At 62.0% G+C, this 56,708-nt stretch carries 51 protein-coding genes and 2 pseudogenes (1 of these 53 only partly in view); 28 read left to right on the top strand and 25 right to left on the bottom strand.

Annotation, left to right across the window (positions count from 1 at the left end; translation table 11 throughout):
- Positions 1-762, top strand: partial view of a DUF3658 domain-containing protein gene (locus K3F48_RS04490; protein ID WP_222574219.1) — the 3' portion only. 51 nt of this gene lie to the left of the window's left edge; the window shows 762 of its 813 coding nt (coding positions 52-813); its start codon lies beyond the left edge, outside the window; it ends in the stop codon at positions 760-762.
- Here the strand turns inward: K3F48_RS04490 and K3F48_RS04485 are convergent.
- From K3F48_RS04485 to K3F48_RS04475, 3 genes and pseudogenes are all read right to left on the bottom strand, one after another.
- Positions 759-1,473, bottom strand: a pseudogene (locus tag K3F48_RS04485) (transposase). The gene K3F48_RS04490 and the pseudogene K3F48_RS04485 sit on opposite strands and share 4 nt — an antisense overlap.
- Before the next feature lie 219 nt (positions 1,474-1,692).
- Positions 1,693-3,078: a nicotinate phosphoribosyltransferase gene (locus tag K3F48_RS04480; protein WP_222574218.1), complete on the bottom strand. Its 1,386-nt coding sequence runs from the start codon at positions 3,076-3,078 to the stop codon at positions 1,693-1,695.
- A gap of 60 nt (positions 3,079-3,138) precedes the next feature.
- Complete coding sequence (locus K3F48_RS04475) at positions 3,139-4,218, bottom strand: bifunctional nicotinamide-nucleotide adenylyltransferase/Nudix hydroxylase (protein WP_222574217.1); 1,080 nt, start codon at positions 4,216-4,218, stop codon at positions 3,139-3,141.
- Positions 4,219-4,473: 255 nt separating this feature from the next.
- Here K3F48_RS04475 and K3F48_RS04470 point away from each other — a divergent pair, with 255 nt between their 5' ends.
- Together K3F48_RS04470 and K3F48_RS04465 are read left to right on the top strand one after the other, a co-directional pair.
- The gene (locus K3F48_RS04470) at positions 4,474-5,100 is read left to right on the top strand and encodes a helix-turn-helix domain-containing protein (RefSeq protein ID WP_222574216.1); all 627 of its coding nucleotides are present in this window, start codon (positions 4,474-4,476) and stop codon (positions 5,098-5,100) included.
- Positions 5,101-5,189: 89 nt separating this feature from the next.
- Positions 5,190-5,726 carry an RES family NAD+ phosphorylase gene (locus K3F48_RS04465; protein ID WP_255608266.1) on the top strand — a complete coding sequence of 179 codons (537 nt, stop codon included), beginning with the start codon at positions 5,190-5,192 and terminating at the stop codon, positions 5,724-5,726.
- Between the two features lie 636 nt (positions 5,727-6,362).
- Here K3F48_RS04465 and K3F48_RS04460 read toward each other — a convergent pair.
- The 3 genes from K3F48_RS04460 to K3F48_RS04450 are packed head-to-tail and all read right to left on the bottom strand — an operon-like array spanning position 6,363 to position 9,055.
- Positions 6,363-7,313, bottom strand: coding sequence for a DUF4166 domain-containing protein (locus tag K3F48_RS04460; RefSeq protein WP_255608264.1), 951 nt, complete (start codon positions 7,311-7,313; stop codon positions 6,363-6,365).
- Between the two features lie 17 nt (positions 7,314-7,330).
- Positions 7,331-7,801: a DUF2269 domain-containing protein gene (locus tag K3F48_RS04455; RefSeq protein WP_222574214.1), complete on the bottom strand. Its 471-nt coding sequence runs from the start codon at positions 7,799-7,801 to the stop codon at positions 7,331-7,333.
- A gap of 3 nt (positions 7,802-7,804) precedes the next feature.
- Positions 7,805-9,055, bottom strand: coding sequence for an SDR family oxidoreductase (locus tag K3F48_RS04450; RefSeq protein ID WP_222574213.1), 1,251 nt, complete (start codon positions 9,053-9,055; stop codon positions 7,805-7,807).
- Positions 9,056-9,224: 169 nt separating this feature from the next.
- Between K3F48_RS04450 and K3F48_RS04445 the strand changes: the two genes are divergently transcribed.
- Together K3F48_RS04445 and K3F48_RS04440 are read left to right on the top strand one after the other, a co-directional pair.
- On the top strand, positions 9,225-10,949 hold the full coding sequence (locus tag K3F48_RS04445) for a HAMP domain-containing sensor histidine kinase (RefSeq protein ID WP_222574212.1): 1,725 nt from the start codon (positions 9,225-9,227) through the stop codon (positions 10,947-10,949).
- Positions 10,946-12,289 (top strand): sigma-54 dependent transcriptional regulator, encoded by a 1,344-nt coding sequence (locus tag K3F48_RS04440; RefSeq protein ID WP_222574211.1) that lies wholly within the window; start codon positions 10,946-10,948, stop codon positions 12,287-12,289. Before K3F48_RS04445 ends, K3F48_RS04440 begins: the two co-directional genes overlap by 4 nt.
- A gap of 78 nt (positions 12,290-12,367) precedes the next feature.
- On the opposite strand, the pseudogene K3F48_RS24170 reads toward K3F48_RS04440, so the two are convergent.
- The 3 genes and pseudogenes from K3F48_RS24170 to K3F48_RS04430 all read right to left on the bottom strand — a co-directional run.
- Positions 12,368-12,531, bottom strand: a pseudogene (locus K3F48_RS24170) (IS5/IS1182 family transposase); the annotation flags it as partial.
- 179 nt (positions 12,532-12,710) lie between these two features.
- A complete protein-coding gene (locus K3F48_RS04435; protein WP_222574210.1) occupies positions 12,711-13,073 on the bottom strand; it encodes an MmcQ/YjbR family DNA-binding protein in 363 nt (120 codons plus the stop codon).
- Positions 13,074-13,504: 431 nt separating this feature from the next.
- Positions 13,505-13,774: a hypothetical protein gene (locus K3F48_RS04430; protein ID WP_222574209.1), complete on the bottom strand. Its 270-nt coding sequence runs from the start codon at positions 13,772-13,774 to the stop codon at positions 13,505-13,507.
- 668 nt (positions 13,775-14,442) lie between these two features.
- Here K3F48_RS04430 and K3F48_RS04425 point away from each other — a divergent pair.
- Positions 14,443-15,354 (top strand): HAD-IIB family hydrolase, encoded by a 912-nt coding sequence (locus K3F48_RS04425; protein ID WP_370631352.1) that lies wholly within the window; start codon positions 14,443-14,445, stop codon positions 15,352-15,354.
- Between the two features lie 586 nt (positions 15,355-15,940).
- Here K3F48_RS04425 and K3F48_RS04420 read toward each other — a convergent pair.
- The 3 genes from K3F48_RS04420 to K3F48_RS04410 are packed head-to-tail and all read right to left on the bottom strand — an operon-like array spanning position 15,941 to position 17,815.
- Complete coding sequence (locus tag K3F48_RS04420) at positions 15,941-16,849, bottom strand: carotenoid biosynthesis protein (protein ID WP_222574208.1); 909 nt, start codon at positions 16,847-16,849, stop codon at positions 15,941-15,943.
- A 32-nt stretch (positions 16,850-16,881) separates the two neighbouring features.
- The gene (locus tag K3F48_RS04415; protein WP_222574207.1) at positions 16,882-17,439 is read right to left on the bottom strand and encodes a hypothetical protein; all 558 of its coding nucleotides are present in this window, start codon (positions 17,437-17,439) and stop codon (positions 16,882-16,884) included.
- A 19-nt stretch (positions 17,440-17,458) separates the two neighbouring features.
- Positions 17,459-17,815, bottom strand: coding sequence for an HIT family protein (locus tag K3F48_RS04410; RefSeq protein ID WP_222574206.1), 357 nt, complete (start codon positions 17,813-17,815; stop codon positions 17,459-17,461).
- A 63-nt stretch (positions 17,816-17,878) separates the two neighbouring features.
- On the opposite strand from K3F48_RS04410, the gene K3F48_RS04405 reads away from it, so the two are divergent.
- The 5 genes from K3F48_RS04405 (at position 17,879) to K3F48_RS04385 (ending at position 22,788) form a co-directional block, all read left to right on the top strand.
- On the top strand, positions 17,879-18,499 hold the full coding sequence (locus K3F48_RS04405; RefSeq protein WP_255608259.1) for a DUF2975 domain-containing protein: 621 nt from the start codon (positions 17,879-17,881) through the stop codon (positions 18,497-18,499).
- Complete coding sequence (locus tag K3F48_RS04400) at positions 18,499-18,735, top strand: helix-turn-helix transcriptional regulator (protein WP_222574205.1); 237 nt, start codon at positions 18,499-18,501, stop codon at positions 18,733-18,735. Before K3F48_RS04405 ends, K3F48_RS04400 begins: the two co-directional genes overlap by 1 nt.
- 156 nt (positions 18,736-18,891) lie before the next feature.
- Entirely contained in the window at positions 18,892-20,028 is a 1,137-nt protein-coding gene (locus tag K3F48_RS04395) for a peptide-binding protein (protein ID WP_255608256.1), read from the top strand.
- A 523-nt stretch (positions 20,029-20,551) separates the two neighbouring features.
- A complete protein-coding gene (locus tag K3F48_RS04390) occupies positions 20,552-21,580 on the top strand; it encodes a hypothetical protein (RefSeq protein ID WP_370631351.1) in 1,029 nt (342 codons plus the stop codon).
- 419 nt (positions 21,581-21,999) lie between these two features.
- Positions 22,000-22,788, top strand: coding sequence for an SDR family oxidoreductase (locus K3F48_RS04385; RefSeq protein WP_222574203.1), 789 nt, complete (start codon positions 22,000-22,002; stop codon positions 22,786-22,788).
- A gap of 142 nt (positions 22,789-22,930) precedes the next feature.
- Here K3F48_RS04385 and hisC read toward each other — a convergent pair whose 3' ends face one another.
- On the bottom strand, positions 22,931-23,998 hold the full coding sequence (gene hisC / locus K3F48_RS04380) for a histidinol-phosphate transaminase (RefSeq protein ID WP_222574202.1): 1,068 nt from the start codon (positions 23,996-23,998) through the stop codon (positions 22,931-22,933).
- 98 nt (positions 23,999-24,096) lie between these two features.
- Here hisC and K3F48_RS04375 point away from each other — a divergent pair, with 98 nt between their 5' ends.
- From K3F48_RS04375 to K3F48_RS04350, 6 genes are all read left to right on the top strand, one after another.
- A complete protein-coding gene (locus K3F48_RS04375) occupies positions 24,097-24,864 on the top strand; it encodes a TetR/AcrR family transcriptional regulator (RefSeq protein WP_222574201.1) in 768 nt (255 codons plus the stop codon).
- A complete protein-coding gene (locus K3F48_RS04370) occupies positions 24,861-27,428 on the top strand; it encodes a PEP/pyruvate-binding domain-containing protein (RefSeq protein WP_222574200.1) in 2,568 nt (855 codons plus the stop codon). The genes K3F48_RS04375 and K3F48_RS04370 overlap by 4 nt, the downstream gene beginning before the upstream one ends.
- Before the next feature lie 11 nt (positions 27,429-27,439).
- Complete coding sequence (locus K3F48_RS04365) at positions 27,440-28,798, top strand: cytochrome P450 (protein WP_222574199.1); 1,359 nt, start codon at positions 27,440-27,442, stop codon at positions 28,796-28,798.
- Between the two features lie 69 nt (positions 28,799-28,867).
- Positions 28,868-29,578 (top strand): DUF4336 domain-containing protein, encoded by a 711-nt coding sequence (locus K3F48_RS04360; RefSeq protein WP_222574198.1) that lies wholly within the window; start codon positions 28,868-28,870, stop codon positions 29,576-29,578.
- 120 nt (positions 29,579-29,698) lie between these two features.
- A complete protein-coding gene (locus tag K3F48_RS04355) occupies positions 29,699-30,127 on the top strand; it encodes a GNAT family acetyltransferase (RefSeq protein WP_222574197.1) in 429 nt (142 codons plus the stop codon).
- A 129-nt stretch (positions 30,128-30,256) separates the two neighbouring features.
- Positions 30,257-31,582, top strand: a complete 1,326-nt coding sequence (locus tag K3F48_RS04350; protein WP_222574196.1) for a glycosyltransferase — start codon at positions 30,257-30,259, stop codon at positions 31,580-31,582.
- 23 nt (positions 31,583-31,605) lie between these two features.
- Here K3F48_RS04350 and K3F48_RS04345 read toward each other — a convergent pair whose 3' ends face one another.
- The 4 genes from K3F48_RS04345 to K3F48_RS04330 all read right to left on the bottom strand — a co-directional run bounded on the left by K3F48_RS04345 (position 31,606) and on the right by K3F48_RS04330 (position 37,476).
- Entirely contained in the window at positions 31,606-32,064 is a 459-nt protein-coding gene (locus tag K3F48_RS04345) for an isoprenylcysteine carboxylmethyltransferase family protein (RefSeq protein WP_222574195.1), read from the bottom strand.
- A gap of 322 nt (positions 32,065-32,386) precedes the next feature.
- Positions 32,387-34,954 carry a polynucleotide kinase-phosphatase gene (locus K3F48_RS04340; RefSeq protein WP_222574194.1) on the bottom strand — a complete coding sequence of 856 codons (2,568 nt, stop codon included), beginning with the start codon at positions 34,952-34,954 and terminating at the stop codon, positions 32,387-32,389.
- Positions 34,951-36,327 (bottom strand): 3' terminal RNA ribose 2'-O-methyltransferase Hen1, encoded by a 1,377-nt coding sequence (locus tag K3F48_RS04335; protein ID WP_222574193.1) that lies wholly within the window; start codon positions 36,325-36,327, stop codon positions 34,951-34,953. Before K3F48_RS04335 ends, K3F48_RS04340 begins: the two co-directional genes overlap by 4 nt.
- 402 nt (positions 36,328-36,729) lie before the next feature.
- The gene (locus tag K3F48_RS04330; protein ID WP_222574192.1) at positions 36,730-37,476 is read right to left on the bottom strand and encodes a DUF1186 domain-containing protein; all 747 of its coding nucleotides are present in this window, start codon (positions 37,474-37,476) and stop codon (positions 36,730-36,732) included.
- 587 nt (positions 37,477-38,063) lie between these two features.
- Here K3F48_RS04330 and K3F48_RS04325 point away from each other — a divergent pair.
- The 3 genes from K3F48_RS04325 (at position 38,064) to K3F48_RS04315 (ending at position 40,092) form a co-directional block, all read left to right on the top strand.
- Positions 38,064-38,381, top strand: coding sequence for a hypothetical protein (locus tag K3F48_RS04325; RefSeq protein ID WP_222574191.1), 318 nt, complete (start codon positions 38,064-38,066; stop codon positions 38,379-38,381).
- Positions 38,382-38,438: 57 nt separating this feature from the next.
- Positions 38,439-39,557: a hypothetical protein gene (locus tag K3F48_RS04320; RefSeq protein WP_222574190.1), complete on the top strand. Its 1,119-nt coding sequence runs from the start codon at positions 38,439-38,441 to the stop codon at positions 39,555-39,557.
- Positions 39,558-39,687: 130 nt separating this feature from the next.
- Entirely contained in the window at positions 39,688-40,092 is a 405-nt protein-coding gene (locus K3F48_RS04315) for a hypothetical protein (RefSeq protein WP_222574189.1), read from the top strand.
- 619 nt (positions 40,093-40,711) lie between these two features.
- On the opposite strand, the gene K3F48_RS04310 is transcribed toward K3F48_RS04315, so the two are convergent.
- The 3 genes from K3F48_RS04310 to K3F48_RS04300 are packed head-to-tail and all read right to left on the bottom strand — an operon-like array spanning position 40,712 to position 45,343.
- Complete coding sequence (locus tag K3F48_RS04310; RefSeq protein ID WP_222574188.1) at positions 40,712-41,263, bottom strand: hypothetical protein; 552 nt, start codon at positions 41,261-41,263, stop codon at positions 40,712-40,714.
- Between the two features lies 1 nt (position 41,264).
- Positions 41,265-43,652, bottom strand: a complete 2,388-nt coding sequence (locus tag K3F48_RS04305; RefSeq protein ID WP_222574187.1) for a DotA/TraY family protein — start codon at positions 43,650-43,652, stop codon at positions 41,265-41,267.
- A 53-nt stretch (positions 43,653-43,705) separates the two neighbouring features.
- Complete coding sequence (locus tag K3F48_RS04300; RefSeq protein ID WP_222574186.1) at positions 43,706-45,343, bottom strand: hypothetical protein; 1,638 nt, start codon at positions 45,341-45,343, stop codon at positions 43,706-43,708.
- Here K3F48_RS04300 and K3F48_RS04295 point away from each other — a divergent pair, their 5' ends adjacent.
- Positions 45,344-45,775 carry a hypothetical protein gene (locus K3F48_RS04295; RefSeq protein WP_222574185.1) on the top strand — a complete coding sequence of 144 codons (432 nt, stop codon included), beginning with the start codon at positions 45,344-45,346 and terminating at the stop codon, positions 45,773-45,775. It abuts the gene before it with no gap.
- A 47-nt stretch (positions 45,776-45,822) separates the two neighbouring features.
- Here the strand turns inward: K3F48_RS04295 and K3F48_RS04290 are convergent, their stop codons facing one another.
- From K3F48_RS04290 to K3F48_RS04280, 3 genes are read right to left on the bottom strand one after another with little or no spacing between them, the layout of a single operon-like run.
- A complete protein-coding gene (locus K3F48_RS04290) occupies positions 45,823-47,031 on the bottom strand; it encodes a hypothetical protein (protein ID WP_222574184.1) in 1,209 nt (402 codons plus the stop codon).
- Positions 47,032-47,043: 12 nt separating this feature from the next.
- Positions 47,044-47,595: a hypothetical protein gene (locus tag K3F48_RS04285; protein ID WP_222574183.1), complete on the bottom strand. Its 552-nt coding sequence runs from the start codon at positions 47,593-47,595 to the stop codon at positions 47,044-47,046.
- Positions 47,592-48,080 (bottom strand): hypothetical protein, encoded by a 489-nt coding sequence (locus tag K3F48_RS04280; RefSeq protein WP_222574182.1) that lies wholly within the window; start codon positions 48,078-48,080, stop codon positions 47,592-47,594. The genes K3F48_RS04285 and K3F48_RS04280 overlap by 4 nt, the downstream gene beginning before the upstream one ends.
- 704 nt (positions 48,081-48,784) lie before the next feature.
- Between K3F48_RS04280 and K3F48_RS04275 the strand changes: the two genes are divergently transcribed.
- The 7 genes from K3F48_RS04275 to K3F48_RS04245 all read left to right on the top strand — a co-directional run bounded on the left by K3F48_RS04275 (position 48,785) and on the right by K3F48_RS04245 (position 55,895).
- Positions 48,785-49,231, top strand: coding sequence for a helix-turn-helix domain-containing protein (locus tag K3F48_RS04275; RefSeq protein ID WP_222574181.1), 447 nt, complete (start codon positions 48,785-48,787; stop codon positions 49,229-49,231).
- 90 nt (positions 49,232-49,321) lie between these two features.
- A complete protein-coding gene (locus K3F48_RS04270; protein ID WP_222574180.1) occupies positions 49,322-50,641 on the top strand; it encodes a hypothetical protein in 1,320 nt (439 codons plus the stop codon).
- 294 nt (positions 50,642-50,935) lie between these two features.
- Positions 50,936-51,562, top strand: coding sequence for a DotI/IcmL/TraM family protein (locus K3F48_RS04265; protein WP_222574179.1), 627 nt, complete (start codon positions 50,936-50,938; stop codon positions 51,560-51,562).
- A 16-nt stretch (positions 51,563-51,578) separates the two neighbouring features.
- Positions 51,579-52,535, top strand: a complete 957-nt coding sequence (locus K3F48_RS04260; RefSeq protein WP_222574178.1) for a DotH/IcmK family type IV secretion protein — start codon at positions 51,579-51,581, stop codon at positions 52,533-52,535.
- Positions 52,536-53,855 (top strand): DotG/IcmE/VirB10 family protein, encoded by a 1,320-nt coding sequence (locus K3F48_RS04255; RefSeq protein WP_222574177.1) that lies wholly within the window; start codon positions 52,536-52,538, stop codon positions 53,853-53,855.
- A 54-nt stretch (positions 53,856-53,909) separates the two neighbouring features.
- On the top strand, positions 53,910-55,316 hold the full coding sequence (locus tag K3F48_RS04250) for a hypothetical protein (RefSeq protein WP_222574176.1): 1,407 nt from the start codon (positions 53,910-53,912) through the stop codon (positions 55,314-55,316).
- Between the two features lie 135 nt (positions 55,317-55,451).
- A complete protein-coding gene (locus K3F48_RS04245; RefSeq protein WP_255608242.1) occupies positions 55,452-55,895 on the top strand; it encodes a hypothetical protein in 444 nt (147 codons plus the stop codon).
- Positions 55,896-55,934: 39 nt separating this feature from the next.
- Here the strand turns inward: K3F48_RS04245 and K3F48_RS04240 are convergent, their stop codons facing one another.
- Together K3F48_RS04240 and K3F48_RS04235 are read right to left on the bottom strand one after the other, a co-directional pair.
- Positions 55,935-56,258, bottom strand: a complete 324-nt coding sequence (locus K3F48_RS04240) for a DNA-binding transcriptional regulator (RefSeq protein ID WP_222574174.1) — start codon at positions 56,256-56,258, stop codon at positions 55,935-55,937.
- Positions 56,242-56,622 carry a type II toxin-antitoxin system RelE/ParE family toxin gene (locus K3F48_RS04235; protein ID WP_222574173.1) on the bottom strand — a complete coding sequence of 127 codons (381 nt, stop codon included), beginning with the start codon at positions 56,620-56,622 and terminating at the stop codon, positions 56,242-56,244. Before K3F48_RS04235 ends, K3F48_RS04240 begins: the two co-directional genes overlap by 17 nt.
- Positions 56,623-56,708: the final 86 nt, after the last annotated feature.

Genomic DNA, 56,708 nt, shown 5'->3' with positions numbered 1-56,708 from the left:
GCTGGGAGCGTCAGGCAGGCATTCAGCCGGATCGGTCGCCACGAACACGTCCTCGGTTTTCCTGACAATCTCAGTTTCGGCCCGATCGATCCGCCGAGCGCGCGTTTGCGGCATGCCTGGATCGAGAATGAACTCGGTTTGGACTTTGGGGAGGTCATCCAAATGGCCGATCAGTTTTGGGCCGAGGCCGCTTCTTCAGCCGCTCTTCCGGTTGTCTGGGTGTCCCGACTCGACGCCGCAGAATATTCTGGCTTTCTCGAATTCGTCTGGCGAAGGGGCGCCGCGCCATTCCGGGTCATTGTTTTCACCGGTCTCGAATACGCCAATAACGGCGGGACCATCATCGCCGCAGCATCTCTTGGTCTCGTTCCGCCGGATCATATCGTCGAGGCTCGATTATTCGATCGGCAGAAGGTATTGCGGCCGGACAAAATCGAGGTCTTCCGGGAGATGTGGCGCCGGCTCAGGCAGGAGAATGCTCCGCTCCGGGTCGTTGACGAGACCGGGCTCGTGTCCGCGCCAATCACCCACTTCGACGACGCTATCGTTTCTTGCACAAGCTGCGATTGGCAGAAAGGAGCGCTCGTCGTTGCAACCACGATGTCAAAGCTGAACGCTCGCCCGCTTGACCGATGGCCCAGCGATCTTTTGCTGTGGGCGCGCGTTCGGGCGCTCGGAGAGGCAGGCATCCTGGAGATCACGGGAGACGGAACGGAGATGCGGAGCACCCTTGTCCGCCGCAGTGAGGCCCCGCCTCGCTAAATGCCTCGCTGGTGGATCGAATCTAACGCTCGATGCCCGCGCCGTACTGCGGCAATGATTTTGTTGGGATCGGCTCTCCATATGAATGGCTGGGACTGCTGATTTCGCTCGTCGAGGAAGAGCTCGATTGCGGCTTGAAGGTCGGTGACCGACCGAAAGACGCCGCGCTTCTGTCTGCGCTTTGTGAGGGTCGCGAAGAAGCCCTCGACGGCGTTGAGGCACGAGGCGGATGTTGGCGTGAAATGGAATGTCCACCGCAGATGGGGGCCGAGCCAATGGCGGACTTTCGGATGCTTATGAGCTGCGTAATTGTCGAGAATGGCGTGGATCGTCTTTCCCGCCGGAACCTACTCCGCGATGGCGCTCAGAAAGCGGATGAACTCCTGATGGCGATGGCGCTGCATATTGCCACCGATCACCGTGGCGTCGAGCACCGCCTCAGCCCCGAGCGGCTTGATGCGTGAGGGGCGCGTCTTGTCGAGAAGCAAACTCTCGAACCCTTCCTCCATGTACCGCTCTTGCCAGCGCCAGACGCAAATTTTGGATTTGCCCGTTCGCCGCATGATCTCGTTCGTGCCGACGCCATCGGTGGTGAAAAGCACGATCTCAGCCCGCCAGACGTGCTTCTGCGGCGCGTTGCGGTCCCGGATGAGGGGCTTTGAGCCGACGAACATCGGCGGACCAAATGGAGAGAGTTCTCCCTGCGCGCATCGCGCAGACTCTCACATCCCGCGAGAGCCGGGTATCCCTTGTGGGACTCAAATGTCAGGTTCGATCCACTAGGTTGCCAAGGTGCCGGCTTAGGAACGTTGCGAGCTCGCAACATTTGGAGACAATCTGCTCGTGACCGACCAACGGGGCCCATCAAAAGCGAGCCCGAGAGCGCTCATGGATGTTGCTAGCTCGCAACATCCATGAGCTGTTCGCAGTTCACCGCCAGGATCGACGACGAATGTCCTCGAGGCGTTCGTCACGAGTCAAGTGGCCGTCAACGAAAACCTCGTCGAGCAGATTTTCCTCTCCCTCACGGCGCTCCTCCGCGCGAATGGTGCGAGGCGCGCCGTCCCTGAGGACCAGCGCGAGGCGGCCTTTCTTCGATGCCTTGCCGGGATCGCCGATCGGCCGCTTGAACACATCGATCCATTCACCGCCGATGCGGACGGCGCTCGTCTTCATCGCGAATTTGAGCGTGTCCCGATCGAGCTTCTGCAGCAGCCCGCCGCCCATGCCGAATGCGATATTGTCCGCTGCGAAACCTTTCGCGCGCAGATTGGCGAGGATCGCGGCGATCGAGAGTTCGTCGACGCCGTCGCCCTGAATGACGCGGACGTAATCCGGTAGCACGCGAAACCCTTTGGAGTTGGTCCCGGCGCCGAATTTCTCGGCGAGGATTTCGACGATCTCCACCGGAGTCGTGGTCGGATCGCCGGAGTCGGGACGCACCACCAGCGTTCCGCCCGTTTCGCGAACCTGCGAGGCGAGGCTGCCGCCCCAAATCTCCGCCGTCGCGTGATAGACGTCATAGCTGTCGGAGACGACCGCGACGACCTTTCCCGCGCCGCCGAAATTGCGCAGCATATTGGCGTAGGCGTCGGTCTCGCGCTCGCGGCCCCATGAGGTAATCGTCGAATGTTCCGCCGCCGGGATCGAGAAGCCGGCCATGGGCTCGCGATAGACGCGCCGCGCCAGGGCGAGCGCCGCGAGCGTGTCAGTGCCACGAAAATTGACGAGATGGGCGAGGCCGCCGATCGAAGCGCTCTCGCTGCTCGAGGCGCCGCGCGCGCCGAAATCATGCAAAGCGAAAACCAAACGCCCCTGTGGCGCGTCCGAAGTCTCACGCCAGGCGGCGTCGATGATCTTCTTCAAATGCCAGGAGCGCGTCGCCACCGTCGTAGGATACCAGACGGCGCGCAAAAGCGCGGTCTCGAGATAGGAGACGATCCATGGAACGCGCGGGTCCGTGTTGACGATCTGCACGAGCGCGTTTCCGGTCGGGAGCATGCTGCCCTCGCGAACCGCCTCGATACGCACGGGCATATGGCCGCCATGGGCGTTCAGCACATGGTCCCAACCGGCGCGATTGAAAGGCTCGCCATGCTCGAGCAGCATCTCTTCCGCCTCGTCTATGTCGGCGCGCGTGATCGGCTGCGTCAGCACATCCTTCAGATAGATCTGCAAGCCGAAGAACAGGCTCTGCGCAAAGGCGCCGCCGCGCGACTCGATATAGCTCGAGACCAATTCCGTCCCGGGCGGATATTGAAGAAAATGGCTGGCCTTGTAGCTGTCGGCGTCGAGAATTCTGCTGATGCGAGTCATGTCTGGAATCTCCTCCAGCTCGAAACCGGCGCCCGGACTCCCCGAACGCCAAAGTAAAAATCAGTCGATCAACGCGCCCGTCATCTCGCGGATGATGGCGGCGTGGTCCTCGAAAAACTGGTCGGCGCTCAGACGGCCGAGCTCGTGCCAGCATGCGCTCGCCGCATCGTCGTCGCCGCGAACCGAGAACATGGGCTTGCGCGCCGGAAGGTCGAAGAGAAAGGCCTGGGTCACGACACGGCCGCGCTCGGAGCGGTCGGGGTGGTCGAATAGCCGCGTCTTGGTCTCGTCGATGAAGGAGGCGAGCATGGCCGGAGGGATTTCGCCCTTCTGGTCGGAGATTTTGGTCTCCTCCTTCAATTCGCGCACAGCCGCGTCGCGAAAGCTCTCATTGGGATCGACATGGCCGCCGGGCAGGGCGAGCAGCCCAGCGCCGGGACGGCGAGCGCGCTCCACCAGGAGAATATGGCCCGACTGAACGACGACCGCATCGACGCAATTGATGAAGACAGGGTAGGGCGTCTTGCCCCAGGCGGCCTTGTAGTCGCGATAGAACTCGGTCTCCCCGACCAGCCATTTGAAGGCGTCTGTCAGCATGAAGCGGGTGAGAAACTCGCTGGTCTCCGCAGGACAGAGCGGCGCGTCGGGAATGCGCGGCGCGCGGCGCAAATAATCCTCGCGCAGATCGGTCGAATTGAGCGTGCCATGCTGCGTCCGCACATCGACCGCATCCCAATTGGGGAACATGCGCAGATAATAGGAAGACTTGTCCTTGCTGTGGCCGATGAGGCCGACCGAAGCTCGTTCCGAGCTGCCGTCCTCGGCGATGGCCTCGTCGACGCTGCGCTGGACATGGGCGATCCAGGCACGATCGTTGTAGAGAAAATCTGGCAGCGGCCGCACGAGAATGCGATCGCGCGCAGCTTCGATCGCGCCGCGGGCGGCCAGGATCGTGTCGCGCCGCTCCTCATAGGTGAAAGGGTTGCGCGGCGACCGCGCCGCATTCGACGAGCCGACCAGCACGATGAGCTTGCGCCCAGCGGCGAGCGCCTGGCGCATGACATGGAGATGGCCATTGTGAAGGGGCTGAAAACGCCCGATGAACACGAGATAATCGTGTTTTTGCGCCGATGCGCTCATGTTCAGGTCTCCCCTGAAAGATTTCGATGTCTCGGACTCCCCGTGACATGCGGAACTTAGGCGTAGGCTAGGGCGGCCGTCAATGACCTTGTCGCGACCAGCCTCTCGGCTCGATCATCGCGCGGCAAAGCGACGACCCAGCTCCGGAGAACGAATTCCATCGTGGGCGCATCGTCGGTTCGGTCGCTGTTGGTCGAGCCGCGGTTGACCACGTATGCGCTACGCTATATTCTCCTAAAGACAACCGAGGCGCCGATGAAAGCCCCATCTTCGCACGAGACCGCCTTCCGCGACGCCACGAGCGCCGACCATTTGCGCGAGGCGTTTCTCCGTCGCTCCATGGACACCATCACGCGGATTGCCGCGCATGCCGATCTGAAAATACTCTCTGAAGCGCTCGCCGCCTCGACCGGTTTCGGCACTCTCGCGCGCGTGCTGGCGGACACCGCGACCACCGAAGCCTCGCTTGTCGATCTGGACCCGCTCGCCCCGCTCGTGGCGCGGAACGCGGAACATCGCGTCCAGATCCTCGACGCCGCTGGAGGCACGCTTTCCTCGACCGAGGTCGCGCAACAGCTCGGAGTCAGCCGGCAGGCGATCGAAAAGCGCCGTCGCGCCAATGCGCTGCTCGCCGTGCGCATGGGCGGCGATTGGCGCTATCCGCGTTGCCAGTTCGACGAGGCCAAGGGGACGGTTGTCGCCGGGCTGCCGAAGCTTCTCGACGTCTTCGCCAAAGCCGGTCCTTGGGTCGCGATGGATTTTCTGTTGGCGCCCGACGAAGCTCTCGGAAACGAGACGCCGATGCAAAGGCTGCGGCGTGAGGGACTGACCCCAGAGCTGGAACGTCTGGCCCGGGTCGAGCAAGGCGACGGCTTCGCGTGAGCCCGGTCCGAGGCCCTTCGGGTGTCGCGGCTTTCCCGGCAGCTACTCTCGCCACTGCAGCGCTACCGATCGAGGTTCTGCCAGCTCGGATGGAGCTCCACCGCGTCCATCGAACGGAGCATCAACCGATATTCTTCGGTCCAGGTCCGGGAGAGCCGCCGACCTATCGTTTCGACAGCGCTTCCGGCTCATTTGGCGTGCTTTATGTAGCCTTTCACTTCGCCGGCGCGCTGGTCGAGACCTTGTTACGCAATCCACGCAGGAAAATGGTCGCTCAAGCCGACATCGAAGCGCGTGCTTCGAGCGTCGTGCGCTGTCGGCGAGCACTCCGTATTGTACAGTTGCACAGCGCCGGGCTACAGATTCTCGGCCTCGACAATTCCATCTCGACGGGACCTTATGAGCCTTGCGGCGCCTGGGCCGACGCGCTGTGGGCGCATCCTGGCGCACCGGATGGCCTCGCCTTCCGCTCACGGCACGATCCCGACCAGATATGCCTAGCGATTTTCGAGCGGGCAGGGGCCCGCTTTGACGCCGAACCAGCCGTGCGGCTCGTCGACCAGCTTCCCGAAGTCGCCAATATCCTCGGTGCCTACGGAAAATCGCTCGCGCCGACGCCGCGCTGACAAAGAAAGGGAGAGGCCGGTAGTCTTTGCCACGCTCGAGGCGCGTCTTGCCAAATCGGCCGAAGTTCACTCCGGTGCTGAGAGACCCGCGCGGAACGCAATCTGGCGAGGTCACCGCAGCCGCTCGGACGCTCTCGACGGCTATGATTAACTGAACGGTTGAAGACAGGTTCTACAGGGACCATCGGCGGCGCTCGATCCGCCGAGGCGCCGCACAAATAGCCGCCTTTCTAGCTTTTGCAGGCGAGTTCGAGGCCTTCGTCTCGTCCCCGGCCAAGCGGAATGGTCAGGCGCGGCCAAAAGGAGCGGGCTCTTCGATCTCGAAAATGGCTGTTTCGCCCGCAAATTCTCGGACATCGAAATCCGCACGATCGGCGCTTTCAACGGGGAGCTACCAATCAAATCGCCGCGAGGAATCGGCTCGCGTCAAGCGCCGAGCGCCCTTCTGACGGTTTCTGGCTCCCTTGCAGTCGCGCGCAGCAACCTGGCGGTCGGGGTCATTGAACCTGTTCCCATTTACGATAACCGGACAGCTGATGCCCATGAAGAGAGCCATATCCACCTGCGTCAGCCCGGCATGTTCGCGCAGCTCGCGCGGATCAAAGGGAGCATAAACGACTGCCGGCCCTTTGCCCCTCATGTCCGCCAGAGCTTCGTAAACGCGCAACCACCGGGCGTTCGCGAGGTGGGGAGAGCGCAGGCGGCTTTCCGACCGAACCAGCGATAGCGGTTGTGCGCGACGAGGCGATAGAGCGCATCGGCGACGAAGCGTAGCAGCAGGCGGGCGAGAGGGGCGGCGCGCGCCGGTCCGCGCAATTGCCGGGCGAGCGCGAGCAGCGCCTCGGAGTCCTTCATGAGGCGGCCGTTCTCGATGAAGAGGAAACTCTCGGGCGCGTCCGGATCGATATCCGCCTTTCGCGCCAAAGCGCGCCCTTCCTCGGATTGTATCGCGACGAAGCGGATGGACCGCGTGATCTCATTTGCGAGAACATAGCGAACTGTCCAGTCGCAGAGGGCGCAGACGCCGTCATAGACGAAGATCGGCGCATCCTCTGGCGTCTCCGTCAGCGAGCCCTTGTAATGCACGACATGGCCGACGATCGGAAAGACGACGTCTATGTCGAAGGCGAAGCGCTCGCCCTCTGCGCTCTCGAAACATTCGATCATCGGCGTCGTCGCTCGCGGCAGCGGGATTTTCAGCAGGCGCCATTCGGCCAGCGACCAGCGCAGGCCGGCGGGCGAGGCGGTGAGATCGAAATAGAGATCGAAGGGGCCGAAATGCTCGATCAGGCGCCCGTCCGGCGCCGCCTGCATGACGCTCTCATAGCACCGCCCGGCGAAATCGCGCCGCCAGAATTCCCGTTTTCCAGGGAGCGGCGTGAAGCGGACATGTGTCTCGACGTTCTCGCCCGTCGCCGGAAGACCGGCGACGAAGGAGAGCAAAGCGGTGCCGAGGCTTCGGCTCTTTGTGGACACTTTCGCGCGGCCGCCGGTGAAGAGCTCGCGCTTGAGCGTGTGGAAATGGCGGACGGGCGCGGGCAGGAGATCGAAACGCTCGGCGAGCAGTTCTCGGAAGAGAGTGGTCATGTCCATCTCCATCTTTTTCAAAATTGCGGCTTGGCGACCATCAGCCAGAAGATAGCGATCATCGCGGTGAAGGCCGGCCAGCCGAGCGCGAACCACCAGCGAAAATATGTTCTATAGATCGGCGGCAGCGGCGCGTCTTTTTCGAAACAATGCTCGGCGATGCGCGCCATGCGGATTTGCAGCCACACGACCGGCAGCCAGCAGGCGCCGACGAAGAGATAGAGCGCGACAGCCGCGAGCAGCCAGGGCGTATCGAGCGGCCAGCCCTGATCCAATGCGAGCAGCACGCCGGTGACAGGCTGCACGATGACGGCGGGCGTCGTGAACAGCCAATCGGCGAGCACGACATTTCTGTTGCCGACGACGATGGCGCGCAGATCGCCGCGCATATTGCTCGCGAGGCCGTGAAAGGCCGTGCCCAGTCCCGTGCCGAACAGAATCGTCGAGCTGACGATATGAGCCGTCTTCAGAGTGAGCGGATCGAGCATGGGTCAGGCCTCCAATGCGATCATGACGAGGATCGCGGCGGCGATCGGCAGATTCTTGAGGAGCGGCGCGAAAGGATGCAGCCAATAATCGGATGGCAGGCGCGTCGCGATGATGGTGAAGGCGAGCATTGTCGAAAGCTGCGCGGCGCCGACGAGGGCAGGGCGCCAGCGCAGCAGCAACAGCACGCCGAGCAGGAGATCGACCGCCGCGCCGCCATAGAGCGCAAAGTCGGCGAGCGCGTCGTGAACGCCGATCTCGGCGAGCAGCGCATAGCTCTTCTCCTGCGGATAGAGTCCGAAGGAGAGAAGGCCCGTCGCGGTCCACAACAGGCCGAGGCTCCAGCGCAGCACGGGCGGCAGGAAGAACAGTCGCGCCGCCCGCCTGTCCGCCTCGCACGCCGGCTCCAGCGCCAGAGCGTCGTGAATGCGCCGCGGCGGCCGGCCGAGCGCCGCGGTCATCGGCGCGCAATCGGCGACATTGCCGCGCGAGAGAAGCTTTATCACCTCGCGATTGAGCGGGCCGGTCGACACGCGCCCGCCGATCGACGCTGCAAGCAGAAACAGGCGGTAGGGCACGCGAAAGAAAGCTGTCGGTTTCAGGCCGAGCCATTCGCGCAATAGCGCGAGCAGCGCATCCGTCGTCATCGGCTCCGGGCCGACGACATCGAGGCGACGCGGCGAGGGTGCGCCTTCCGCGATGCGCGCCGCGACTTCGGCGAGATCGCCGACATGCACGGGCTGAAAGCGCCATGCGCCGTCGCCGAAGCTCGGCAGACAGGGCAGGACGGCGGTGGCGAGCAGCCAGCGCGTGCTGGCGCCGCCGCGGCCGACGACGAGCGACGGTCGCAATATGCCCCAATCGAGGCGCGCGCCTTCTGGATCGAGCGCCGCGAGCGTTTCCTCCGCGATTGCCTTGCTACGCTGATAGAGCGTCTCGCCGTCGCTCTCGACGCCGAGCGCCGAGATGTGAATGAGTCGCGCGACGCCAGCGGCGAGGCAGGCGCGAAAGAGATTGCAGGCGCCCTCCGCATGGACGGCCGCCATTCTGTTGGCGCCGTCGTCGCGGACGAGCCCGGCGCAATTGACGACGATCTCGAAGCTCGCGACCTTGTCGCGAAGCCGCGCTTCGCTGTCGCGCGCGAGATCGACCTCGCGGCCCGAGGCCGCGACGACTTTATGGCCGCGGTCGCGAAGCCGGCCGGCGATATGCCGTCCGATGAATCCGCTGCCGCCGATGATGAGAATGCGGGCCAAGATCGCTCTCCTCGGCAATGGGGCGAAAAAGCATCGCCTTCGGGAGACCTATGGGCAAAGGCGGCGCCACTGAATAGCTGTCTGTTTTTATGTCATATTAATGGGGTTGCTATAAACGTTAGAGACAGATTTCATTGAACTGCCTATAAACTGAGGATACAGTCGGGCGATGACGCCGAGCCTGCTGTTCACCCTCTCCATCTCGACGACCTTCCTGTCGAGCGTCGCACTTTCGGCGTTTCTCCTGGCTCGAGCCGGCGCGGCGCCGGGCGCTAAGCAGCTCGCGGCCTTCGTCGTGATCGTCGGGCTCTTCGCCCTCGGCTTGATCCTGCCCGAGCGCATCGGCGCGGCTTCGATGGCGCTGGCGCCGCTCGGCTCGGCTATGGCGGTCGATTTCGCGATCCGGCTGACGGGGCAGGGCGCGCGCAAGCTTCCGATCGTCCATGCGCTCGGCGCCGGCGCGACCCTATTGCTTTTCGTCTTCGGCGCCGGCGCCTTTTTCGAAACACATGCAGGCCTGCGTGGTTTTCGCTATGAGGGCGTCGGCCTCTTCGGCGTCGCCGTGGCGATCGGCCTCGCCACCTATGGCAATGGGCTGATGGCCTTCGCCCTGCGCCGCGCCGAGGGCAAGCGCCGCCGCGAGATCGCGATCGTTCTCGTCTCCTCGCTCGTCGGCCTGTCGACCGTCGTCTCCTTCGCGCCGCCGCTGTTCGGCGTGGCGGTCGCGCCCTGGTCCATTCTCGCTCTGCCGATTTATCCGGCGCTGCTCGTCTTCGGGATACTGCGCTACGAGCTGATGGCCGCCAATGTCTGGGCGCGGCGCGCCGCTGCCTATGCGCTCATTCTGCTGTTCGCCGCCGCCGTCGCCGGATTGCTCGCCGCCGCGCCCTTGAGCTTCATCGCGCGGTCCATGGATTTCGTATCCCTGTGGCTCGTCGTCGCCACGGCCATGGCGCTGACCTTTGCTTTCGGCGAGCCCATTCGCCGGGCGGCGGATCGGCTCGTCTACGCCGGCCCGGAGATTTCCGCCGAGATGATCGCGTTATGGCGTGGCGAACTCGCCGGCGCGGATAGGCCGTCCGAGGCGATGGAAATTGCGCGCACGCATTTGCGCGCCGCCATGCGCCCCTTCGTCGATGTGACTCTTTCCAGCGAAGGGCCGGAGCCGGCGCTTCGCTGCGCCAATGACGGCGGCAAATGGGAGGCGACGCTCACGGGTTTCGAGGATTCCCCGCCCGGCGCGCGCCGCCTCGCCATTGTCTACGCCGATGTTCTGACGCAGAGCCTGGACGACATCGACCGCCGAAGAAGCCGCGCCGAGAGCGAGTGGCTCGCCGAGCTCGGAATGCTCGCATCGACGATCGCGCATGATCTGCGCAATCCGCTCAATATCGTAAATATGGCGGCCGCCGCCGCGCCGGCGGAGACGCGCGCCGAGATCATCGAGCAGACGCGGCGCATGAATCGTCTCGTCGCCGAATTGCTCGACTACGCCAAGCCGTGGAAGATCGAACCGGCCGATATCGATCTCGCCGCGGCCTTCGGCAATGTCGAGACCCACATCGCGAGCGATGCGCATTTGCGCGCCGATCCGTTTCGCTTCGCCCAAGCGATGGACAATCTCATCGCCAATGCGCGCGCCGCCGGCGGCCGCGTCGCCATCTTCGTGGAGGCGACGCGCGAGGCGACGCTCGTCCATGTCTGCGACGACGGCCCCGGCGTGCCGGAGGACATCAAGGACAGGCTATTTCATCCCTTCGTCTCGCGTTCGAGCGAAGGCACGGGCCTCGGCCTCGCCATCGTCGCCAAGATCATGGCGGCGCATGGCGGCGCGGTCGCGCTCGGCGCGCGCGAGGGCTTTTCAACCTGCGTCACTTTGAGGTTTCCGAAATGAGCGGCGAGACGATCCTCGTCGTCGACGACGAACCCGCCTTCGCCCGCGTCGCCGGCGCCTTTCTGACCCGCGAAGGCTATGATGTCGTCACGGCGAAGGACGCGGCTTCAGCGCGCGAAATCTTCGCGCAGGCGCGGCCCGATCTCGTGCTTCTCGATCTCGTCATGCCGCCGGAGCGCACGCCCGAGGCTGGCCTGTCGCTGCTGCCGGATTTTTCGAGCGCGGTCGTCGTCGTGCTGACGGCGCATAGCGAGCATGAGCTGGCGCTGCGCGCCGTCGCGCTCGGCGCCTGGGATTTTCTCGCCAAGCCCGTGGAGCCGGAGCTGTTGCTTTTCTGCGCCCGGCGCGCGCTCGCCAAAGCGGCGCTGGAGCGAGAAATTGCGCGGTTGCGCGCGGAGAAAGTGAGGTCCTACGACGGTCTGATCGGCAATGGCATCGCAATGGCGCACGTCAAGGATATGATCCGCCGCATCGGCCCGGCCGAGCTTCCCGTGATGATCCTCGGACCCACCGGCTCCGGCAAGGAGCTCGTCGCGGGCGCGCTGCACCGGGCGAGCGCGCGTCGCGGGCCTTTCGTCTCGATCCATTGCGGCGCGATTCCCGCCGAGCTGATCGAGAGCGAATTATTCGGCCATCTCAAAGGCGCATTCACCGGCGCCCATGCCGATCGACCCGGCCTCGTCGCGACGGCGCGCGGCGGAACTCTGCTTCTCGACGAGGTCGGCGAGGCGCCGCTTCCCTGCCAAGTGAAGCTGCTGCGCTTCCTGCAAGAAGGAAGTTTCACGCCCGTCGGGGGGCGCGAGGCGCGGCGCGCCGATGTGCGCATCGTCAGCGCGACGCATCGCGATTTGGAGACGATGATCGCGTCCGGCGCCTTTCGCGAAGATCTCTATTACAGGCTGCGCGGCGTCGTCATTCGCACGCCCGCGCTGGACGAGCGGCGCGAAGATCTGGGCCTTCTCGCCGCGCATTTCCTCGCGCAGGCGGCAAAGAAGCGCAAATTGCGTTTTTCCCAGGACGCTCTCGCCTGGCTCGTCGCGCAGTCCTGGCCCGGCAATATCCGCGAGCTGAAAGCGACGATCGAATGCGCCGTCGCGCTGGCCGATCCGCAATCATCGACGATTTCCGCCGAGGATTTGAGCTTCGCGCGCGGCGGCGGAGTCTCTCTCGCGGCAGTCACCGTTTCGGAAACGCTTCCCGAGGCGCAGGAGAAATTGGAGCGCCGCATGATCGGCGCCGCGCTCACCGCCACGGATCACAATCACAGTGCCGCGGCCCGCCGCCTCGGCGTCTCCCGCGTAGGGCTTTTGAAGATGATGGCGAGGCTCGGGTTGCGATAGCTCGGCGTCATTTCACGGCGACGATATAGACGACATTCGTGGTGATCGCGTCGCAATGCTGCAGCCGCGCAAGATTTCTGGCGGCGCGTCAATCCAGCGCCCACCGGATTCGAGCACATGGACTATGCCGCTGATGATCCGGCTGTCATCGACTCGCGCCTTACCGCGTGTGTCTCCGCGGGACGGTGAGGTGCAATCATCGAAAACTGCGTGTCCGTCAGCCCGAACTGGTCGAGAATCATCGGCGCTTCCTTTCGGTTGCCGTGAATAATACCCGCCTCATGCAGCCGAGCGAGCGTGTGAGCAGAGCAGCAACCCCACGTCTTGCCCGACGTCGAAGGTCCCGAAATGCGCGCCGCGCTCCTCGATATCTCGATGACGTGCGGCGACTTGCTGACCAAGCACACAAACCGATGGAGGCCTACGCAATATTCAGTCCAAGCTCGATGCGCTTTTTCCGCGAAAGCCCTCGCGAGATCATCGAATGCGACTGGCGGATGTAGTCGCGCAGCGCTTCGTCCGAGAGGCCCGGCTCCGAGAAATGCTGAATCCATTTCATACCGCGCGAGCCGAGATAGGGCGCAGGACGCAAACCTGGCTGTTCCTTCAGAATTTCGTAGGCGATGTCACTGACCTTGAAAGTGAAGCGCGGCTCGCCCTCGTCCCACCCGCCGATCGCAAAAACCTTTCCTCCGACCTTCCAGACTTGCGATCCGCCCCACTGGACAACATGACTCGTCGCTACCAGCGCGCGGCAAAAGGCATTGTACTCGTCATATGTCATGCTCGTCGCCTTTCCCATGAGCGCGAACGGATTACATGCATCAAGAATATTCGCTTTGGAATTGCAGCGAACAGTATTTCCGCGACGCGCGCAGCCAGGCCGATCACGACACGCCGCGACACATCGGCTATCAACGCTGCGCTCATTCTAACAGAAGCTTTTTCGCCATCCACCTCATCCCTGCACATGGTCGATCAGCCGAGTGATAAGCGTCGATAGCCCAAATCCGTCCGACGCCTGCTCGCCGACCCATGATCCCAGCTTCAGCTCCTTAGCGTACGATTTGGCACAGATTCCACGATGACCCCAGCAACATTGCTGATAGTGAGCGCGAAGGGACAGCAACCAGCAAATTTTCATAGGCTCTGGCAAACAGTCGTGCTCCACATTGGATCCCAGTCGGCGTGAGCACTGGCTCCGAGCATCCTTGGCTAGAGCTGATAGACATAGGACTTGCTGACCTTGTGTCGCTTGGCAATATCGGCGACGGGAGCGCCGCTTTTGCGTTCCGCGCGTAACGCCTTGCGGAAAGCTACGAGTTCCTTACCGGACCGTCGGCTGCTGGTCCCGCCGGCAGAAGCGCGGGGAGCCTTTTTCTGCTTGCTCGGCCGAGACCCCTGCTTCTCTTCCGCCGCGAGGATCGCCTGCACGGTCTCGACGATCTTTTCTAACTGGCTAATTTGACGTTTGGTGAGCGGCATAGTTCACTCCCGAATCAGGTCGACGACAGCTACACGAACTTTGCAGCAACGCAAGTTTCTCCTCCGCGTCGCTTATAGCTTCCGGAATCGCATGGCCGGACGACCCCGGGAGTTCGATAGGAAGGCGGCGCACGAGGCTGCGCGCGCTCTATCTTGGGCGCGCGGCTATTAGGGCGCGTTTCGATGGCCGATCTGATGGCCGCTCGCGGCACCGCCTCGGCTCGCTGTTTCGCGAGGCGATCGGCGCTCTACGAGGCGCAAGAAGACGGTTTCGCCGACCGCGCCTCGCGCGGGGAGAAGGATATTCGGTCCATCTTGAGGAATATGTTTCGGGCTGCTTTCACGCGCTACACTATCGATCGGAGAGGCTACAATCATCGTCTCCGTCGCGACGAACTGCGCGCCGGAAAGCGCCGCCCTCGGCGCCTGGCTGCCCGAGCATCGCAAGGCCAAAGCCCAGTCGATCATCGAACGGCTGCGGCAAGCGAAGCATGCCGGCGAGGTCGCGGCCATGTCGATGAGGTCGCGCTCTAAAGACTGCTGCGTCGCCCTGCTTCACGGGCTGTCGGTGCAGGCCCGCGACGGCGTAGATGCGGATCGGCTCGACGTTATGGTAGAAGCGTTTCTCGAGGCGTTCGATCTGATGACGACATGGAGCCCCCAAATCGGTGACCGCGCGTCCAATCGAAAATCGTCCCACCAATGAAAGCGATCTTCGCGCCAATATGAAGCGCCCTCGTTACGCCAGACGGGAGAAAGCCTTGAGGCCTTTAGCCGAAGCCGACACCTCGGAGTTTCGCAACGTCCGCTTCGTGCTGACCGATATGGATGAGACCCTGACCTTTCGGGGCCGTCTCGGCGCCCGCACCTATGATGCGCTCGAACGCTTGCAGAGCGCGGGCGTGAAAGTGATCCCCGTTACCGCGGCGCCCGCTGGCTGGTGCGATCAGATGGCCCGGATGTGGCCGGTGGACGGCGTGATCGGGGAGAACGGCGGCTTCTTCTTCGAGAGGGCTGAAGGCCATGGCCTCGTGCGCACCTTTTGGCACGGCGCGGATGATCGGGCCGCCGTGTCGGGCCACCTCGCCGAGATCGCGCGAGATGTTCTTGCCTCCATTCCGGGCGCAACTTTCGCCGAGGATCAGCCCTTCCGGCTGACGAGTATCGCCTTCGCCCGACCGGAAGACCCTGATGCGCGCGCCGCAATCTCGTCGGCGATGCGTGCCGCTGGAGCCGACGTGACAGACAATAATCTGTGGGTGCTGGGATGGCTCGGAGGCTACGACAAGCTCGCCATGGCTCGTCGCGTTCTAGCGACAAGCTACGGCGTCGACATCGAAGTGGAGCGCGATGCAGTGCTCTATGTTGGGGATTCGATCAACGACGCGCCGATGTTCGACTTCTTCCGGCACACAGTCGGGGTCAGCACGGTCACGCGCGACCTTCCACAGATACCGACTCCTCCGACATGGATTAGCGGGGGGCCGGGGGGCGACGGCTTCGTCGAAGCCGCTGACGCGGTTTTGATGGCAAGGTCTCTGCCGTCACCGCCCTCTCGGAAGACTGCGGCCAACGGGTAGCGGGCACGCGACTTCGTTTCGGTAGGCATCGAATGAAGGACAGTCTCAGAGGGCGAAAGTCCTCTGGACGAGGCTCGCCCCGTGAGGCCATGGGTCCGATTTACATGATACAGCACGATGCTTCCGCACACCTTCACACGTAGGCTTCAAACCGGAGGATCTGTCGCCTTCCATCTCCACAAGTGCAAAGACATGGAGACACGGAACACGAGCAGTGGCGATCACAAGGCCGAAAAGAATTGGTTTGCGAGGCATCATCGAGTTCCGGATCTTTCTCCGCTCAAGCCCAAACCATCAATCAACACATCCACGATCGCGGATGCGTGAGACGCTGGTGGTATCCGCAGATCGAAAAGCGGTCGGGTTCGCGCGGGCGTAAAGCGCGGGTCGGCAAGCACGGCGCGTCATCGAGGTCTGGTCGAATCGACCGACTCCACCCATCGGCGCGAGTTGCCGCCGGCAGCGACAAGGGGAGGGGTCACGAGCGGCCGTCGCACCAAATCGGACGCCGAGCCCCCTCGTGAGGCTCTCGCTTTTTGTTTAATCGCCTTCACGACGAGATCGCAAGTTGGGTGTCGACGCCTGCCTACAACCCGCCCGCATCGACATTGCTGGAAAGCAATCGGTCGCAAAAGGCTCCCGACGCGTTTGCGGAGTCCAGGCGCTCGCGCCAGAGGCGTAGCAACGCGAGTGTAGAGGAAAATAGCATCGTGAATAGCATGACGGCGACGGTGCTTTCACGTATGTCTTCGATGCGCCAAACACGACCGGCGCCGTCGACCGAATCTCCGCCCGGTCCGATTAGCCACGGTGTCACATGAGTGAGACCGGCGCTCAGATAAAGCAAGACGGCCGCCGATCGAAACTCGCGATTTTGCGCACGGGCTGAATTCAGCGCCCGCTCTTGCCCACGCAGATAGAGAGCATAGGCCTGAAAGAACAGCCACGAAGTCGAGAACCACCCGAAAAAGTTGGAGATCGGCACACCGAAGAAGGCGCCACCCTTATGCCATATCCACGCTCCAGAGATGGTCGCGCTCGGCGCATCCATGACGACGTCCCATTGCGTCATCACGAAAGCCGCGACCAGGGGTAGGGCGATCACATTGCCTTTCTCGTTCAGCCGTGCGTCGGCGTGGTCGAGCAGGGCGCCGGCGACGACCCATGAGCAATATCCCATGCCGAACCATAGGCCGCCGACGACGAGCGGGATGACGCCGATCTGCGGTAGATCGGCGCCGACCGTGAAGTGATAGAGCCCGAACGGCAGACCCGTAACTACGCCGATGTTCTCGACGGTGAACGTTATAGCCGAGCAAATCAGGAGAAGTGCGACGGCGTGTCTGACGCCATAGGCATCGCACGCGATTCCGAATGCGCAGGAAATGGAGATCGCCGCGAGAATTTGAGCGAAAAGTGTGGCGCTCCACGCGAAAACGACAACGACGATGAGAAAAACAATTGTCGCGCTCCGAGCCCAAAAACGAAATTTCATGAGCATAGCCTTTCTCGTGGCTGTCACCGAAGTCATTCGCGCGAGGAAAAGACGCGGAAGGACCACGGCTCTGAACCTCCGTGTCTCAGGGAGCATCTCCACCCGCTTTCGATCAACGAACGTGCAATGACACGATTGAACCAGCCGTGACCGATCAGAGCCGTGGGTCCATGATGCGCCTCGACGATCAGCAGCTTCGCCGCGATCGATCCGCGCGCGGCGACTGCCCGTTGCAGGGATGGACTCATTGCTTCGCCGACGCGCGACCAAGCGAACCAGGCGACGAGCGGCATTCGAAATGGGAGTCGTGGAACGAGGTGATGCGGCTCTTCATTGAACGTCGCGTCGTATCGAATGTCTTGATCGAGAAAGAGAATGCGCGACGATTCTCTCGCGCGTGGCAGTTCGCTCGCTAACAACGTGCGAGCCAGTCGGAGCTGTTCGATCAATTCTTCTGGCGGACGGGAATCCGAGCAGAGGGGCGCAGCATCGTAATCTTCGACGTAGCGAAGGAAGTCCTCGCGTGAGAAGAGCCCGTCGGATGTAATCGCGACGCGGCCGTGCCGAATAATGACAATCGTGGAAGTCATAGGAACGCCGAAACTCATTTCACGCGACGGGGCGCGCCGGTGGCGGCGGAGTATCGCCGACCCGTCGCGGGATAAGATGAAGATGCGCGTGAAATATTTTTTGTCCCGCCGCTTCGCCGATGTTCGAGCCGAAATTGAATCCGCCTATGGTCGGGTCCTCGTCCATCAGCATCGCGCGGCATAGTGATGCGAGTTCGTGAACGGCTTCTCGCTCGGCCGCCGAAGCCTCGAAGATGTCGGCGACATGACGCTTTGGAATGACCAAAGTGTGCAAGGGGCGTATCGGAAACTTGTCACGGATTGCGATGACGAGTTCGTTTTCTGCGACGAGAGCGTGCGGCGACACGGCGCAAAATGGGCATTTTGAGCTGGACATGGGAGCTCCAATCGGCATAATATTATTGCTATACGATAATTAATTCGCTATGGCAATAACAGAATGACCGAGATCCCCATGGACAATGTCACGCTCTTTCCCTCTCGGCCGATAGCTGCGACGCAGGATCAGCCAAAACGGGTCGCCATCCGACGCAGAAGCGATCTGCTCGCGACCGCGCTGACCGTCGCGTTCGCATTGGCTGCGGCGTTTACCCTGACGCTCGCCATGGCGGCGCTGCTCTATGACGGGCCGCTGCTCTCATTTGGTCCGGGAGGACTATGGATCGGACGAGCGCCAGATCCGGCCGGCGGCCGCGTGGCTCTCTCGGCCTTTACCTTGAGCCAGCGGCTGGCGGGCGCTGTCGCCATCTGCCTTCTCACTGCGCCGATCATGTTCATTCTTCACGAGGCGCGCGGGTTGTTTCGTCTCTATGCTGATGGGATCGTGTTCGCCTTCGCAAATGCGCGCCGAATAAAATTCATGGGCGTCGGCCTCATTCTCTACTCGGTCGCGCCGTTCGTCGCAAATCGCGTCATCATGCTCGCGGGCGTGACGAATGACCCGATCTGGTTTCACCTCGATGAGGTCATGTCGTTGATCTTCGGCGCGCTGGCCTTCGTCATCGCCGACGTCATGGAGTTCGGTCGTGAGATCGAACAGGAACGGGACGGATTCGTCTGATGCCGATCATCATGCGCCTCGACGTCATGCTGGCCAAACGCAGGATTCGCTCAAAGACGCTCGCCCAGGCGATCGGCATCACCGAGGCCAATCTCTCGCTTCTCAAATCGGGCAAGGTGAATGGCGTTCGCTTTTCGACGCTCGCCGCGATTTGCCGCTATCTCGACTGCCAGCCCGGTGACTTGATGGAATATACGCCGGATGATGAGGCTGAATCCTTGAAAGACGCCGTTTGATTCATTCTGTGGCTAGGCTTCGCCATGACCGATTTTCCACGTTGTCCGCTTTTGGTTGTTCCCTTTCTTCTGAGTTGCGTTTTCGCGCCGGCCGAGGCGGCGCGAAAAGGCCCTCCGCCGCAAACGGCCGCGGCTTTCGCGACTGGCGAAATTCCCATGATCCTCGACGCCGGGCGTGTGCTGATGGACGTCGCCTTCGAGACGCCGGAAGGCGGAGCGCGTAAGGCGCTCGTTTGGTTCAACATGGGTATGGCGGCGCCGGTTCTGACGCGGACGCTCTATCAGGAGTTGGCCATCGACCGAGGACGACCGCTACGACTCTGGATCGGCGACCGCGCGATCATGGCGGAGGCGGCCGACGTCGTGAATGGCGACGGCGGCCTCGGCGTTCCGGACTTTCGACACCTCTTCGCGCCCAAACCGGTCGAAGCCATGCTGCCGGCGAGTCTCTTACAGCAATTCATCGTCACTCTCGACTATGGGCGTCACTCATTGGTTGTCGCGGAGCCCGGGGCGCGAAAACCAGAGGGTGTGGCCGTTCCGTGCGAGGTCAATTCGAAGACCGGCGTCATCGCGATCGAAGCCAAAATCGGCGATAATGTTTATCCGCTCGCGCTCGACGCTGGCTCCGGTTACAGCTGGGTGCGAGGGGACGTCGCGAGGGGCTGGATGGCGCAACATCCCGACTGGCGGCGCGCTTTTGGCGCGGTCGGTCCGGCCAACGCCAATATGGTCGATTTCGCCTTCGAGAAGGACGGGGTCGTGTTCCGCGTTCCGAGAATGACGGTCGGCGCGCTCTCCCTCGACAATGTCGGCGCACTGGCGACCGCCCCGATACTCGGCGTCTTCGCCGATGGATTGCTCGGTGACTTCTTTTGGGACAATTGGAGCAAGGCGGCTCTGACACCCGTCGTCGGCTGGCTCGGCGGCAATGTACTCAAAGATTACGAACTGACGATCGACTACCCGAACCGAATGACCTATTGGCGAAAGCAGCGGAGCGTCGATTTGCACGAACTCGATCAGCCGGGTCTTACCCTCGTTCGGCGCGATGATCGCTACTTCATCGGCAACTTTGTTCGTAAGGCGAGCACCGCGGGAGGCGATGAAGGCATCGAAGGAGCCGAAATCGGCGACGAGCTCGTGGCCGTCGACGGCGCCGATATTCGTGGCGCCGGCAGGGAAGCGGTGTTGTCGAAGCTCCACGGCGCCCCGGGGGATCGACGCCGGCTGCTGCTGGAGCGCGACGGTGCGCGGATCGAAATCGACGCGGCGATCATAGGATACGATTGATCAGGGCAAAACGTCCCCTTCGCCCGACCGCCTGATACGAAGGATGCGCGCCAAGGACTCGGTGTCGCGCCGTCGGACTGGCGCCGGGGCGGGGACGAACGTTTCTGCTCCCGCCGCTTTCGAGGTCTCGTGGCGAGTCAGACGTTTGCGAAGCTCAATGCCCCAATTGAGAATCAGATGTTCGAACTGCCGCAAGTCATTCCGATAACGATGTGTTGCCTGCACTCGAACCGGACATCGGCTCCAATCTCTTGTGCAGGGCGTTTGTTCTCGAAAGCGGAATGGCGACTGACGAGGATGATGAGAGAGAGCCTCTCGAGGCGATCGAGATCATAATGCTCGCCAACTATCCATTGTGAATTGACGACGCTGATGTCCCCATGATGGCCGCCATTCCTCCGCGTTGGACATTCGAGTATATGAGGATAAAAGAACAAGCGCGCAAAGAGCCGCGGACGTCAATTTGCCATCAAACAGTCGAGATGACGACGTGGGTGTCATCGATAGGTGGTAAGGACTCGACATGGCGCGAATCGACGTTGTTCCTGCCAACAGTCTTTGGCAATTTTTGGGGTACAGCAAACTCCCGCGCCTCTGCTATGCTGGGATGCCGGGGTTCGTTCCGCCACTCGATGTCGAGCAATGGATGCTCCACAGTCGAGCTTTCAATCCGCATTTCAAGCTCGTCGAAGCCCAAAAGTTCCTCGCATCGCGCGACGGGAAGTTGGTGGGTCGCGTATCGGCCCAGGTCTACAAAGACGACTATGCGCCGGTCGCCGCGTCACGCTGGCAGTTCGGCTCACTCGATGCCATCGATGATATCGACGTCGTTCGCGCCCTGACGGGCGCAGCGGAAAGATGGCTCGAGGCTAGGGGCGCCGATCGCATACATGGCCCCTTTTCACCGAGCATCAATAGAGAGCTGGGTATGCTCGTCGAGGGCTTCGAGAGCGTGCCGATGTTCCTCACGCCGTGGCATCCCCCGTATCTCCATCGGCACGTCGAATCTCTCGGCTACGAAAAGGCGCGCGATCTGATCTCCTACGTGCTGAAGAAATCTCCCGAGGAATGGAGCAAGCGAGCCCGCATTTCGAATCGACCTGAATGGAGGGATCGTCTCGAGATCCGACAGATCGACTTCTCGCGGCTCAAGAAGGGTGAGACGGCGCTCATGTCCGATCTCTTCAATGACGCTTGGCGCGACAATTGGGGCTACGTACCCTTCACGCAGGCTGAGTTCGACTCTATAGCGGATGCATTGCGCGTCGCGACTCCACCGGAATTCACGATGGTGATCGAGCTCGACAATCAGCCCAAGGCATTTCTCGTCGCCGTGCCGAATTTCTTCGAGATCATTGCTGATCTCCGCGGTCGCTTGCTTCCATTGGGCGTAATGCGCCTCATCTCCCGCTTTCGCACGCACAAGTACAAGACCGGCCGGGTTCTTTTACTCGGCTTACGCAAAGAGCTGCAGCATAGCTGCGACGGGCGGGGCAATTTTGATGGCGGTCATCGAGGAGCTGCAACGCCTCTGTGCGGATCACTCTATTGAAGAGCTGGAAGCAGGTTGGGTGCTGGAAGATAACCTCCCCATGCGTAAGCCGATAGAAATGTTCGGTGGTAAGATTTACAAGACCCACCGCGTTTACGAAAAGCGTCTTTGAAAGCTGGCGCGCGCAGTTCACCGCTTGCGAATCAATGTCCGCAATCAAATGCCTGTCGGACGCTTGCGAGCTGTCTGCATAAAGGCGTGATGAGGTTAGGGGATTTTCGGATGGATCGGACGAGAGGCGAGCCGCCGGCAATGCCCAAGGAGAACGACAGAGATAGGAAGAAAGTTGGAGTTGCCCACGCCCCCAAGGACCGTGACCGCCAAGCGGGCCGGAAAAAATCGGCGAGATCGCAAGACATCCGAGACTTCTCCCGCAAACACTCGAGTGAGCCCGGAAACTATCCCGAGAGAGGAAAATAATGGCGGCCCTGCCTATCGCTGGATCGTGGGTTGTGGTCACTGGCGCCTCGTCGGGCCTGGGCAGGGCCGCTGCGCTGTGCCTGGCGAGTTCCTACAAAGCGAAGCCCATCTTGGTCGGCCGCCGTACGAGCAGATTGCTCGATCTGCAGTCCGAAATCAAAATCCGTTTTGGAATCGCCAGCGAGGTCGTCTCGGCCGACCAGAGCACAGAAGAGGGGCGGTCGCGGATCGCCGCCAAGGTCGAAGAGCTCGATGTGACAGCAGCGTTGCTCGCGGCGGGTCTCACCAGCGTTGGTCAGTTCGACGCAAACAAACTTTCCGACTATCATCGTTTGATCGAGACCAATGTTCTCGGCTTCACGGACCTGCTTGCGCGTATCGTAAGCATCTTCAAACTCCGTCGTTCCGAGACGGCGATTCTCGCGATCTCCAGTCTGGGAGCCGAGACCTCGTTGCCGTACCAGGCGGTTTACGGCGCCTCGAAGGCGTATATAAACACGCTCATTCAGGCGCTTTCAGTCGAACTCAGAGGGACGAGTGTGAGTGTCGGCGCTTTCTTGCCGGGAGGCATAGATACGGCTATGGCCGCACAAAGCGACTTGCGTTGGGGGCGGATGGGGCTGATGGACGTGGATCGCTGCGCTGCATCAGCGGTCGAAGCGCTGGTGCGGCGGCGTTACATGACAGTGCCTGGGTTGGGCAACCGTGTAGCCTATCATGCCAGTCGTACGCTTCCACGTCCCCTCGTTGGGAGAGCCGCCAGTTTTCCTTACCGGCGACCTGAATGATAGCCAAGCGGTTGGGGGCCGATCCTCGAGCGCCAAATTATGAAAGTTTCCCGTCGCGGCAATCCGAGCAGGGCGCGAAAAGAACCGCAGCGTAGCATCGATTCCAAATGTGCACGCGAATCTGGCCCCATCGCGTCGGAAACTATTCGATGCCCCCCAGGATCTCGCTCAGGGCCTCCGTGAGCCGGATGTGATCTGTCACTGATCCGATGCTGATCCGAAGGAACTCAGAAATCCGTGGAGCGTCGAAATGCCTCACGAGGACCGCACGCTCGCGCAAGGCTGCCGACAGGGTTCGGCCAGAATGTCGTGGGTGACGTGCAAAAACAAAATTGGCGCTGGACGGCAAGATCTCAAACCCAAATCTGACGAGTTCGGTAGTCAAGTCCTCTCGGTTCCGGATCACCGCGGACCGGGTCTGCAGGAAATAGGCTTCGTCGTTGAGCGACGCGATCGCCCCGGCCTGGGCCGGCAATCCCAGCGGATAGGAGTTGAAACTGTCCTTCACGCGCGTGAGCGCGTCGACCAATCCCGCGTCTCCGATAGCGTAGCCGACGCGCAGCCCCGCGAGGGCGCGCGACTTCGACATCGTCTGGACCACCAGAAGGTTCGGAAATTTTTGGATCAATGACACAGCCGACTCCGCACCAAAATCCACATAGGCCTCGTCGATCACGACGGCCGCTTCGGCGCGCGCGCCAGCCAGTCGCTCGATCTCCGTGCGCGGCAGAGCGATACCAGTTGGCGCATTTGGATTGGCGATAATCACCGGCCCGGTGCGGCCAACATAATCATCGACGCGCACGCGCATCTCGACGTCCAGCGGAACCACTTCATGATCGATCTCGAGTAGCCGGCAATAGATGGGGTAGAAACTGTAGGTCACGTCGGGGAAACGCACGGGCTCGGATTGCTTCAACAGTGCCGCGAAGGCGTGAGCCAGCACCTCGTCCGAGCCGTTGCCGACGAAGACCTGTTCCGGCTCGACCTTGTGATAGCTGGCCAGCGCCTCGCGCAGGCGAGTCGACTGCGGGTCTGGATAGAGGCGGAGCATGTCGCCGGCCGCCGCCAAAATCGCTTCTGTCACTTTGGGGGATGGCCCGAAAGGATTCTCGTTGGTGTTCAATTTCACCAAATTTGCGATTCGAGGCTGTTCTCCCGGCACATAGGGAGAAATGTCGCGGGCGAGTTGCGACCAGAGTGTGCTCACCGGGTTTCTCCTCGACTGCCCCTTTTCAGGGGTTAACAAATTAAACCATCAAGCCGGCAGCGGCGGATAAAGGCGTCTCGACCATCGCCTTGGAGGCAATGGTCGAAGCAGGAATTGCCGAACTACGTCTAATCGCTCAGCGCTGCAACCACGCCCGAATGAGGAGTAACTCGCCGGCCATTGGCATCGCGGCCGCGTCCGCCTTGGCTCTTGACGCGGCCGCTTCATACTTTTACAGTTGTCTAAATTTGGATATTTGCAAAATGGACTCTGCAAGGCCCAGCCGCAAGGACCGCTCCCGAAACCAAATCCTCGATGCGGCTCTTATCGAATTCGAGCAGCATGGCGTGGGCGGCGCCAGCATGGAAGCTCTTGCTGCCCGTGCCGGCCTCACCCGGGCGACCGTATACAATCTCTTTCCCTCGAAGGAGGACATCGCCTTCGCGATCGTCCACCGAGCGAGCGCGCAATGGCAGCCTGCTTTTCGCAAACGTCTAGACGCAGGCGAAAGCGCGCGCACCTTGCTTCACGACGCCCTCCTCGACGCAGCATGCTGGCATTCGGAACATCCGAACATCGCGATGGCGACACTGTTACTCACCCTGTCGACTGATACCTCGGCCGAAGCCCCTGTTGATCGAATGTCTTTCCGCGGCCTTCTCCGCGACGTGCTCGCGCTCGGCCAGAAGCAGCGCGTCATCCGTTCAGACCACGATCCAATGCCGCTCGCCTGTATCGTACTCGGCCTTTTCATCCCAACGGTGCTTTACGCGCTGAAGACGGGAAAGGCGCTGACGACGCGTGAAATCGACTGGCTACTGCAACTCACCATTGAAGGAATTGGCGCGAGGAGCAAAACAAAATGATTGCTATTCTCGATTTTAGCGAGGCTGTTGCCGCTGGACCGACGAGAGTCGGTGGGAAGGCGTGGAATCTCGGGCGTTTGGCTCGATGGGGATTTCCTGTTCCACGCGGAATCGTTGTCGATGTCAGCGTCTATGACGCCGTGACCAGCAACGAACGCATCTCGCCCCTCATTGCCCAAGTTGCCGAAATCCAAGCGTGCAACGTCACTGATCTACAGGCCCAAGCGCTTCTCGAGAAGATTCTCTCGGCGATCGAAAGCGCGTCCCTGCCGACCGAATTCGCCACGCAACTCGATGCAGCTTTGATGCGCGCCGGAATTGACCGTGAGGTCGTGGCGGTGCGTTCCAGCGCGACTGGGGAGGACGGCGAGAAACACGCCTTCGCGGGCATTCACGAGAGCTACCTGAATGTGATCGGGCGCGACGCGATCCTCGGCGCCGTCCGCAAATGCTTTGCGTCGCTGTGGACGGCGCAGGCGCTCGCCTATCGCCGCCGTTTTGCAATTCCTGACGCAGAGGTGCGGTGCGGCGTCGTCATCTGCGAAATGGTTATGGCGAAAAACTCGAACGAGCCTCTGGCCGCCGGCGTCGTCTTCACCGCCGATCCGAGCAATGGACGGCGAGATCGGATCGTCATCGAGTCAGTGCCGGGCCTTGGCGACAAGCTGGTCAACGGTAGGGAGACGCCTGCGCGTGCAACGGTCGAAGTTATGATCGACGGCTTCGGCCCGCCGCAAGGCGACCTCGGAGCGCTGCCCGCCTCCCTGGCGACAAAGCTGGCCATGCTCGCACTGCGCATTCACTGGGATTTTGGCGAAGGAGACGCGCCGCAAGACATTGAATGGGCATGCGACGGAGAGAGGATCGTCATTCTGCAAACTCGGCCGATCACCGCGCTGCCTCGGCGCACCTTTCCGCAAATCGTGGATCAACCCACGATCTGGACCAACGCGAACTTCAAAGAGGTGCTCTCCGGCGTCCTGTCGCCGATGGGCTGGAGCCCGAGCCCCGTATGGCTGGCATATAAGCTGTTCGACCTGTATCGCCTATGCGGATACGCTCCTCCGGATGGAATGCAAATCGTCCGGCGTTTTGAAGGCCGACCGTATTTCAACGCCTCCGCGCTGCAATTCGCCAGCTGGGACGGGTGGGGGATTTCACCGGCAGATTTTAACGCATCGTTCGGCGGTTTCCAGGCGCAAATTCGTACGCCCCCCGGCAATCCCATGCGCGGACCTGCGGGACTTCGCCGTTTCCTCGCCGGGACGAAGCTGATGCGCGCGATCTGGTCGGCTCCCGAGCTACTGCCTGAGAAGATAAACCGAATCTTAGAGCGGGCGAGAGCGATGCATCAACGCGATCTCACCTGCTTGTCCGATGCCGAACTCTTAAAGCTTTGGTTCTCTGTCGCGGGCCCCGACTGGGAGCTGCCGTTCATGCTGGCGAATTCAATTGGAGGCGTGTGGCTCGGCATGGCGCGCAGCTTGGCGACAAAATATCTGCCGCCGGAAAAAATCGAGCCGCTTCTCGGCGGCCTAATGTCTGGGCAAGGCGGCGTCACGAGCGCAGACCATGCCTATGAACTTCATGAAATCGTTGCGCGTCATGGGACATTTGGGCCGCCGTTCGACGCCGCAATCGATCAGTGGCTCGACAAGTACGGCCACCGCGGCTTCGACGAACTCGACGTGGCAAATCCGCGGTGGGGCGAGACGCCGGAAGCAGTGAAGGAGATTACACGAAGTTTCGGCGCGCCTGCACATAGCCCCCTGTCGGCCAAGCGAGTGCGCGACGGAGCGCAGGCCGAATTGCGCGCACTTCCACTCTTGCCGCGGCTCGCAATCAGCTGGCTCGTTGCCAAAGCAGAGGAAGGCTACCGCTTGCGCGAGCTGGCAAAATCCGCTCTCGTTGCAGTGCCCGCGGGGGTCATGCGGCGCTTTGTGCTCGAGTTCGGAAGCCGCTTCGCGGCGCGCGGCGTTATCGAGCGGCGCGACGACATATTCATGTTGGCGATGGTCGACTTGTGGGCGCTTGCGGCGGGTGATTGGGCTGGCGAGGGCGCGCGGGAGCTCGTTCACGATCGCCGTAAGCAATGGGAACTTTGGCGCGCATCCGATCCGCCGCCCGATGTGATCATCGAAACCGCGAGCGGCGTGGCGGCCATGGCGGACCTCGAGCGGGCGCAAGCGAACGGCGAAGTTTTGCAAGGCCTCGCGGCGTCGCCAGGGGTCGCGCGCGGCGGGGCGCGCAAACTATACAATCCGACGGAATCAGGTCGACTGCGTGAGGGTGGGATACTCGTCGCACGCACGACTGACCCAGGTTGGACCCCGCTTTTCCTCGTGGCGCAGGGAATCGTCGTCGAAACGGGCGGATACCTTTCGCATGGCGCCATTGTCGCGCGAGAATTTGGGGTGCCCGCGGTGGTGAATATTCCGAGTGTCTTCGATTTGATCGAAGATGACGATGAAATTGTCGTCGATGGAAACCGTGGAGTCGTCACACGAGAACCAAAGCGTTCTCCGCCCGCCATGACTGCGCAACGCGAAGGCATGATGAACTAGAGGATTAATTGATGTTTCACGATCCCGATTTCACCCCGTTCCAGGCGCGCGCAAGAGCTTCATATAGAGCAGTCCTACACAATTATCTGGAGAATTGGCCTCCCGCGGCCTATCGCGAGGGATATTGCGTAATTCGCGGTCTCTGGCCGGTGACACCAGACGCGGTCTTTCTGTCCGACCCAGAGCTGATCGAAGAGGTGCTCGTTTCGCGCGCGGAAATGTTCACGCATGGTCGCATTTTCTCACGCATCATGTCTGCGGACTTCAACGAAAGCTCCTTGATTTTTGCGGAGGGCGTCGACTGGCGATGGCAAAGGCGCGCGCTCTCGCCGGCGTTTCGTCATGAAAATCTGTTGAAGCTGGTTCCTGTTTTTGCGCAGAGCGCGAAGGCGCTAACGAAGGAATGGCGCCGATCGCATAGCAACGATACGATCGACGCGGCGCAGGCGATGACCCGCACGACATTCGACGTGATCGAGCGCGCCGTGCTCGGCTCGGATGGATATCTCGAACGTGAGGAATTTGCCGCGGCGCTCGCACGCGGCTTGGAGAACGTCGGTTGGCGGCTGATCTACGCCTATTTTCATCTGCCGCGCTTTTTTCCCTATCCAGGCTCGACCGCCGTCGACGCAGCGATGCGCCATCTGGGAAAGGAAGCGTCGAGAGCGCTTGCCCGACGTCGCGACCTGCAGGGCGAACGGCACGACATTCTCGAGCTGCTATTGTCCGCGCGCGATCCGGAAACAGGTCGAGTGATGACCGATAAGGAACTCGCGGCGAATCTCTATACGTTCATCGTCGCCGGACACGAGACCGCCGCCATCGCCCTGACTTGGACGCTGTGGCTGCTGGCCAAAGATCAGGCATCACAGGACCGAGTACGCGAGGAAGTTTCGAATTTCGCGGGCGCACGCGATATCGGCGCAGAAGAAGTCGAGCAACTCACCTTCACGCGACAGGTCATTCAAGAAGCTATGCGACTTTTTCCACCGGCCCCGGGTATCGCGCGTCAGGCGCGGGAGAACACGACGATCGGGCCGCATCAAGTTTCGAAATCTGCGTCGATCACCATTGCAACATGGTGTCTCCATCGACATGAGAAGCTATGGACGGAGCCCACAGCTTTCGATCCGGACCGCTTCGGGTCGGACAAGGCGAAAGAGCGGCATCGCTGCGCATATCTTCCTTTCGGCGCGGGCCCACGTATCTGCATAGGCATGAATTTCGCCATGCTCGAAATGACGACAATCGTCGCGACACTCCTACGCGAGTTTCGTCTGAGAAGCGTGCCTGGCCACCGCCCAAAAATCGGATCGCATCTCTTTTTGCGCCCGCTCGGCGGAATGCCATTGTCGATCGAACCACTGTGAGACGCGCTTGCGAAGCACCAAGCTTGCGGAAATGTAGATAGATTTCGGAAGTATACAGGGAGTTGCGTCATGGAATCCGTCGCATTGAAACAATTCGGCCAAGACATTTGGATTGCCGATGGCTCCATCGTGTCCACGGGTGGCTTTCGGTATGCGACTCGGATGGCCGTCATACGGCTGTCGGACGGAACCCTCTTCATTTGGTCGCCGATACAACTCACGGGGAGCCTGCAAGCAGAGGTCGACAGACTTGGCGCAGTACGCTTTCTGGTAGCGCCCAATTCGCTGCACCATCTGTTTTTGGGCGACTGGAGTCGCGTCTACGCCGGCGCCGAGCTTTACGCTGCTCCAGGCTTGCGACAGAAGCGAAAGGATATCGCTTTCGACGGAGATCTGGAAAATCGACCGATCGCCGGATGGGCTGAGGATATCGATCAAGTGCCGGTGCCGGGCAATCTTATCACGACGGAGGTGGTATTCTTCCATCGAAAGAGCCGCACGGTGCTATTTACCGATCTAATTCAGCAATTTCCCGCCCATTGGTTTTCGGGATGGCGCTCGATTGTAGCGCGCATGGACCTCATGGTGGGTCCGGAACCCGCGGTGCCGAGAAAGTTTCGTAACACCTTTGTGGACCGTCGGGCAGCGCGCGTCTCACTTGCGCATATATTGGCATGGCCGGCCGAGAAAGTGCTGATGGCGCATGGAACCCCCATAAATGAGGAAGGCAGAACGTTTATCCGCCGCGCGTTCGGGTGGCTGATTTTGGCCAACAATTGACCTATGTTTTGAATAAGCGATCGTGCCCTCGGCGGAGGGCAAAGCGTCATTCGATTAGGGCGCCAATCAGCGTCGAGGCCTATCGCTAATACACAAACTGTTTCCGAAGGGGTTCGCTCAATGCGCCTGACCATCAGGAGCGCCGGATCGAAGGATGAGGCCGAGGTTGTGGAGTTGTGGCGAAGCTGCGACTTGGTCGCGAGCTACAATGATCCGTCGGTCGACTTCCGTTTCGCAAAGGACGGAGCCTGCTCGGATGTGTTGATCGCCGAAGATGACGTCGGTCGCGTCATCGGCAGTGTCATGGTCGGACATGACGGTCACCGGGGCTGGCTCTACTATCTCGCCGCCGCAGAGCATTCCCGTCGATGCGGTGTCGGTCGCGCGTTAGTGAAAGCGGCGGAGGAGTGGCTGCGTAAACGTGACGTTCTGAAGGCGCAGCTGCTCGTGCGAGAAACCAACCCGGGAGTGGTTCCGTTCTACGAACGCCTGGGCTATGAAGCGGCGCCGCGAGTGTTCATGAGCAAACGGTTGGAGCGCGTCACGTAGATCAACCGTCGGGCTGAATATGATCGGGGAATTTATCATATACGTCGTCGGCTTGTTTCCGGGTCGTTGCTCACGACGAAAATTTGTTGGTATGAGTTGTGAAACACCATTTGAATTATGGAAAAGGCGATGAGGCGGCGCAAGCGCATTTTGTTGGCGACCTTCGGCACTCTGGGCGACATTTATCCGTTTATCGCCGTCGCTCACGCAGTGAGCCGTCGGGGTCTCGATGTGGTCATCGCTGCGCCTGAAATGCATAGAGGCTCGATCGAGCGCGAGGGTGTCGCCTATGCTCGCTTGCGACCACACGAGAACGACATAGTCGGCGCGCTGGGCGTCGATCTTGCCGGCGCCTTTCGGATCATGCTGAAGAACCCATATTTTATCTTGGACGAAATCTATCTTCGCTTCCTCGCCGAAACCTACGACGACACTCTGGCCGCGGCGGAGGGAGCGGATGCGATCGTGACTCATAATCTGCTCGTCGGCGCGAATCTGGCCGCAGAGGCGTCTGGCCTTCCGACTGCGAGGGTCGCCCTTGCGCCGCTGTATGTGCAGTCGGCTTCGAATCCGTCGCTGACCCCTCCCGCGCCCTACATCCTTCAGCCTGCGTCTCGCCCGGCGATCAGGTTCAACAAATTGGTCCGCTCGTTCATACGGACTGGCGTGAACATGCGGATGAAGCGCTTCCATTCGTTTCGAACGAAACTCGGACTGCCCCTGTCGCGCGAGGATTTCTTCCTTGATTTTGGCGGGAAGAACAGCGCGTCGAAAATATTTGGTCTCTATTCGCCCCGTTTCGCGCCGCGCCCGCCGGACGGACCGGCAAATATGCTGGTTCCGGGCTTTCCCTTCTACGAGCCTCGAGACGAGGGAAGGCGCCGACTAAGCGAATCATTGTGCGCTTTCCTTTCCTCGGGCAGCGCGCCCATCGTCTTCACCTTAGGTTCCTTCGCTCCGCAAGTTTCGGGCGACTTCTATGACGTCAGCATAAAGGCGGCCCGCGCTCTCGGGCGTCGAGCTGTCTTGCTCGCCGGAGCGAAAGACGCCGAGAGGATTTCGGCATCGGTTGGGCCGAATGAATTCGTCTGCTCCGAGGCACCGCACGACGATCTGTTCCCATTTGCCTCATGCGTGGTGCATCATGGCGGGATCGGAACGACCGCCCAAGCCTTGCGAGCAGGCAAGCCGCAATTGATCGTTCCGTTCTTCGGTGACCAGCCAGATCATGGCGAACGTGTCCGACGTCTGCGCCTCGGTCTAGCATTGAAGCTCTCCAGCTATGATCTGCGAAGCGTCACCCGTGCGCTTGCCGAACTCTGTGATGAGAGCTATCTGCACGCCGCGCGGAACTTTGCCCTGTCCATTCGCGCAGAGCATGGCGTCGAAGCCGTCGCCGATTGGACGGAAAGCGTTTTAGGCCTCATGGCACGAGAGAATTGTCCCGAAAGGTAAGACTGACGAATGAGGCCGGCTCTCTAAATCCAGCGGCGCACTCTGCGCTGGTAGGCGCGGTACGTTTCTCCGAACTTATCTTCGAGGTAACGCTCCTCCCACCTGACCACCGCCAAGCAAAGCGCGCTGCCGGTTGGAAGAAACAGACAAAGCATCCAAAATGAGTTCATCAGAAAAGCCACGCCGATATAAAGCAGCACCATCGATAAATAAACCGGGTTGCGGCTGAGCGCGAAAACACCCGTCTCTACGAGAGCCTGTGTCGGCTTGCGCACATCAAATGCTGTTTTCGCGAGCCGCAGCTCACGAAAGGCAGAGAAAACAAAGAAAATCGATGCTCCAATCGTAAGGAAACCGATTGCCTCGGCCAATTCGGACGGGAGAATCGTCGCGTCGAAATGAGCGCGCGCCACAAACCCGAGCCCGAGCGCTGCTATGAGAATGACCGGAGGCATGATCCGAACATCAGCTCTGTCCTGCATGCCATTGCTCCCTACAAGATTACCGGACTTCGCATTTTGCCTTATCACACGCGATCACAGCAACCATACGCCTATCACAAATCAATTGATCTTTAAATGACACTATTGTACGCAAGCTTTGCGTACCGGGGGGCATACTCTTTCCGAGCTCAGCGACGACAGTTACCTGCGCGCCGCGCAAGACTTTGCGCTTTCTATCCGCACGGAACATGGGGTCGAAGCCGTCGCGGATTGGGCCGAAGCCGCTTTAGGCCTCATGGCGTCATGACAGAATCGTCCAGAAAGGCCAAACTGCTTATTTCCGCCAGGAAACCCGGCGGCTTCAAAGCCTCGGATCGATCGGCTCGCTCTCCAGCGCGAGGATGGCGAAGACGCATTCATGGGTCTTGCGCAGGGGCGCGCCGGCGGTAAATCGCGTCAGGGCCTCGTGACCGAGCGCGAATTCGCGCAGGGCGTTGGTCCGCTTGGCGCCGAGGCCGCGTTGGCGCAGGCGCGCGAGATGTTCCGGCAGGTCATATTCCGGGCCGTAGATGATGCGCAGATATTCCGGCCCGCGCACCTTCAGCGCCGGCTGGATCAGCCCCTTAGCGCCGCGCGCGATGAAGTCTTGCGGCTTCACCACCATACCTTCGCCGCCCGCTTCCGTCAGTTCCTCCCACCAGCGCGTCGCCTCCTCGCAGGCCGCCGTGTCGTCCAGGGCCAGGCGACGCCAGCGCGTCGTCGTGACATTCTGCGCGCCGGTCGCCGCCAAGGTCTCGGCGATCGACATGTGCCAGAGATGATCCTTGTCGAAATGCGTCGCGCCTTCGCTCGCCAGCAGATGGAACGGGGCGACGCGCAGATCGTCGAGCGAGCGAACCGGCCAGACATAGGGCTTCCAGGCCTCGCCATAGCGCGCCGCCTTTTCGGCGCGGATCGCGAGCCGGTCGCGCAGCGCCTCGACAGGAACGCCGCGAGCGGCGGCGCGCGCGGCGGCCGCATGCGCGAGCGCGAGCCCTATGCTGCTCGCGGCGGCAACGGGCGCATATTGCTGCTCGATCAGCGCCGAAGCCTTGGCGGACCAGGGCATGATCTCCGCGTCGAACAGGAGCCAGTCGGTCGCGAGCGTCTCCCAGAGGCGCGCGCTGTCGCAGGCGGCGCGCAGCCGCGCGAGCAGCGCCTCGCATTCTGCGCCATCCGCGAAGAAGGCGCGGCCGGAGCGCGTCCAGATCTGTCCGCTCTCGCCGGACAGGACGCCGAAGCGCCGTCGCGCGACATCGGCGTCGCGGCAGAGCGCGACGACGGCGCGCGAGCCCATGTGCTTTTCTTCGAGCACGACCTCCCTCTGGCCGCGCTCGCGGAAAAAGGCGAAGGCTTCCTCCGGTCGCTCGAGAAAGCCGTCGCGCGCGCTCGTCTCCACCGGCGACATGGTCGGCGGAAGATAGACGAGCCATTGCGGCGCGAGGGCGAAACGGCTCATCGCTTCGAGCGCCGCCGCCGCATTCTCCTCGGCGATGGGAATGCGGCGCAGCAGCGTGGTGTCGATCCATCGCCGTCCCGACACATCGGCATGATCGAGCAGCCGATCCGCCTCGGCCTGCAAGGCGCGTGTCTCGGGCGTGGGGGCGAGCGGGCGCGCCGGCTCGCAATAGATTCGCGCCGCCGGAACCTCGACCAGCTCCCGCTCCGGCCATTGCAGCGCCGTGAGCTTGCCGCCGAAGACGCAGCCCGTGTCGACGCAGATCGTGTTGTTGACCCATTCCGCATCCGGCGTCGGCGTATGGCCATAGACGACGGCCGAGCTCCCGCGGAAGTTCGCCGCCCAATCGAGCCGCACCGGCAGGCCGAACTCATCCGTCTCGCCCGTCGTCTCGCCGAAGAGAGCGAACTCGCGAACGGCGGGAGAACCGCGGCCGATCATCTCCTCCTTCAACCCCGCATGGGCGACGGCGAGCTTGCCGCCGTCGAGCCAATAATGGCTGCGGAGATCAGCGAGGAAAGTTTTTGCGCGCTCACGAAACTCGGCCTGCTCCTGCGCGAGCTGATCGATCGACTCCTGAAGCCCATGGCCGACCGTGACCTTTCGGCCTTCGAGCCAGCGCGACAATTTGCGATCATGATTGCCCTGCACGACATAGGCGACGCCCGCCTCCTGCGCCGCCATGGCGATGCGCAGCACGCCCGGCACATCCGGCCCGCGATCAACGAGATCGCCGACGAAGACCAGCTTGCGGCCATGCGGAGCCGAGACGGCGACCGCATCGCCTTCGCCCTCGACGACATAGCCGAGCGCTGCGACCAGCAGCCGCAATTCGTCGAGGCAGCCATGCACGTCGCCGATCACATCGAAGGGGCCGGTATCGTCGCGCTTGTCGGTCCACATCGGGCGGCGCTCGACGGCGGCCGCCTCGATCGTCTGGACCGAGGACAGCTTCCAGATCTGCCGAAAGCCTTCATTGGCGAGGCCGCGCAGGCCGCGATGAATCTCCTGAATCATGCGCTGCGGTACGCCGGGTCCGAAATCGCGATCCGGCCGCGCCTTGTTGCGCTGGATGCAGACATCGAGGCCCGGATCGACGACGATCGCCACAGGCAGCGCATGCCAGCGCCGCGCGAGCTCGACCCAGGATTTGCGATCGGCGGCGCGCACATTGGTGGCGTCGATCACCGTGAGCCGGCGGTTCTTCAGCCTTTTCTCGGCGATTGCGGCAACGAGCGCGAAGGCGTCGGCCGAGGCCGATTGATCACTCTCGTCATCGCAGACGAGTCCGCGGCAATAGTCCGAGGAAATCACCTCCGTCGGCTTGAACCAGCGCGACGCGAAGCTCGATTTGCCCGCGCCTGTCGCGCCGATGAGCACGACGAGGCAGAAATCGGGAATGTCCAGGAGAGTCGGAAGAGGCGCATTCATCTCGAGAACACCGCGACCTGTGTGACGGGGCCGAGGTCCGGATGCTCCTCGCCTATGCCGGAAAAAGCGACCGAATAGCCATGGCCCTCGGCGATGGCTCGCGCCCAATCGTGAAATTGCGCGCGCGACCATTCGAAGCGATGGTCGGGATGGCGGAAGGCGCCGGCCGGCAGAGAATCGAACAAGGCGTTATATTCAGCGTTCGGCGTGGTCACGATCACGGTCTTCGGACGCGCTGCGGCGAAGACGATCTCGACCAAAGTCGGCAGACGATCGGCGTCGAGATGCTCGATCACCTCGACCAGGGCGACGGCGTCGACATCGGCCCAGCGCGCGTCGCGATAGGTGAGCGCGCCATGTAGCAGGCTCAACCGCTCCATGGAAGGCACGCCGGCGCGATCGCGCTTCAGGCGCTCCCTGGCGCGCTCCAACGCGCGGATGGAGGCGTCGAGACCGATCACGCGCTCGAAGCCGCGCTCCTTGACCAGCCGTTGCAGCAGCCTGCCTTCTCCGCAGCCGAGATCGGCGACGCTGCGCGCGCCCGCCTCCTTCAACAGACCGACGACGGCATCGAGCCGCCGGTCGTGCAAACGCAGCGGCGCTTCGAGCGCCTCTTCGCGCGGCGGCGCTCTTTCGTCCTCGGGACCGTCCTCACTCTCGGCTTCCGGCGCGAGACGTGCGAGGGCGGCGCGCGCGAGGCTGCGGCGGTTCTTCAAAAAGCGCCGCGCGATTGTCTCCCGCTCCGGATGCGCAGCGAGCCAGGCGCCGCCTTTGGCCACGAGCTTCTCCACCTCGTCGTCGCCGACCCAATAATGCTTGTCGGCGTCCATCACCGGGATCAGCACATAAAGATGGCCGAGCGCGTCGGCGAGGCGCAGCGTCCCCGCGAGTCGCAGCTCGACATAGCGCGAGGGGCCGTCGGCTCCCTCGATGCGGCGCGCCTCGACGGTCCAGCCGAGCGGCGCGAAGAGGCGCTCCAGCAAATCGCCGCCGCGCGGCGCCGGCAGAGGCGCGACGACGATCTCCAGCGGAATCGCCGTCGCCGCGAGCTCCGGCCGCTCGCGCGAGACGCCGGTCATCGCCGTGCGGAACGCCTTGTTGAGCGCGACCGAGAGGAAGGACGACGCGGCATAGGGACGGTCGTTGACATATTGATCCGCGACCCCTTCGGCGCCGCCACGACCGCGCACCAAAGCGACCGGATCGAGATCGAGGATCAGCGCCGCCTCGCAGCGTCCCGCCTCGGCCTGCGGGAAAAACACGGTTCCGCGTCCGAAGGACAGCTCGACGTCATGGGCGCGATCGGGATGCTTCATCAGCAGGAAGCCGAGATCGGTGGCCGGCGAATGCGTGGTGACGATGGATAAATACATGGCTATCGAGCCTGCTCGGCAATGGCGCCGTGAGCAAGCCTATAGCAGGTGAGCTTCGACCTGTCTCGGTCGAGACTGGCGAACGCGAAACGGAGAAATTGCACCCCCTCGCCAAATCGGAGTCGGGGCGGCGCTGAAGGTAGACGGCATGAATGCCGATCGTGACGGGCGGCCGCCTTCGAGCCCGACTGCCCGGCTCAGAGCAACAACGCAATGAGCGTCGCGGCCCACTGCAATTGCGACCTACGTCCTCTCGATCAATCAATCTTTCCGAACCAAGATTCGAACACCAGCCGATGCCGACCGCGCCGCGTGGCACGCAGCCGCCGATCGCAGAAAAATCGATGATGTCATTCAAAGGTCTCGCTTGGCGTCGGCGAGAGCAGTCTGACAATGTCCATTCTACGGGAAATGCACCTTCAGCTCCTCGTAGGCTCCCTCGAATGGCGAGAAATCTTCATTGATTTCGCTCGAACCCGGTCGAATGATTGCGCTCTTCAGATCCTCGTCGAACTCTTCGATCTCATATCCGTCGAAGCGCTCCTCCCTGATCGCCTGGATGACGAGCGGCCGAAGTGCAGATAGATCGAGACGTGCCGCGAGCGTCGCCCAGCCGAGCCAGACGATGGGGTGATCGTCGAGTTGCCCGTAGGCGTCGATCAAGAAATTGGCGATGGCTTCACGACCGATCCGTTCATGGTATGCGAGCATCGCAAGCGTGTTTGTGAGGATATTGTGGCGCGCGATTCTGTGGGCCTTTGGATCGCGCACCGCTGCGAACAGAGGTTCGGGATCCCCGTCGAACACGGACACGATGACGCGGTGGCCGACTTCGTCGAAGACGGATTCGAATCCCGGATGATCTGTGAATTCCGGACAACGGATCAAGCGGGCGAGCGGTCGATAGGCGCCGTGATCTCCCCATTCACCGAGAGCGAAAAAAATGAGCAGCAAGGGAGTGGGGTTCTCGACGCGCTCCTTCGAAGATGCGGAAAGGAATTTCTCGATTTCGTTCAGGAATAAAGGAAGCATCTCGTCGCGTCGGCGCGAAGCTTCTTTGAGCGCGCGTTTGGGTGGCCGTCCATCGTAGAAATGGCGACGGGTCAGCGCTCGCAAAATTTGTTCGGCGGTCAAGGCGGGAGACTTCATGAATCTACATGCTCCTTATCGACGTGATCGAGCCGCGCCGGACTTGATCCGACTTCGGAAGCGCAGGCGGTAATCGCGACCCAATATGAGGCCACGCTCTCACTTCGACATTCCGTTTCATGTCAGACTCGTTTTTTTGCATCGGAGAGATCCCTCGCGTCGCAGAAGGAATCGACGCGCATCGACTTTGACGCGGCTCTGCGCGAATGTTGCAGAAAGATGGCGAACCAACGCCAATGCGGCACTTTTCGGTGCGTCGAATTGACTCATTCGCCACCCATTTGCAATTTCAGCGCGCACAGTCGGCAGCCGTCGGAAAGGCGTGAGTCCTGCAAGGACGTTGCGGCGGAAGCGTTCGAGTGGTGACGACTCTCGAAGCCGAAACAGCGGGGTATTGCGTAGGGGCAATGTTCCTGTATTCTCGAAACCGACCAGTGACGAAGGCGGCGCGCGCGGTTGCCGGCCCCTCCCTTTGCGTGTGCGTCAATTCCGATCAACGAAGACAAATGTGACATCACGATTTTGCGCGTCGGAAAGACATTCTTTATCGAGCAGGGGGCGACTTTTATCTAACAGGGTGCGGCGAAATGGCGAAGCACGAACAAATTGACGACGTTGCCATCGACGACGCCGATCACGTGACGCTCGAAGCGAAATGTGATCACCTCATTCAGTTGGTGTTCTCTCGCTATGGTAGCACGACAGCGATAGTGGCCCGCGTTGCCCCAGACGACGAGATCGATCGGCGTTTCGTCGAGCTCGCTAACATTCCATCTCGAACTCGCGACGATCTCCTGGCAAAGAAGGCATTGGCGACCGCATATACGGAATTTTTCGTCGGTAGGCCGAATGTTTTGGCCGTGCTGCTGAAATCGATCTGTGACGATTTCGAAGCGATCACATAATCCGCGCTTTTGGTTCGCGCAGAGCTTTCACAGGCTGGTGGTCGAAAGGAGACCACCATGAATCCGCATTCGCTTACGATCGCCGCGATATTCGCCTCCACGATGGCCCTGGCCGAGCCAGGGATCTCGCGGGCAGGAACACAGAATGACACGGGTGCGCCAGGAGGGACGGCAGCGTCCGATGTGCCGAAGAGCGTCTCGGGCGTGCCTCTCGGCGCCGCAGCGATTTCTCCGCTTTCTCCCGAACTCGTCGAGCAGACGCCGGCGCTTAGACACCTCGCGAGGAGCGGAGCGCAGCTGTTCGAAGCTGGGGCCGCGCATGGCCTGCGCGCGGTTGTCGCGCGGCAGGGCGAAGAGTTCATGATCTTACAGCTGACGCCAGACGGCGAAGCGATCATCTCGGGCGCACAGACCGATTTGTCGGCGGATCTGTTGCTGACGATCGCTGGACGAAGCGAGCCGCGCGTCACGGAACTCGGCTCGAGCCACGGGATGCGTGGGCTATTCGTGCGCAATGGACGACAGTTCCAGGTGTTCTACGTCACGCCGGACGGCGAGCGAGTCATCCCGGGCGTCATGTGGGACGCGAGCGGAAAAAATGTCACGCGCGAACAAGTCGCTCCGCTGCCTGGGGTGGCGCCGACCGTGACGATCGGAGGAGAAAAGGAGGCTGGACGAGCGAGCATCCCTGTCCAGGGAAAAGCTGTCTCGGCATTGGAGGCCGCGCGCAGCGCGGCTTTCGGTACGATTGGCTCGGAATCGGCGCCGAGGATCTACGTCTTTATCGATCCCTTATGCGGGCATTCCGTCCGCGCCTTACAGCAATTGCAGCCTGTCGTCGCCGCGGGGAGGGTGCTCGTCGCGATCGTCCCGGTGTCGGTTCTGGACTACGAAGATGAAGGCCGCAGCACCAAAGGCGCCTTGGCGCTTTTGAGCAAGCCCACCGATCAAATAGCAACGGCATGGTCGCGTGGAGACTTGAACGGGCCGCCGTCGAAGGAGGCAGAAGACCTGCTTCGACGAAACATGGCGATCGTCGAAGCGATCGGGCTGCGCGGGACGCCGACGGTGATCTGGCGCAAGCAGGATGGCTCGGAGGGCCGAATCGACGGGCTACCAGAGGATTGGAATGCCGTGATCGGATCGATAGGGAGCGAGAACCATGCGGCGCGATAGATGGAAGCTCAGACGATCCGAGACTCCAAAACGTGTCTCGTTGCTGAACAGAGCGTGGACCGGGGTCAAGTGGATCGGCTCCGTGCCAGGACGCACATTTCCGAAGCACGAAGTCGTCGACGGCGGTCGCATGCTGTCGGGATTGATCGCCGCGGTTCGTCGTAGATCGCGACGCGATACGCGGTTTAGAGTCCACGAAGATCGCCACTTCGATCTCGAGGCGACGGCGTTTCTGCACGGAATAAAGGTCTCGCAGGTCGAGGGGCTCTTGCAGAGTCGTCGCCGGCAAACCGCGCTCTCTGCATATATCTTTTTCGGCTCGGGGTGGGTGCTGTTCATCTACTGGCTGTTCGAGATCGCGATCACTCCATGGGCTTCCTGGAGCATTGCGCCGGTTCTGGAATTCTCGCCATTCTGCTTGTTTCTCTTTCTGACGGCGTTCCGAAGCGCGCTGCAAAATTATCAGCTCAGAACGCGGCGACTGGCGACGGCGTGGGAATATCTCACCACGTCCGCGCAATTCTGGCCGAGCTGAATCGCGCTCGCATTCTCGGCTCGACGCCGCCGAGGATCATCGGCGGCGTCGATAACCACGCCCTGGCAAAGCTCCGCGATCTGCAATTTGTGATAGATCTCCAGCATGGCGAAAAGTGGCTCGGGCGATGCGCAGGAGGGAACTGCGCGTCGCCCGACGCATTCTGCCAGCAAGCCGGGTGATGTCGGCTCGCCCGAGCGACGCGGCCGATCTCGGCCGACCATCGCGCGCGCGGCCTCCGATCAAAACGTGCCGGGAGGAGCGTTGTGGGAGCCCCCCGCCGCCCCGGTCGCCCAAGGCGCCGATTCGTAGTTGGGCCGCGTAGCCTGGGTGGAGGGTTCGAGCGGCTTGACCACCGTACCGTTTCTATCGATCACCGGCGGCCGCCATGTAGCGTTGGCTTCGCCATAGGCCGCGTAGGGGTCGTAGAAAGGATGCCGAACGACGGGGGCGGGAGGCGCATCGTAGTCTGCTGGGGCGTGGACATTTCCCGAGGAACACGCTGCGAGAAGGATGGAGGGGCAAAACATGGAGAGGAAGAGAAATCGCATGATGGTCTCCTTTAGAGAGGCCATCGTGCGACGAGGCTGCGCGAATTTGGTACTCTATCTGCAGCACATCAGCCCTCGAGCGCTCGTCTTAAAGAAACGATATGCGGGCCAAGAGCATCGGGACTGCAAAGAATCTCGCCCTTAACCCACGCATCGTTCATCTGGTAGACGATGGACTTCAGCTCGGCATATTCCGGGCGTCCCGCCTTGCCTTTCTCTGCCGCTTTGAGCAGAGCCCAAAGGCAACATTCCATCCCTCTTCTGAAATCCTGTGTCCTCAACAGTTTCCTGGAATTCTCATCGCCGTGGTGATCAGAGTTGGCGAGAGACTGCCGCAGGGATTCGACTTCCGCGGCGAGCTGAGCGCTGCGCTGCCGCTCATTTTCGAGGACGGCCATCCAGGCGTTGAAGTCATTGATATGGATCGAACGCCAGCCAGCGCGATACTCGGCTTCCTGCTGGGCGTCGACCCCACGCAGCGCAGTTTGTTCGCCTCGATGATAGCCGCTATTTTTCCCGCGCCGAAAGCCATCGGTCTCGCCGCTCGAATAGCCATCACAGTGCCCGACCTCATACCAGAGAAGGCCGCTTCCAGAGCCGGGCTCGTCATCGTCGCTCATCTCAGGCCTCCTTGTTATGATCTCCGACGTCCGTTTGTGCGCTCAAGGTCGAGTCGACGTTTCCGCCTTTCGCCGAGCTATCAGCGGGACCGGTGATACCCTTACGCGGAGAGGATAACGCTCGGGTCGACGACGATCCTACACCGCTCTCGCCGTTTTGTCCCGCCGGCTCGGTCAGCTGATTTCTCGCGTAGCCATCAATCGTTCGCAGGGTTCCTCGCGTTCCCGTCCATGCGGCCGCCTTGCCGAATTCGTCCATGTCGACACGGTTCGCCGGCGAGAAGCCGAGCATCTTGGGCACATGATGCGGGATGAGCGAGATCAGTCCGAAGGCTTTGATCGCCACGACTATATGAAGCAAAACGAAAATCGCGAGGAGCACCACGAGGCCGATCAGATTGGTGACGAACCAGCCCTTTTCGAGAACGAAATGCACGGCGACTCCAAAACTTATACGAATGAGCCATGAGACCGACGAGAACACGAAATACCCGGCGAAAAGCCCGAGAAGCATGAGGACCGGCCGGAAGAGCACGTTGAAGAGCAGCTCATAGACCTGAATGGCGCGACCGTGCAGGCCCTCGCCTTCGAACGTCATATGCGCGACCATCATGAGTGGCACCGCGATAACCGCCTCGAGCACGAGGATCAGATAGCCAGTAACGCCAGCAATCCACATCACCCAGGGAATAAGCGGAAGCACGTAGGCGATCATGATGCCCGGGACGAGAAGTGCCAGAAGACCGAAGAACAAGGGCGTCAAGAGCGCCTTGAAGACGTCGGAGACCGTCGCGAGTCCGGTGGCGGCTAGGGCGCCTGCGAGATTGCCGGTGAGGAGAGAGAAGGCGGCCGCTCCCGTCTGGACGGTCCCGGATGACGCCGCGATCGCGAGCCCGTAGGCGGTGAGCGCAGCGGTCATGAGATATTGACCGAGCGTGATGAGCGAGCCGAAGGGATCGGACCACTGGTTCGACGTCGGAGAGATGCTGTTCGCGATAAAGTTCAACAGCGGCTCGTTGAGATTGATCGCACGAAGCACCCGTTCGATCCACGAGCCGCCTTCACGAGCGGCGGCGTTGCCGAATGTGTCGGCGTTGCCGGTCGGAGGGTTTGCGCCATCGGCGGTGTTCACATAGGTGCGCAACTGCGCGAGGAAGTTGTCGCTAGCTTGGATGAGCGGCGCGAGATCGGTCTTGAGCGCATTGCTCCAGCCGCTGTAGCTCGGACCGTTGACGATGGGCAGATCGTTGAGCAGGGACAGTGTGCGGCCGTTCAGCTGAGCGAAGGTCAGATAATAGGACCCGGCCGAGGCCCATCCGAGCGTCGACAGATCAGTCGTCGTGTTGTTGATGAGACCAAGCTTTCCGGCGCGCGCGTCCTGGGGCTTGATGGCGTTCTGTAGCTGCTTCTGAATGTCGCTGGCCGCGGAGGTGAGCTGCTGCGTGTAATCGCGGGTCGCATTTTGATAGGCGGCGAGCAGCGGACTGAGCGCCGAGGTCTGCTTGGTTTGCCAATAGCTCTTCGCGACACTTTCGGCGACGGGACGAATATCCGATGTGATGACGCTCTGGAGAATTTCCTTCTGCTTGTCGGTCATGTCCGTATTGACGCCGGCGATGGGCTGCTGTGCGCCGGAGGGCTGGTTGACTGTGATCGTGCCGCAGGTCGGCGAGCCGGTCTGATTGCCGGGCGACAATGAATAGGCCCAGGTCGTGGAGCCGGAGACGAGCGTCGGGGTGGGGGCTGGCGCGATCTGCGGATTGGCGGTCGCCTCATTGACGAAGGCTCTGCAGAGCTCATTCTCCATGACACCGAGAACAATGTTCTTCGTGCCGGGGATGATCGGCGTGGCGATGACCATCGCATCCGGCCCCATGGCCTTGATCGCGAATTTGAAGAGCGACTGCGCCATGCCGATGCCCCACATGGACGTTTGGACCACCGCGGCCTGGCCGATCGAGAAGCCGGACGTTATCGGGAACATCATGATGGCGGCGAAGCCGATCCTCACGACGAACATCGACGTCATCGAGTTGGTGAGGAGATTGCTGGTCTCGGCGGTGCGATAGATATTCCAGAGGGTCAGGTAGCACACGTAGAACATGCCGAGAGCCATGGCGAATCCGGTGAACCGTCCGAGCAGCTCGCCGATGACGGTGGCCGCGGTGCCGGTGCATGTCGCAGATTGCGCGCCGCTGCTGCAGCCGCTTCCGTTGATGGGGAAGACTGCCTTGATCATTTCCGCCGCCCAATCCTGGCCGGGATCGAGCGCGGACCAGCTGACGTCGTAGTTCGGCGTCGACGGCGCGGCGGATTGAGCGAACGCCGGCGCGGCGCAAGCCAGGGCAATGAGGGCGATCGTTAGAGCCTGAAAGGTTCGGCGCGGCATGATGTCCTCGCGTGTGTCGATTGGGAAAGCGTGTCGGATGAAGCGAACGGCTGTCAGGGTCCCGGGCTCGGGGACGGCCGGGATTCTGGATCGCGGTGGAACACGGCTTTGACTTTTTCGAGGACTTTTTCGACGATCTCGCGGGCCTTTTCGCTGAGATGCTCCAGCATGCTTCCGTCGCCTTCCTTCTTGGGGATAGACGAGGCGGCATCGCCTACGGCGGTGTCGAGCTGTTTGAAATGCTCGTTCCAATTCGAATTGGAGGGGTGAGAGGCGAGAGCCGAAACGATTGCTCCTCGATCCTTGCCATATTGGATGAGCGCAGCGGCGGCTCGATCGTAAGCCGCGCCGAACGCGCTATTCGCATCAAGGGCCACGTTGAGTTCTTCGCGCAAGCCTTCGAACGCGCCGCCAGGCTTCATGCCATCGATCACCGCATTCATGCCGCCCTTATTGCTGGCGGCAGCGTCCTGGATACGGCTGAGGATCGAGGCGCCCGGGGCGTCTCGAAGTGCGCTCATAGCGTCGAGGGCGGCGCGACCTGACGCATCGGCGGCGTGAAGCAGCGACTCGTCACGTTTGGATTGCATGCGCGTCCTCTCGAACAACTGCAGGCGCCGTTGAACGTCGTCACCGTTCGCCTGTTGCTCGCGGGCCGGCTGCTCGCGCGGCTGTTGCGCGCTTTGCTGCGAGACTTCGTGGGACGATGGCGTCGCGGCCTCCAGAATTCGGCCGATCGCGCTGGCCGAGCTGCCGACCGCCCCGACCGCCTTTCCGAGTACACCGCCGAGGACGATCTTTTGCTGAACGAATTCGACTTCATGGGTCCTGGTCGGATCCGACTCGCTTTTTTCCCGCGGCCTCGGAGCAGCGGGGTGGGTCGCCGGAGAGGCCGGTCGAGCGGCCGAGGCGGCGAGCTTACGGTCGTCATTGGCCGGCGTCGCAGCCGTCGCCGCGCTCCCAGCATCCAGCACAGGAGTTTGGGGAGATGGAGCTTTGGGAGGCTTTGCCTGTGTATTCGGCGCGTCCTGGGCGGGCTCGGAAGCGGTCGAAGAGCGCACCGCCGTTGGCGACGAAGGGTCGAAGGCGGCGATCTCGATTTTGCCTCTGTCCGCGGGCGGCGACGCTGCGTCCGGCGCTTCGTCGGCCAGCTTGTTCCGCGAGGCTTCGAACGGCTCTGATGGCATAGCGGCAGTCGGCGTATTGCGCGGAGATCCATCGGCGACCACGGGAGCCGTCGACGCCGACTTGCGCTCCGACGGCTTCGCGGCCTCGATCGGAGCGCGATCGGAATTCCCTGTCGGGGATCCGGCCGTCGGCTCATTGAAGGCATCGATCTCCGCCCGCCTCGCCGCAATGACCCGGGCTTCGACCGTCGTTTCATCGCCGGTTGGTTGAGATCCGTCGGACTGGACAGCGCCGACAGAAGACTGCGCGGTCGGACGTTCGGAGGCGCTCGGCGGGCTGGCGGAGGGCTGCGCGACGATCTCTCGACGCGGGGCGTTCAGCACATCGAAAGACAGCGCGAATATTTCGCCTTGGACGGCCTTCGTCGTCTGGTTTTGTTTGGCGGCGATCTCCGCCGCTTTCTCGCGAAGCCTCGCGACGAGCTCGGGATCGTCGATCGTCGGCGTCGTCTGAAGAAGACGTCGCATCTGTTCGTTCTTGAGCCCGGGGCTGGTTGTCGCCAATTGCGTGAGCTCGTCGCGCAGATCCTTGTCGACCCGGATCGGACCGACGACTTTTTCGGCGTCCTGCAGCGCATAGGCGAGATCGCTCTTGAATTTCAGATCCCGGAGCCGCTCGTTCGGCTTGTCCAGGAACGCCTCGGCGATGCGGTCGATCCGAGCGGTCAGTTGCGGGTCGCGCGCTTCGATCTGTGGCCGCCGCTCCTCGAGCCGGTCGACCAGATCGACCGTCGACAAATGGTCGCGAGCCCGCGTCAGCTCTTCGAGTATGGCCTTGCGCTCGCGTTGGCTCATGGCGCCGTTCAACTCCGCGCGCAGCTCTTCGACATGTTGCGCGTTGGGCACATCGGCGCGCCGGTCGTCAGAAGCAGGGGTCGGATCGGGCCTGCGCGGGGGATTCTCGGGTTCGGTCGGCATGGGATGCTAGCCTCGTGAAACGGAGAAAAGGAAAACAGTTCGGGACGGTGGAGAGCGTTGGTCGGTCAGTTTGAGAGGTTCGGCGTCGGCAGCTCGACGGCGGGCTTGATGGTCTGAAGGTCGCGTTCGGCGACCGCGGCCAGCGTCGTGGCGTTGACGCTCGCGTTCTTCATCGCCATCCGGTAGTTCTCCAAGAGCAGATAATTGGTGACGGCGAGCTCATTGGCGATTTCGCGTTCGACCGCGGCGGGCGTCATGCTCTGCAGCTGCGCCGCCCAATTGACGTCGCTGTAGCGGCGATGCACGTCGAGTTGCAGGGCTTGCAGCCAGGAGCCGGTGTCGACGGAGGTCAGGCCTTCGTTCTGCATCTGCTGCTTCTGCGCGGCGTTGAGAGGTATCGACGGCGATTGAGCGGCGAGGACCTCGTTGAGCACGCTGCGCGCCAGCGAAATGCGCGACTCGTATTGACGGCGCCGGACCGACGCCTCCTTGGCGAGGAGCGACGTCATTTGCCCGCCCCGCTGCGCCGTCGGCACGATGGGCTGGATCAGATTGGTGACATAATCATTGGCGGAATTGACGCCGTCCTGGCCGTCATAGGTCCCGGTTCCGAACAGCGACGAGGCGCGTTGGTCGGCATTTTCTCGTTGCGACGTGCTACAGAGGCCCGCGGCCGCTTCGTCCGCGGAACAGTACCGAGAATAGTGCAGCATATTGATAGCTTCGACAGCTTGCGCGGCTCCGTAGTAGGAGGGCGTTCCCTTCGCCGCTTCGCCGCGTTGGTCGGCGACGGTCTGAATCGCGGCGGCGACTTTCCAGGATTGTCCCGCTCCGACGGTGATCGTTTGGCCATTGTCGAGATGGGCGCAATGCAATGGGCTGACGACGTGCTCGTCACGAATCACGGCGTTTCGCTTGTCGCGTTCGAACCTCGCCATCGCCATGTTCGACGCGTCGGCGATCTGTCGCTGAGCCGAGACTTGCGCCTTCGAGTAATTCGCGTTTTGGGTAAATCCCTGACGGAGCAGCGTGGTGACGTCGCCATAGGTGTTCGAGCCGAGCAGGTTCGCGAGCGGGCCACTCAGACCGAGCTGGCTCGTGATCGTGTTCAGGAAATTGTTGGCTTGGTCCTGAAGCTTTTGCAGCGCCTGCTGAACAGCGATCGACGTCGCATCGAAGACAGCCAATTGCGCATTTGCGGGCGCCGCGCCGAAAGCGATAGCGCCGAAGACGACGCCGGTGGTCGCGGAAAGAAGATGAGACGTCTCGTTCATCGGATTTGCTCCTCACCAAAGACCGATCGAGTTGGGAAGCGTGTATCCGGTCGGCGCCCGACCGGAGCCATTGACGTAGAGACTGCCGCTTCCGCCGGCGCCGCCGATTCCGATGTAGCCGGTGGGCGGACCTGCGCCACCGAAGCTCAGCTTGGGGCAGGAGAGTCCGCCTCCGAGACTTCCGCCGAAATTGAACGCGCCGAGATTGAACCCGCTGAGCGTGATGCCGCACTGCGCGCCGCCGAGCGCCTTCTTCCAGGCGTTGGTCACGGCGTTGCAGAGCTGGCCTTCGATGGCGTTGAATAAGTTCGACGGGTCCAGGAGATTGACGACGACATTGAGGCCGACGCCGTTCAGAATGTTGTCGAGACAGGTCAGCGATTTGACGGTTTGGGGCGGTGCAATGTCCTTGTCGTCCGCGGCGATACGGGCAGCGGCCGCGCTGGCGGCCTGTTGATAGAGCGTGCCGCACGCGCCAGCGGAGCCGGACGGCGGCGCGGTTTGCGCCAGTACGGCCGTGGAAAGGGCGATCGAAATTGTTGCCGAGATAATCGTTCGTCTCATCGATGAAGTTCCCTTCGATCGGATTTGCCGCGATGGCGCTCCATCGCGCAGAAGGCGAGAAAACGCAGCCGAATTTCGGCGGTCATGCGATTGACGAGCGCCCGCTTACTCGCGACTCGGACCGCTCTGCGGATCGCGTCGGAAGCGTCTCCCGCCTCGGGCGTGAAGAGCGCCACGATGATCCCGTGCCGATTGGGCTTGTCGGGCTCCGTCAGCCAATCGAGCATGCGCAAGAGACGTTCGCTCCCGAGCTGCGCGAGGACCGACTGGAACAGGGTTCGAGCCGGATCGGTCCGAATGCGTCGCGCGAGGCCTTGCGTGTCGAACTCCGCGGCGTCATCGAGGGCGACGCCGAGCGCGACGACGGCCGATTCGACCGTCGGTTCCAACTCCGCGCGTCGAGCCGCCTCGGGCAGCTCGCTCAGGAGATCGAGCTGGCTCGGATCGAGCCAGCTCTCAGTTTGCGAGGTGACGAGATCCGGCATTCGGCCTCCTTTTCCGCGCGAGACAGGATCGAAGCGTTGTGCGCGAATGCCGAAATGATTTATCGGGGAGTGACGGAAACTCTGCGTTCGCGAACGACCACGCGAAGGCCGAGCGGACGGACCGAGTCTCGGAGCACGCTCGGCCATGCTCGACCGCCACGCCAATCGACGCGGGCGTCGCGATCGCTCTCGCGAGCGAAAGTAACTTTGATTGGCGACGGGACGATTTGTCGCACTGCGAAGGAAAGAGGTATGCTCCTACCAAAACCTCGCGCCAGCGGAAGCTTTGGCGGCGAATGGCTTTTTTCGCTTTTCTTCGAGGAGAGAGACGCTGGATGCGTCGGCGTCCCCATGCTCGTCGACGCGTCAGGGGACGTCCCCGGCGGTGAAACCGCAACTTGCTCGGATGGAAGCAAGGCGAAATCGGCTTTTGCCGAGGGATGCTGACATATTAAAAACGGGGCCGCGAAGAGCGGCGGGATCGCAGAAGCTCGCATGGGAATGTCTCCGTCGAAGCGCGAAGCGTGCGAGCGGTCTGCGCGAATGACCAATGTGAATCGACGATGTGGGCGTTGGTCCGCGGCGATCGTGCGTTCGAAGTAGAACAGCCATCTTACAGGTCACGGGGTTGTCGACCGGCTGGGTTAGTTACCGAATATGAGGCACGTCGAAGAAGTCACCGTGGAGAGGCGAGGCGCTGGGCGATGGTCAAGAAGAAAAAAAACGAAGAAGAACAACAGCCAGTCGACAAAGATCCGGAGGAGAGCCGAGACGAGTTCCTGGTGGCCGTCGGAGAGCGAATTCGCGCCTTGAGAAGCTCGCACGGCTGGACGCAACGTACGCTGGGCGATCGGTGCGGCATGGCGGCGACGGCCATCTACCTGATCGAAAAAGGCGCCCAGAACAGTTCTCTCACGACACTAAAAAAGGTGACGTCGGCGTTGGGAGTGTCGATGGCGACGGTGCTGCCGGAGGCGGAGCGGGGAGTCGAGATGTCGTTCCGATTGTCGGAAAATTTGAGGAACAGGTCGGAAGAGCTGTTGGAGACGCTTCGCTCTCGCCGCAAGAGCGTGGACGGCTCGTTCGAGGAGATCGAGAAAAAGGTGCTCGTCTACCTCGAGCTGATGAAGGATCTGGAGACCCAAAAGTAGCGTTAAACGATAGCTGTTAATTTATGGCGCATTGACGCTATCTGTAAACGGTGTTATCGATCTGCTTCGGTGAGAACCGGAGCAGACGCCATGCGCGATTGCGATCGTCATTCATTCGAACCAAGCCATTTCAAAGCCGCGCCCAATGAGGCGGGATTGCTGTTGGCGCTACTGGGACGAGAATTGGCCAGCGCCGATGGCCTCATCGAAGGCATGTTGCGCGCCGGTCTCGGCGTCGACGCCATCGCAGCCTATTTAGGCTGTGCGCGAACAACCATCCTCGACGAAATCTCGAGCCGAGCGATTCCCATCGGCTTGGATCAGCTCGAAAAGCCATTCCGGCCACGCAAAAACGCCTGGTCGCTCATGGATCACACGCTGTTCATCGTCGGATGGACCTGCGACGTGCGTGTTCCGGCAATGGCCGAATTTCTAGGCCGCTCCGCGGGCTCTCTCTTTGGAAAGCGACGGCGCATCGGCTTGCCCACACGACGCGTGGCGCGGGATCGCGTCCGCCAGAAATCCAACTGCCCCCCAAAATCCGACGCGGCGTCGACGTCGGCTGGCTTCGATACCCCCGCGCCTGCGACCGGGAGGGGAAAGGGAACACGTCGACCGTCGCCACCCGCGACGGAAGCGCCGGAGGAAACGCAGCAAAGAGACCCGAATGTCTCATTCGTCGCAACGACCGAATCCGTTTGCCCCATAAGGGAAGCAACGGCGACGACGCAGGAGAGACTGGAGGCTCTGCAAGCAGAACCGCAGGTCTCATCAATCGTCCCGGCTCCGTCCGATGGCCCCTCCGCGCAGCGAAAGAAAGCGCCGCTCGTCGAGGCCCGCGAGAAAAAGCCACGCGCGCCGCGACAAGCGAAGCCCTCGACACTGTCGCCCGAGACACAGCCCGAGTGGTATGCGGCAGTCGAGGACTTCATGGCGAACCGCCTGCCGACCGATGTGGACACAATTCGCCACTATGCGACCAGGAACCACGTCATCACGGGCGTTGCGATCCTCGGCGGAATGAAAAAGACCGCGATCGAAGAAGCCGCGGGGTTCGGCCACTCGGGAGTGAACAGTCATGTCGATCGGCTGCATCTCAGCTCGAAAGGCGTAATAGGGAAGAGGTTCGATCGGCAGCGATTTGACGCCGCCATGAAAGTGCTGACCCCGAAAGCCGACGGCGTGACGCAGCGCTTGATATTCGAGGCGCCCGGAGATCATCGAATCGCCGTTACGGTGAAGCGCGCCGAGAAGCGACGGAATGCGGCGCAAGAAAGTCGCGACACGAGAACCGAGGCCGCAAAACGTAAGCGGGAAGAAGATGCGTGGGCCGCCGGCATCGAGATCCGAAGGGGCGTGAGCTTGCGCAAGGTCGAATGCCTGTCGAGGCCGTTCGACATGCCGATATAGACGTCTTTCACGACAGCAGACCGACAGAACCTCTTCTTTCGCGCGTCCAACGCGCGAATGGCAAATGCTGCGCGTGAGCCGGCGTGCGCCGTCACACGCATCTCACGCGGTTCACCGAACGAACGTGAGCGCCGTCGCTCGCATCGAAGCCCGTCGTCGCGCGTTGTCGTCAGCGCGCGCTTCGCGAAAGCGAAGGTTCGTCTTTCGTCGATCATCGAAATTTAGTGCGTTCATATTCGCGCACAGCTTCGCGATTTTGGGCGAGATCGAATTTTCTTCGTGGGGGATAGCTTCATGCAGAACGAGCACGCCGCGATCACTCGTCGGTTGTCCGATCCGGATTTTCAGGCGCTTCTTCTCAGCAGGGCCATCGGCCTCGCTCTCGGATCGTCGTTGATGGCGACGGCCTTCGTCGTGCATGACGTGTATCTGTGGACGCATCCGCCGACACCGAAATATTTCGTGATCGACGGACGGAAAACGCGCGAGGTCACGGCGCTGGACACGCCGATCGTCGATGACGCGCAGCTGCTGGATTGGTCGACGCGCGCCGCCCTCGCTCCCTACAACATCAATTACAATGATTATCCGCAGCAGCTCTCGGCTGCGAGCCGGAAATTCTCCAAACGCGGCTGGAACAGTTTCGCCACCAGCGTCATGGACACCAAGAATTTCGACACGATGAAGCGATCGATGCTGCTCTGCTACGCGCAAGCGCAGCGCGCCGCGGTCATCAGCGACGTCGCCACGATCTCGGGCTCGCTCGCCTATCGGATCCAAGTTCCCATCGTGCAGACCTGCCAGAACAGCAATCAGAACATCACGCAAAACCTCGTGATCAAAGCGCTCGTCACGAGAACGAACGCCGAAGATCGACCGGACGGATTGGAGATCGACGAGCTCGTGGCGGTTCGCCAATAGGCGAGGAGGACGAAAAATGCAGCACAGAACAACATTATTCGGCGCGGCGGTCGTCCTGTTGGCGACTGTTCCGCCCGGTCTGGCGCAACAATCGGCGAGCCTTCCTGGAACCGCGGGCGGCGGCGGAGTTCAGGCGTCGGGATCGGCCGATCGAGCCGCGAACATCATTCCTCTGACGCCGGGAATGATCCGGGATCTCGGCAAGCGGTTCGGCGACAATAAGCGCGCGCAGGAGCAGGCGACGACGGAGTTCGCGGCGCCGGCGAGCCGGCGCGTGAATGTGTCGTTCACGCCGGGGCAGGCGGTCAATATCATCCAGACCGTCAAGGGCTATCCGACGGCGATCTCCTTCTTCGATCGAACCGGCGAGCCATGGCCGATCCAATGGGACACGAACAGCAATCCGGCGGCTGTCACGGACGGAGGCAACTGCAACACGGGTCAGAACGCCAGCGGCCCCGCGGTCGCGGCCACGGGCTTTTATGTCTGCACGCCGGCCAAAGGATCGAATGTCCTGGAGATCACGCCGATGTCGTTGCAGCCGCGCGGCGGTCTCGTGGTGACGCTGCAGGGCGCTCCGAAGCCGATCAGCTTTCTGTTGATCGGCGGCGGCGGTCGCTACGACGCCGATATTTCGATCCAGGTGGCCGAGCGGGGCCCGAACGCGAAGCCAGGAACCGTGCGCGCGAGCGCGCCCGACACGGCGGCGCCGTTCCTCACCGCTATGCTCGACGGCGTTCCGCCGGCCGAGGCGACGCCCTTGTCGGTCAGGGGCGTGTCTCCGGACGAGCTGCGCGCATGGCGGCTCGGCGACCGCGTCTATCTGCGCACGCGCCTGACGCTCATCTCCCCGGAATGGACGGCGTCCGAGGCCGCCGAAGGGGGCCTCACCGTCTACCAGCTTCCCGCGACGCCAGTCGTGCTGCTGTCCCATCAGGGACGCACCGTCTCGGCCTCTTTGACGGAGGATTAAGTGTCCGATCTCTTTTCCAAAATCCCACTGCTGTCGCAGCTCCGCGAGTTCAATCGTGGCGGGCGAGGCGGCCCGGCGCGGATCGTCACGATCGCCTTGGTCGGCGTGTCGATGACCGCGCTACTCGTCGGCGTCTCGTCGATCTCGCATCCGGCGCCGCCCGAATCGTCGGTCGCGAAGATGCCGGAGGTCGATCCGCTGCCCGGCGGAATGCACAGCAATCCGGCGCAGGACGCGCTGCTGAAGCGTCATGCGCAGGGCCAGGCTGACAAAGCGCTCGCGTCGGGGGCATCCTATACGCCGCCCCTGCCTGCGGCCGCGCCGCTGCGGCTCGTCGATCGGCGTCAGTCCGAGGAGGTCGCCGCGTCGGAGCCGCCGCCCGAGCCCGCGGTGGTTCCGATTCCCGAGCCCGCGCCGCTCTACGTCCCTCCGGAACGCCCGCAAGAAGAGGAGCCCCGCGTGGAGCAGATCGCCGCCACCGAGCCCACGAACGCGAGCCCCGGCGCGAACGAGGATCCGCAATTCAAGCAGGCGGTCGCCGATCTGTTCAAGCAGTGGGAAGGGCGCCCGCCGCGCACGGATCTGGTGCTGACGCCTGCGACGGATGTTCGAGACGATCTCGCGCCGAGGCAGGGCGCTCGCGTCGAGCAGCGCGCCACGAGCCCGGCGCCGCCAACACAACAACAGCAGCGTCCTACGGCAGAAACCGTTTTGGTCCCGGCCGGACGCGGCGTCTACGCCCATACGGTGCTCTCGGTGAATTCCGACACCGGAGGCCCGATCGTCCTGCAGGCGGACACGGGACCGCTGGCCGGCGATCGAATGATCGGAACTTTCTCCAAGAACCAAGCCGTCGGCGCTCTGTTCGGGGACACCGAGCGGCTGGTGGTGCGGATCAATTCGGTCGAGCACCATGGGCAGACGATAAACGTGCAAGGCCTGGTGATCGCGCCGGACAGCATGGAGACCGCGGTCGCGACCAGCGTCGATCAGCATTACATCGAACGCTTCGCTCTTCCGACCGCGGCCGCTTTCGTCGCCGGTCTCGGACAGGCGATCGCGCTGTCGAATTCGACGATCGGCTATACGCCGTACGGCGGCATGATCCAGAGCTATGGCAAGCTGGATTTCCGACAGCAGGCCGGCATCGCCGGCGGCGCGGCGGCCGCGCAGATCGGACAGACGCTGCAACAGCAAACGCCGAAGGGCGCAACCGTCTTCCTCGCCGCCAATGCGGGCGTCGGCGTCATCTTCTTATCCAATGTCGCCGCGGCGCCGGAGAGGGCGAGCGTCGATCCCGCGAGCCTCAACACGAAATAGGCGGAGCGAACGCCAAAGGGACGCTTTTTGAAACCTCACAAGAAGGAGAAACCAATGAGCGATGCTGCCGCCAATCTGAATTTCGTCGACAGCGACGAAACCCGAGAGATCGCCCTCGACCTTCCCGAACCGGACGCCGAAACGGCGCCGAGCAAGCCCACGTCCGAGGAGGACCAAGGCTCCCGAACGAAGACGCTGGCCGTGTCGATCGCGACCAGCTTCGCGCGCATCCGCGCGGAATTCCTCGGTCCCCGTGGACAGCCCGCTGAGACGGCGGCGAAGGAGCCATTCTCCGACACGGACGCCGATCCGAATGCCCCCCGCGTCGCCGAGACCGATCCGGCTCCGCGAGCCGATGAACGGAAGTCGCGGTCGAACGCCTGGGATCCATTCGACCACTACAAGCTCGCGACTTCGGTATCCCTCGCGGCTCTCGGCGTCGCGACCATCGCCGCGGTCGCTCTTTGGCCGAATGGCGGAGGCGTCGAGGGCGGGGTGACGGAGAAAGGCGTCGACGCCGGACTGATGGCTCCGGCGTCGAAGCTCGCGTCCGTGCCACTGAATGAGCGCGGCGAGCCCACCTTAGAAATTCCAGCGGCCGCCGCGCCTCAGAAGATCGCAGAGGAGGTCCAGGCGTTCTGGAGTCCCAATGGGGAGAGCCGAAAGGCGTCGACTGGGCCGATCGCAGCCGCCGCGTCCACTCCCGCCTCGCCGGTTGTCGTCGGAGAAGTCGGCGTAAGGCCTCCGACGGCGGCTCCCGAAGCCTCAAACGTCTCCCCTGTCGTCGCCGTAAAGGCGACGGCCGTGCCGACGCCGGCGCCGCCCGCCCCGGTCGCCGCCGCGGCGCCCGCCATCGCGAGCGAGCCGCCGGCAAAGGCGAGAGAGGACGGCGCCAGGCGCGTCGCCTCGATGCCGCCGGAAGCGGTCACGAAGACAGACGAGAAACCGCTCGAGATGGAAACGAGACTCTTCGGCATGATCACCGAGCTCTCCACACTGGTGCGTCGCACGAGGGAGGAGATCGCGGCGCTGCAGGAGAGCGACAAGCGAACGACGCGTGCACTCGAAGCGAAACTGAGCGATTTCGAGCGCCGCTTGAACCTCGGCGAGGCGCAACGCTCGCTCGACGCGGCGAAGGCCACTCCGACGTCGCCGTCCGAACAGGCCAACCCGCCGGCCGCGCCCCCGACCGCGCGGCCGGCGTCCGGGATGAAGGGCGTCGTCCCGGCCTCGTTGTCGACGCAGAGCGCAGCCGACGTCTCCGCGCCGCCGGCCCGATATCGCGTGCAGGCGGCATCTCCGGGCCTCGCCATGCTGTCCGAGCTCGATCGAAGTGGCGAGGAAGTCGCTCCACTGCAGATCGCCGTCGGCGCGCATGTGCCGGGCTACGGACGGGTCACGAAGATCAGCCAGCGCGGGACCGAATGGGTGGTGCAGACGGAGAAGGGCCCGATCCGCTGAGCGGCTCCGGTTCGAGGCATTCGGCGAGAATGGGGGCTGAACGTGCAAGGATTGGTCAATTTCGCAGGAGCAATCGGCAACGCGATCGCAATTCTGTTACCGACCTTTTGTTATCTCTCGGCGCTAGGACTGTTCATGTCCGCAGGATGGGGATTCTGGTCGCAGGCGCAGAGCCACAATCCCTATCGAGGCCGTCCCTGGATTCCGTTCGTGGCGCTCGTCCTATCGGGCGCCTTCGCCTCATTCCCGTCCATTCTGACAATGGCGAACAACACGGCGGGAACCAATCTGCAAGTGTCGGTGACGGCGCTGACGAGCTATACGCCGCCCACGGTCAATGGGAGCCTGTTGGGGCAGACCCCGGGAGACGCCGTCGTCAACATCGTGAAGCTGTTTCAAGGGTTCTTCCAGGCCTTCGGCGCGATGTGCTGCTTTTTCGCCATGCTGACCTGGAACGCAGTGATCGCCGGCCGGAGCAATCGAAGCGCAGGCGGTTGCGGAGTGCAGTTCGTGTTCGGGGTCATGCTGATCAACGTCGTGACGATTTCCACATGGCTCGTCTCCATTTTTCGGACGTGATCGCCATGCTCGGACGATACTCTGGCGGACCGCGCGTGCTTACGAGAGAATCTGCAGTCCGTGCTTCTGGACAATGGTGAGCAGCTTGAGCGCCATACCGCTCGGCCGCTTGGCGCCCGTTTCCCATTTCTCGACCGTGCTTTCGCTCGTGTTGAGATACCGGGCGAACACCGGCTGACTGACATTGTTGGCCTCGCGGAGTCGCTTGATCTGCGCAGGCTCGATCTGGGTCGGAACAACCAAGTGACGCGCGTCGAAATCGCGCATCGTCGCCTTATCGAGCGCGCCGACCTTGTGGAGCATGGCCGCAGACGAGTGGAGCGCTTCCGAAGCATCGCTCTTGAATCTACGTTTCGTTGCCATGGCAAATCTCCGTCAGGTCTTTTTCTTCCAGGAGCCGCGAGACCTGCTTCTCCGTCAGCGTGGCGTAGCTCTTTGCAAGGATGCGGAAGTCCTCTAGCTCATCATCCTCGACGTTTGCCCGATCCTTCTTTGCGAACAGATATTCGTAAATCCAGTATCGACCGCCCTTCGCAAGAATGATGCTCCGATGCATGTTTTTGTTCAGGCGCTTCTTGAAGACCCCTCCGCCCAAATCATCGGCTTGGCCCTTCATCACCTCTTGAAGCGCCTCACAAAGTTCACCATCCTCGATACGAGCCTTGCGTGCCGCCTTGGAGAACCAGGCGGTTTTGAAGGCCCGCGCAGTTTCCTCATCGTCGACCATGGCCAATGTGTAGCACTGGGTGCTATTACTATCAAGTGGCGATCGGAACGCACGCCCTTATGGGGGCGTAAACGCCATCGTGATCT

Origin of the sequence: Methylosinus sp. Sm6, assembly GCF_019802345.1 — a bacterium.
Classification (GTDB): domain Bacteria; phylum Pseudomonadota; class Alphaproteobacteria; order Rhizobiales; family Beijerinckiaceae; genus Methylosinus.
This window is presented reverse-complemented; position numbering and strand designations above follow the sequence as displayed.

What these genes read in the sequence shown, in the direction of transcription:
- K3F48_RS04480 (WP_222574218.1), bottom strand. Translation starts at nt 3,078, where the DNA reads ATGACTCGCATCAGCAGAATTCTCGACGCCGACAGCTACAAGGCCAGC.
- K3F48_RS04475 (WP_222574217.1), bottom strand. Translation starts at nt 4,218, where the DNA reads ATGAGCGCATCGGCGCAAAAACACGATTATCTCGTGTTCATCGGGCGT.
- K3F48_RS04470 (WP_222574216.1), top strand. Translation starts at nt 4,474, where the DNA reads ATGAAAGCCCCATCTTCGCACGAGACCGCCTTCCGCGACGCCACGAGC.
- K3F48_RS04465 (WP_255608266.1), top strand. Translation starts at nt 5,190, where the DNA reads ATGGAGCTCCACCGCGTCCATCGAACGGAGCATCAACCGATATTCTTC.
- K3F48_RS04460 (WP_255608264.1), bottom strand. Translation starts at nt 7,313, where the DNA reads ATGACCACTCTCTTCCGAGAACTGCTCGCCGAGCGTTTCGATCTCCTG.
- K3F48_RS04455 (WP_222574214.1), bottom strand. Translation starts at nt 7,801, where the DNA reads ATGCTCGATCCGCTCACTCTGAAGACGGCTCATATCGTCAGCTCGACG.
- K3F48_RS04445 (WP_222574212.1), top strand. Translation starts at nt 9,225, where the DNA reads ATGACGCCGAGCCTGCTGTTCACCCTCTCCATCTCGACGACCTTCCTG.
- K3F48_RS04440 (WP_222574211.1), top strand. Translation starts at nt 10,946, where the DNA reads ATGAGCGGCGAGACGATCCTCGTCGTCGACGACGAACCCGCCTTCGCC.
- K3F48_RS04435 (WP_222574210.1), bottom strand. Translation starts at nt 13,073, where the DNA reads ATGACATATGACGAGTACAATGCCTTTTGCCGCGCGCTGGTAGCGACG.
- K3F48_RS04430 (WP_222574209.1), bottom strand. Translation starts at nt 13,774, where the DNA reads ATGCCGCTCACCAAACGTCAAATTAGCCAGTTAGAAAAGATCGTCGAG.
- K3F48_RS04420 (WP_222574208.1), bottom strand. Translation starts at nt 16,849, where the DNA reads ATGAAATTTCGTTTTTGGGCTCGGAGCGCGACAATTGTTTTTCTCATC.
- K3F48_RS04415 (WP_222574207.1), bottom strand. Translation starts at nt 17,439, where the DNA reads ATGACTTCCACGATTGTCATTATTCGGCACGGCCGCGTCGCGATTACA.
- K3F48_RS04410 (WP_222574206.1), bottom strand. Translation starts at nt 17,815, where the DNA reads ATGTCCAGCTCAAAATGCCCATTTTGCGCCGTGTCGCCGCACGCTCTC.
- K3F48_RS04405 (WP_255608259.1), top strand. Translation starts at nt 17,879, where the DNA reads ATGACCGAGATCCCCATGGACAATGTCACGCTCTTTCCCTCTCGGCCG.
- K3F48_RS04400 (WP_222574205.1), top strand. Translation starts at nt 18,499, where the DNA reads ATGCCGATCATCATGCGCCTCGACGTCATGCTGGCCAAACGCAGGATT.
- K3F48_RS04395 (WP_255608256.1), top strand. Translation starts at nt 18,892, where the DNA reads ATGATCCTCGACGCCGGGCGTGTGCTGATGGACGTCGCCTTCGAGACG.
- K3F48_RS04390 (WP_370631351.1), top strand. Translation starts at nt 20,552, where the DNA reads ATGGCGCGAATCGACGTTGTTCCTGCCAACAGTCTTTGGCAATTTTTG.
- K3F48_RS04385 (WP_222574203.1), top strand. Translation starts at nt 22,000, where the DNA reads ATGGCGGCCCTGCCTATCGCTGGATCGTGGGTTGTGGTCACTGGCGCC.
- K3F48_RS04375 (WP_222574201.1), top strand. Translation starts at nt 24,097, where the DNA reads ATGGTCGAAGCAGGAATTGCCGAACTACGTCTAATCGCTCAGCGCTGC.
- K3F48_RS04370 (WP_222574200.1), top strand. Translation starts at nt 24,861, where the DNA reads ATGATTGCTATTCTCGATTTTAGCGAGGCTGTTGCCGCTGGACCGACG.
- K3F48_RS04365 (WP_222574199.1), top strand. Translation starts at nt 27,440, where the DNA reads ATGTTTCACGATCCCGATTTCACCCCGTTCCAGGCGCGCGCAAGAGCT.
- K3F48_RS04360 (WP_222574198.1), top strand. Translation starts at nt 28,868, where the DNA reads ATGGAATCCGTCGCATTGAAACAATTCGGCCAAGACATTTGGATTGCC.
- K3F48_RS04355 (WP_222574197.1), top strand. Translation starts at nt 29,699, where the DNA reads ATGCGCCTGACCATCAGGAGCGCCGGATCGAAGGATGAGGCCGAGGTT.
- K3F48_RS04350 (WP_222574196.1), top strand. Translation starts at nt 30,257, where the DNA reads ATGAGGCGGCGCAAGCGCATTTTGTTGGCGACCTTCGGCACTCTGGGC.
- K3F48_RS04345 (WP_222574195.1), bottom strand. Translation starts at nt 32,064, where the DNA reads ATGCAGGACAGAGCTGATGTTCGGATCATGCCTCCGGTCATTCTCATA.
- K3F48_RS04340 (WP_222574194.1), bottom strand. Translation starts at nt 34,954, where the DNA reads ATGAATGCGCCTCTTCCGACTCTCCTGGACATTCCCGATTTCTGCCTC.
- K3F48_RS04335 (WP_222574193.1), bottom strand. Translation starts at nt 36,327, where the DNA reads ATGTATTTATCCATCGTCACCACGCATTCGCCGGCCACCGATCTCGGC.
- K3F48_RS04330 (WP_222574192.1), bottom strand. Translation starts at nt 37,476, where the DNA reads ATGAAGTCTCCCGCCTTGACCGCCGAACAAATTTTGCGAGCGCTGACC.
- K3F48_RS04325 (WP_222574191.1), top strand. Translation starts at nt 38,064, where the DNA reads ATGGCGAAGCACGAACAAATTGACGACGTTGCCATCGACGACGCCGAT.
- K3F48_RS04320 (WP_222574190.1), top strand. Translation starts at nt 38,439, where the DNA reads ATGAATCCGCATTCGCTTACGATCGCCGCGATATTCGCCTCCACGATG.
- K3F48_RS04315 (WP_222574189.1), top strand. Translation starts at nt 39,688, where the DNA reads ATGCTGTCGGGATTGATCGCCGCGGTTCGTCGTAGATCGCGACGCGAT.
- K3F48_RS04310 (WP_222574188.1), bottom strand. Translation starts at nt 41,263, where the DNA reads ATGAGCGACGATGACGAGCCCGGCTCTGGAAGCGGCCTTCTCTGGTAT.
- K3F48_RS04305 (WP_222574187.1), bottom strand. Translation starts at nt 43,652, where the DNA reads ATGCCGCGCCGAACCTTTCAGGCTCTAACGATCGCCCTCATTGCCCTG.
- K3F48_RS04290 (WP_222574184.1), bottom strand. Translation starts at nt 47,031, where the DNA reads ATGAACGAGACGTCTCATCTTCTTTCCGCGACCACCGGCGTCGTCTTC.
- K3F48_RS04285 (WP_222574183.1), bottom strand. Translation starts at nt 47,595, where the DNA reads ATGAGACGAACGATTATCTCGGCAACAATTTCGATCGCCCTTTCCACG.
- K3F48_RS04280 (WP_222574182.1), bottom strand. Translation starts at nt 48,080, where the DNA reads ATGCCGGATCTCGTCACCTCGCAAACTGAGAGCTGGCTCGATCCGAGC.
- K3F48_RS04275 (WP_222574181.1), top strand. Translation starts at nt 48,785, where the DNA reads ATGGTCAAGAAGAAAAAAAACGAAGAAGAACAACAGCCAGTCGACAAA.
- K3F48_RS04270 (WP_222574180.1), top strand. Translation starts at nt 49,322, where the DNA reads ATGCGCGATTGCGATCGTCATTCATTCGAACCAAGCCATTTCAAAGCC.
- K3F48_RS04265 (WP_222574179.1), top strand. Translation starts at nt 50,936, where the DNA reads ATGCAGAACGAGCACGCCGCGATCACTCGTCGGTTGTCCGATCCGGAT.
- K3F48_RS04260 (WP_222574178.1), top strand. Translation starts at nt 51,579, where the DNA reads ATGCAGCACAGAACAACATTATTCGGCGCGGCGGTCGTCCTGTTGGCG.
- K3F48_RS04250 (WP_222574176.1), top strand. Translation starts at nt 53,910, where the DNA reads ATGAGCGATGCTGCCGCCAATCTGAATTTCGTCGACAGCGACGAAACC.
- K3F48_RS04245 (WP_255608242.1), top strand. Translation starts at nt 55,452, where the DNA reads ATGTCCGCAGGATGGGGATTCTGGTCGCAGGCGCAGAGCCACAATCCC.
- K3F48_RS04240 (WP_222574174.1), bottom strand. Translation starts at nt 56,258, where the DNA reads ATGGCAACGAAACGTAGATTCAAGAGCGATGCTTCGGAAGCGCTCCAC.
- K3F48_RS04235 (WP_222574173.1), bottom strand. Translation starts at nt 56,622, where the DNA reads ATGGTCGACGATGAGGAAACTGCGCGGGCCTTCAAAACCGCCTGGTTC.